Source organism: Pseudovibrio sp. Ad5, assembly GCF_001623095.1.
Lineage (GTDB): Bacteria > Pseudomonadota > Alphaproteobacteria > Rhizobiales > Stappiaceae > Pseudovibrio.
In genome coordinates, this window is record NZ_LMCH01000057.1 from 1 (window position 1) to 56644 (window position 56644).

At 50.8% G+C, this 56644-nt stretch carries 63 protein-coding genes, 1 tRNA gene and 1 riboswitch (1 of these 65 cut by a window edge); of the genes, 9 read left to right on the forward strand and 55 right to left on the reverse strand.

The window, feature by feature from the left end; all coding sequences use genetic code 11:
* Window positions 1-241: 241 nt before the first annotated feature.
* Complete coding sequence (locus PsAD5_RS14670) at window positions 242-1210, reverse strand: putative phage abortive infection protein (RefSeq protein ID WP_063292816.1); 969 nt, start codon at window positions 1208-1210, stop codon at window positions 242-244.
* Between the two features lie 101 nt (window positions 1211-1311).
* Between PsAD5_RS14670 and PsAD5_RS14675 the strand changes: the two genes are divergently transcribed.
* Window positions 1312-2376 carry a hypothetical protein gene (locus tag PsAD5_RS14675; protein ID WP_206599743.1) on the forward strand — a complete coding sequence of 355 codons (1065 nt, stop codon included), beginning with the start codon at window positions 1312-1314 and terminating at the stop codon, window positions 2374-2376.
* 292 nt (window positions 2377-2668) lie between these two features.
* On the opposite strand, the gene PsAD5_RS14680 is transcribed toward PsAD5_RS14675, so the two are convergent.
* From PsAD5_RS14680 to PsAD5_RS14690, 3 genes are all read right to left on the reverse strand, one after another.
* Window positions 2669-4030 carry a DUF6538 domain-containing protein gene (locus tag PsAD5_RS14680; RefSeq protein ID WP_084405985.1) on the reverse strand — a complete coding sequence of 454 codons (1362 nt, stop codon included), beginning with the start codon at window positions 4028-4030 and terminating at the stop codon, window positions 2669-2671.
* A 119-nt stretch (window positions 4031-4149) separates the two neighbouring features.
* Window positions 4150-4236, reverse strand: a tRNA-Leu gene (locus PsAD5_RS14685).
* A gap of 180 nt (window positions 4237-4416) precedes the next feature.
* Complete coding sequence (locus PsAD5_RS14690; protein ID WP_063289457.1) at window positions 4417-4683, reverse strand: FliM/FliN family flagellar motor switch protein; 267 nt, start codon at window positions 4681-4683, stop codon at window positions 4417-4419.
* Window positions 4684-4826: 143 nt separating this feature from the next.
* On the opposite strand from PsAD5_RS14690, the gene lipB reads away from it, so the two are divergent.
* Entirely contained in the window at window positions 4827-5564 is a 738-nt protein-coding gene (gene lipB / locus PsAD5_RS14695) for a lipoyl(octanoyl) transferase LipB (protein ID WP_063292661.1), read from the forward strand.
* Here lipB and PsAD5_RS14700 read toward each other — a convergent pair whose 3' ends face one another.
* Window positions 5565-5834, reverse strand: a complete 270-nt coding sequence (locus PsAD5_RS14700) for an acylphosphatase (RefSeq protein WP_057463397.1) — start codon at window positions 5832-5834, stop codon at window positions 5565-5567.
* Window positions 5835-5995: 161 nt separating this feature from the next.
* Here PsAD5_RS14700 and PsAD5_RS14705 point away from each other — a divergent pair, with 161 nt between their 5' ends.
* The gene (locus PsAD5_RS14705) at window positions 5996-7261 is read left to right on the forward strand and encodes a hypothetical protein (RefSeq protein ID WP_063292662.1); all 1266 of its coding nucleotides are present in this window, start codon (window positions 5996-5998) and stop codon (window positions 7259-7261) included.
* Window positions 7262-7307: 46 nt separating this feature from the next.
* Here PsAD5_RS14705 and PsAD5_RS14710 read toward each other — a convergent pair whose 3' ends face one another.
* The 4 genes from PsAD5_RS14710 to PsAD5_RS14725 all read right to left on the reverse strand — a co-directional run bounded on the left by PsAD5_RS14710 (window position 7308) and on the right by PsAD5_RS14725 (window position 11781).
* Entirely contained in the window at window positions 7308-8207 is a 900-nt protein-coding gene (locus PsAD5_RS14710) for a DMT family transporter (protein WP_063292663.1), read from the reverse strand.
* Window positions 8208-8340: 133 nt separating this feature from the next.
* Window positions 8341-8490, reverse strand: a riboswitch (FMN riboswitch).
* A gap of 133 nt (window positions 8491-8623) precedes the next feature.
* Complete coding sequence (locus tag PsAD5_RS14715; RefSeq protein ID WP_063292664.1) at window positions 8624-9046, reverse strand: gamma-glutamylcyclotransferase family protein; 423 nt, start codon at window positions 9044-9046, stop codon at window positions 8624-8626.
* 24 nt (window positions 9047-9070) lie between these two features.
* Window positions 9071-9727, reverse strand: a complete 657-nt coding sequence (locus tag PsAD5_RS14720) for an HAD hydrolase-like protein (RefSeq protein ID WP_063292665.1) — start codon at window positions 9725-9727, stop codon at window positions 9071-9073.
* A 41-nt stretch (window positions 9728-9768) separates the two neighbouring features.
* Complete coding sequence (locus PsAD5_RS14725; protein ID WP_063292818.1) at window positions 9769-11781, reverse strand: acetyl-CoA carboxylase biotin carboxylase subunit; 2013 nt, start codon at window positions 11779-11781, stop codon at window positions 9769-9771.
* Window positions 11782-12029: 248 nt separating this feature from the next.
* Between PsAD5_RS14725 and folB the strand changes: the two genes are divergently transcribed.
* From folB to PsAD5_RS14755, 6 genes are all read left to right on the forward strand, one after another.
* Window positions 12030-12410 carry a dihydroneopterin aldolase gene (folB, locus tag PsAD5_RS14730; RefSeq protein WP_063289462.1) on the forward strand — a complete coding sequence of 127 codons (381 nt, stop codon included), beginning with the start codon at window positions 12030-12032 and terminating at the stop codon, window positions 12408-12410.
* 137 nt (window positions 12411-12547) lie between these two features.
* Window positions 12548-12850, forward strand: a complete 303-nt coding sequence (locus PsAD5_RS14735; RefSeq protein ID WP_063292819.1) for a hypothetical protein — start codon at window positions 12548-12550, stop codon at window positions 12848-12850.
* 14 nt (window positions 12851-12864) lie between these two features.
* Entirely contained in the window at window positions 12865-13185 is a 321-nt protein-coding gene (locus PsAD5_RS14740; protein WP_063289463.1) for a hypothetical protein, read from the forward strand.
* 551 nt (window positions 13186-13736) lie between these two features.
* Window positions 13737-14027: a hypothetical protein gene (locus PsAD5_RS14745; protein ID WP_057463404.1), complete on the forward strand. Its 291-nt coding sequence runs from the start codon at window positions 13737-13739 to the stop codon at window positions 14025-14027.
* 117 nt (window positions 14028-14144) lie between these two features.
* Window positions 14145-14435 (forward strand): hypothetical protein, encoded by a 291-nt coding sequence (locus tag PsAD5_RS14750; RefSeq protein WP_057463405.1) that lies wholly within the window; start codon window positions 14145-14147, stop codon window positions 14433-14435.
* A gap of 121 nt (window positions 14436-14556) precedes the next feature.
* Window positions 14557-14856: a hypothetical protein gene (locus tag PsAD5_RS14755; RefSeq protein ID WP_063292666.1), complete on the forward strand. Its 300-nt coding sequence runs from the start codon at window positions 14557-14559 to the stop codon at window positions 14854-14856.
* A 100-nt stretch (window positions 14857-14956) separates the two neighbouring features.
* Here the strand turns inward: PsAD5_RS14755 and PsAD5_RS14760 are convergent, their stop codons facing one another.
* The 46 genes from PsAD5_RS14760 to rpoB all read right to left on the reverse strand — a co-directional run.
* Entirely contained in the window at window positions 14957-16489 is a 1533-nt protein-coding gene (locus PsAD5_RS14760; protein WP_057463407.1) for an acyl-CoA carboxylase subunit beta, read from the reverse strand.
* 174 nt (window positions 16490-16663) lie between these two features.
* Entirely contained in the window at window positions 16664-17149 is a 486-nt protein-coding gene (bfr, locus tag PsAD5_RS14765; protein ID WP_063292667.1) for a bacterioferritin, read from the reverse strand.
* 235 nt (window positions 17150-17384) lie between these two features.
* Window positions 17385-17870 carry a bacterioferritin gene (bfr, locus tag PsAD5_RS14770; protein WP_057463409.1) on the reverse strand — a complete coding sequence of 162 codons (486 nt, stop codon included), beginning with the start codon at window positions 17868-17870 and terminating at the stop codon, window positions 17385-17387.
* A gap of 252 nt (window positions 17871-18122) precedes the next feature.
* A complete protein-coding gene (locus PsAD5_RS14775; protein ID WP_063292668.1) occupies window positions 18123-18917 on the reverse strand; it encodes an ATP12 family chaperone protein in 795 nt (264 codons plus the stop codon).
* The gene (locus PsAD5_RS14780; protein ID WP_057463411.1) at window positions 18917-19597 is read right to left on the reverse strand and encodes an HAD-IA family hydrolase; all 681 of its coding nucleotides are present in this window, start codon (window positions 19595-19597) and stop codon (window positions 18917-18919) included. Before PsAD5_RS14780 ends, PsAD5_RS14775 begins: the two co-directional genes overlap by 1 nt.
* 28 nt (window positions 19598-19625) lie before the next feature.
* Window positions 19626-20675 (reverse strand): RluA family pseudouridine synthase, encoded by a 1050-nt coding sequence (locus tag PsAD5_RS14785; protein ID WP_063292669.1) that lies wholly within the window; start codon window positions 20673-20675, stop codon window positions 19626-19628.
* A gap of 180 nt (window positions 20676-20855) precedes the next feature.
* Complete coding sequence (gene crcB, locus PsAD5_RS14790) at window positions 20856-21236, reverse strand: fluoride efflux transporter CrcB (RefSeq protein ID WP_063289470.1); 381 nt, start codon at window positions 21234-21236, stop codon at window positions 20856-20858.
* 53 nt (window positions 21237-21289) lie between these two features.
* Window positions 21290-23686, reverse strand: coding sequence for a patatin-like protein (locus PsAD5_RS14795; protein WP_063292670.1), 2397 nt, complete (start codon window positions 23684-23686; stop codon window positions 21290-21292).
* 233 nt (window positions 23687-23919) lie between these two features.
* Window positions 23920-25230 (reverse strand): replication-associated recombination protein A, encoded by a 1311-nt coding sequence (locus PsAD5_RS14800; protein WP_057463415.1) that lies wholly within the window; start codon window positions 25228-25230, stop codon window positions 23920-23922.
* Between the two features lie 54 nt (window positions 25231-25284).
* Window positions 25285-26730, reverse strand: coding sequence for a Do family serine endopeptidase (locus PsAD5_RS14805; RefSeq protein WP_063292671.1), 1446 nt, complete (start codon window positions 26728-26730; stop codon window positions 25285-25287).
* A gap of 264 nt (window positions 26731-26994) precedes the next feature.
* The gene (locus tag PsAD5_RS14810; protein WP_063292672.1) at window positions 26995-29193 is read right to left on the reverse strand and encodes a methyl-accepting chemotaxis protein; all 2199 of its coding nucleotides are present in this window, start codon (window positions 29191-29193) and stop codon (window positions 26995-26997) included.
* A gap of 336 nt (window positions 29194-29529) precedes the next feature.
* On the reverse strand, window positions 29530-29964 hold the full coding sequence (gene rplQ, locus PsAD5_RS14815; protein WP_057463418.1) for a 50S ribosomal protein L17: 435 nt from the start codon (window positions 29962-29964) through the stop codon (window positions 29530-29532).
* Between the two features lie 82 nt (window positions 29965-30046).
* A complete protein-coding gene (locus PsAD5_RS14820) occupies window positions 30047-31075 on the reverse strand; it encodes a DNA-directed RNA polymerase subunit alpha (RefSeq protein ID WP_057463419.1) in 1029 nt (342 codons plus the stop codon).
* A gap of 74 nt (window positions 31076-31149) precedes the next feature.
* Window positions 31150-31539, reverse strand: coding sequence for a 30S ribosomal protein S11 (rpsK, locus tag PsAD5_RS14825; RefSeq protein ID WP_054664941.1), 390 nt, complete (start codon window positions 31537-31539; stop codon window positions 31150-31152).
* Window positions 31540-31604: 65 nt separating this feature from the next.
* Window positions 31605-31973 carry a 30S ribosomal protein S13 gene (rpsM, locus tag PsAD5_RS14830; RefSeq protein ID WP_063289475.1) on the reverse strand — a complete coding sequence of 123 codons (369 nt, stop codon included), beginning with the start codon at window positions 31971-31973 and terminating at the stop codon, window positions 31605-31607.
* 221 nt (window positions 31974-32194) lie between these two features.
* Window positions 32195-32767 carry an adenylate kinase gene (locus PsAD5_RS14835; RefSeq protein WP_057463420.1) on the reverse strand — a complete coding sequence of 191 codons (573 nt, stop codon included), beginning with the start codon at window positions 32765-32767 and terminating at the stop codon, window positions 32195-32197.
* Window positions 32764-34104, reverse strand: a complete 1341-nt coding sequence (gene secY, locus PsAD5_RS14840; protein WP_063292673.1) for a preprotein translocase subunit SecY — start codon at window positions 34102-34104, stop codon at window positions 32764-32766. The genes PsAD5_RS14835 and secY overlap by 4 nt, the downstream gene beginning before the upstream one ends.
* A gap of 48 nt (window positions 34105-34152) precedes the next feature.
* Window positions 34153-34620: a 50S ribosomal protein L15 gene (rplO, locus tag PsAD5_RS14845; RefSeq protein WP_057463422.1), complete on the reverse strand. Its 468-nt coding sequence runs from the start codon at window positions 34618-34620 to the stop codon at window positions 34153-34155.
* A gap of 19 nt (window positions 34621-34639) precedes the next feature.
* Entirely contained in the window at window positions 34640-34834 is a 195-nt protein-coding gene (rpmD, locus tag PsAD5_RS14850; protein ID WP_057463423.1) for a 50S ribosomal protein L30, read from the reverse strand.
* A gap of 37 nt (window positions 34835-34871) precedes the next feature.
* Window positions 34872-35435, reverse strand: coding sequence for a 30S ribosomal protein S5 (gene rpsE, locus PsAD5_RS14855; RefSeq protein WP_063292674.1), 564 nt, complete (start codon window positions 35433-35435; stop codon window positions 34872-34874).
* A 41-nt stretch (window positions 35436-35476) separates the two neighbouring features.
* On the reverse strand, window positions 35477-35830 hold the full coding sequence (gene rplR / locus PsAD5_RS14860) for a 50S ribosomal protein L18 (protein WP_057463424.1): 354 nt from the start codon (window positions 35828-35830) through the stop codon (window positions 35477-35479).
* Window positions 35831-35841: 11 nt separating this feature from the next.
* Window positions 35842-36375, reverse strand: a complete 534-nt coding sequence (gene rplF / locus PsAD5_RS14865) for a 50S ribosomal protein L6 (RefSeq protein WP_063289478.1) — start codon at window positions 36373-36375, stop codon at window positions 35842-35844.
* A 44-nt stretch (window positions 36376-36419) separates the two neighbouring features.
* A complete protein-coding gene (gene rpsH / locus PsAD5_RS14870) occupies window positions 36420-36818 on the reverse strand; it encodes a 30S ribosomal protein S8 (RefSeq protein WP_057463426.1) in 399 nt (132 codons plus the stop codon).
* Window positions 36819-36830: 12 nt separating this feature from the next.
* The gene (gene rpsN / locus PsAD5_RS14875; RefSeq protein ID WP_057463427.1) at window positions 36831-37136 is read right to left on the reverse strand and encodes a 30S ribosomal protein S14; all 306 of its coding nucleotides are present in this window, start codon (window positions 37134-37136) and stop codon (window positions 36831-36833) included.
* Between the two features lie 33 nt (window positions 37137-37169).
* Entirely contained in the window at window positions 37170-37727 is a 558-nt protein-coding gene (gene rplE / locus PsAD5_RS14880; RefSeq protein WP_057463428.1) for a 50S ribosomal protein L5, read from the reverse strand.
* Window positions 37720-38037, reverse strand: a complete 318-nt coding sequence (gene rplX, locus PsAD5_RS14885; RefSeq protein ID WP_057463429.1) for a 50S ribosomal protein L24 — start codon at window positions 38035-38037, stop codon at window positions 37720-37722. Before rplX ends, rplE begins: the two co-directional genes overlap by 8 nt.
* Entirely contained in the window at window positions 38037-38405 is a 369-nt protein-coding gene (rplN, locus tag PsAD5_RS14890) for a 50S ribosomal protein L14 (RefSeq protein ID WP_057463430.1), read from the reverse strand. Before rplN ends, rplX begins: the two co-directional genes overlap by 1 nt.
* A 58-nt stretch (window positions 38406-38463) precedes the next feature.
* A complete protein-coding gene (gene rpsQ, locus PsAD5_RS14895) occupies window positions 38464-38706 on the reverse strand; it encodes a 30S ribosomal protein S17 (RefSeq protein ID WP_057463454.1) in 243 nt (80 codons plus the stop codon).
* Window positions 38707-38716: 10 nt separating this feature from the next.
* Window positions 38717-38917, reverse strand: a complete 201-nt coding sequence (gene rpmC, locus PsAD5_RS14900) for a 50S ribosomal protein L29 (RefSeq protein WP_063289479.1) — start codon at window positions 38915-38917, stop codon at window positions 38717-38719.
* Between the two features lie 23 nt (window positions 38918-38940).
* Window positions 38941-39354 carry a 50S ribosomal protein L16 gene (gene rplP, locus PsAD5_RS14905; RefSeq protein ID WP_057463432.1) on the reverse strand — a complete coding sequence of 138 codons (414 nt, stop codon included), beginning with the start codon at window positions 39352-39354 and terminating at the stop codon, window positions 38941-38943.
* 43 nt (window positions 39355-39397) lie between these two features.
* Window positions 39398-40114: a 30S ribosomal protein S3 gene (gene rpsC / locus PsAD5_RS14910; RefSeq protein WP_057463433.1), complete on the reverse strand. Its 717-nt coding sequence runs from the start codon at window positions 40112-40114 to the stop codon at window positions 39398-39400.
* The gene (gene rplV, locus PsAD5_RS14915; RefSeq protein WP_057463434.1) at window positions 40114-40494 is read right to left on the reverse strand and encodes a 50S ribosomal protein L22; all 381 of its coding nucleotides are present in this window, start codon (window positions 40492-40494) and stop codon (window positions 40114-40116) included. Before rplV ends, rpsC begins: the two co-directional genes overlap by 1 nt.
* 2 nt (window positions 40495-40496) lie before the next feature.
* Entirely contained in the window at window positions 40497-40775 is a 279-nt protein-coding gene (gene rpsS / locus PsAD5_RS14920) for a 30S ribosomal protein S19 (protein ID WP_057463435.1), read from the reverse strand.
* A gap of 12 nt (window positions 40776-40787) precedes the next feature.
* The gene (gene rplB, locus PsAD5_RS14925; RefSeq protein ID WP_057463436.1) at window positions 40788-41621 is read right to left on the reverse strand and encodes a 50S ribosomal protein L2; all 834 of its coding nucleotides are present in this window, start codon (window positions 41619-41621) and stop codon (window positions 40788-40790) included.
* A 13-nt stretch (window positions 41622-41634) separates the two neighbouring features.
* Window positions 41635-41928 (reverse strand): 50S ribosomal protein L23, encoded by a 294-nt coding sequence (locus tag PsAD5_RS14930; protein WP_057463437.1) that lies wholly within the window; start codon window positions 41926-41928, stop codon window positions 41635-41637.
* Window positions 41928-42545, reverse strand: coding sequence for a 50S ribosomal protein L4 (gene rplD, locus PsAD5_RS14935; protein ID WP_057463438.1), 618 nt, complete (start codon window positions 42543-42545; stop codon window positions 41928-41930). Before rplD ends, PsAD5_RS14930 begins: the two co-directional genes overlap by 1 nt.
* The gene (gene rplC / locus PsAD5_RS14940) at window positions 42545-43261 is read right to left on the reverse strand and encodes a 50S ribosomal protein L3 (RefSeq protein WP_057463439.1); all 717 of its coding nucleotides are present in this window, start codon (window positions 43259-43261) and stop codon (window positions 42545-42547) included. Before rplC ends, rplD begins: the two co-directional genes overlap by 1 nt.
* Before the next feature lie 21 nt (window positions 43262-43282).
* Complete coding sequence (rpsJ, locus tag PsAD5_RS14945; RefSeq protein ID WP_008547405.1) at window positions 43283-43591, reverse strand: 30S ribosomal protein S10; 309 nt, start codon at window positions 43589-43591, stop codon at window positions 43283-43285.
* A gap of 69 nt (window positions 43592-43660) precedes the next feature.
* On the reverse strand, window positions 43661-44836 hold the full coding sequence (tuf, locus tag PsAD5_RS14950) for an elongation factor Tu (protein WP_063289481.1): 1176 nt from the start codon (window positions 44834-44836) through the stop codon (window positions 43661-43663).
* A 48-nt stretch (window positions 44837-44884) separates the two neighbouring features.
* Window positions 44885-46960 (reverse strand): elongation factor G, encoded by a 2076-nt coding sequence (gene fusA, locus PsAD5_RS14955; protein ID WP_063292675.1) that lies wholly within the window; start codon window positions 46958-46960, stop codon window positions 44885-44887.
* Between the two features lie 24 nt (window positions 46961-46984).
* The gene (gene rpsG / locus PsAD5_RS14960) at window positions 46985-47455 is read right to left on the reverse strand and encodes a 30S ribosomal protein S7 (RefSeq protein ID WP_057464825.1); all 471 of its coding nucleotides are present in this window, start codon (window positions 47453-47455) and stop codon (window positions 46985-46987) included.
* Window positions 47456-47471: 16 nt separating this feature from the next.
* A complete protein-coding gene (gene rpsL, locus PsAD5_RS14965; protein ID WP_057464826.1) occupies window positions 47472-47843 on the reverse strand; it encodes a 30S ribosomal protein S12 in 372 nt (123 codons plus the stop codon).
* 581 nt (window positions 47844-48424) lie between these two features.
* A complete protein-coding gene (locus PsAD5_RS14970; protein ID WP_206599643.1) occupies window positions 48425-49189 on the reverse strand; it encodes an SDR family oxidoreductase in 765 nt (254 codons plus the stop codon).
* A gap of 196 nt (window positions 49190-49385) precedes the next feature.
* Window positions 49386-49688, reverse strand: coding sequence for a hypothetical protein (locus tag PsAD5_RS14975; protein WP_057464828.1), 303 nt, complete (start codon window positions 49686-49688; stop codon window positions 49386-49388).
* 222 nt (window positions 49689-49910) lie between these two features.
* Window positions 49911-54113 carry a DNA-directed RNA polymerase subunit beta' gene (gene rpoC, locus PsAD5_RS14980; protein ID WP_063289483.1) on the reverse strand — a complete coding sequence of 1401 codons (4203 nt, stop codon included), beginning with the start codon at window positions 54111-54113 and terminating at the stop codon, window positions 49911-49913.
* Between the two features lie 101 nt (window positions 54114-54214).
* Window positions 54215-56644, reverse strand: the 3' portion of a protein-coding gene (gene rpoB / locus PsAD5_RS14985) for a DNA-directed RNA polymerase subunit beta (RefSeq protein WP_057464830.1). The gene runs 1713 nt beyond the window's last position; 2430 of the gene's 4143 nt are visible here — the last part of the coding sequence; its start codon lies off the right edge, out of view; it ends in the stop codon at window positions 54215-54217.

Here is a 56644-nt window from a genome sequence, read left to right on the forward strand (position 1 = left end):
TTCTCAGCTGCAGCGCTGGCGGTCCGTGTGTTGTGCCCCATTGTTCACTCCTAATCTCATGATCATGAGCCAAAACACTCCCTTATTCAAATTAACCGATCTGTCCATAAGGCTTCGATGGGGAACACGCCAGAGGTCGCTTCCTGTACCAAGAGCGGAAAAGGTCTTTTGCTGTGCAACCTGTGAACCATGGCTTTGCATCGCATCAATTGTCATTGAGATAAATGCATGCGTTTCTGCCTTATTCCACATAGTCTACATGTGGCGAGATCACATTTTTTTGCGAGTTTTGGATCGACTTTTTACCTTGCCCCTTTTTCTCATCATACTCCTGCGCGAGCAGTGAAGGAGGCCAACTTGTTGGTCTCGGTCGTTTGGGCTCCCCGAAAGATCGCCGCGAATATAGGTTTTTATGAGTTGGATCGATTAGCAAAGCTGGCAGTAAATTATCGAGCAATTGATACTTATGAATGTATACCCAATAGTTGATACCGTGCTTATTCAAAGCAGTATAGAAAAGCAAAACTAGTTCGTAGTCCGATAGCTGCGCCCGGAGCAACTTTACGTAAGGGACCTTATCCTCAATGCCTTCATAATCATAAACAAAACGTAGTACATTGTAGAGGTATCGATAGTAATGAGCTAGGTCCTGCTGACGGTCTACCCAGAAATTATCGTAGGCGTGTTGAAGGTGATCTTTCTCGTTCTCCTTCTCGTATAAAGCGGAGGAGTTATGATACTCATCGCGGAAATTTTCAAAAAATTGCTTAAAGCAATCACGCCCTTTCGTCTCTTTGCTAGTTGGTCGCTTGCTGTAATAGAGGTCGATCGAATTTACGATAGTATTGTGCAGAGTTAACATTTGGAAAAATGTTGACTCAAAGTTCTGACGATCTGTAGCTTTTAGCTGACTTTCTAATGCGGTCGCTGACCGTTTTAGTTCGCTCCGAGTTTCTCTAAGCTCGGCTTGCTGAAGGACTATTGTTAGCAACAATCCCATAAAAGTCAGAAACGTCAAAAGAGGATTTACAACGCCACCGAAAAAATCTCCAAAAGAACCAGCATCTTTGCCTAGAAAGGCAATGATACATGCGGTTAAAAAAACAACGGCTAGAATGCTTGCGGCAAAAACAAACAGGGTGAAAAGGCTGTTGTGAGAACTTTCTGCTTCAGGAGTTAGAAATTGATCAAACCGTTTACGAATACTCATCTTAAGTATACCCATCAACCAAAAGCAATTTAAAATGTACATATCAGTCAATAACCGCTGCTGAGTAAAATGCCAATGACATGATCTTATAGGAAAACGAAATGGCAATAAGATTTCCACTCGAGGCATTAAAATCACTATGGGTGCGCCGCCCGGACGGAAGGTGGGCGATGAGCAGCATGAAGGGGTTAACACTTTCATCTGAAACTGGTGGCGATGAGCAATATTTTCTTTTACGTGGAGATGTAGAGCTTCTGACCGATAGACCGAACTGTCGTTTTGATGATGCAATGTCGCTTTTTGGCACTGCAGACTTCTTAATGCAGCAAAGCATTGTTCCTGTCGTGGCATGGCTGGAAGGCGAGAATGCAATCAAGTGCATTGGGACCGCATCTATCATAAGCTGTACAGGTTACCTGATCACTGCCGCACACGTTTTACTTGATCCGTTAGAAGCCGGCTATGGTGCTTACCGAGAGGGGCAGCAGGTAAAGCTGCGGGATGACCTCAATTTTGGCGTCCTCATCCTTTATTGGACACAAGGAATAGGAATGCACTTTCACAAAGCAGTTCGTTTTTTTCCCATTGAAAAGATGTGGGCTTGGGGCAAGTGGAAACAAAGCCCACTGTTGTCTGAAGCAGACCGATGGGAGCACTCAACCGACGTAGCAGTGTGTAAAATCCCAGAAATGCCTAGTGGTCAAGCTCACCAGCCATTGAACATGTCATTAAACCCGTTTGTCCCGAATGAGGAGGCATATGCACTTGGATACGCGGAAATGCCTGATATCGAAATAGATCCGTATACTAGCCGGATCATGGACACCAGCATTCGATTTGATCTCTACGTTACCGTTGGAAATATTCTGCAGACATTTCCTCAAAATCACGTAGCCAAAGAAGTACCGACACCCGGCCCCTGCTTTGATTTCAACGCTCGTGCCCCTGGTAAAATGAGCGGAGCGCCTATTTTCGGTGCCAAGGGAGCGGTTATCCGAGGCATAGTCAGCCGGAGCTATTCGGGTGAAGAGCATGCTTACGGTTCTATGCTAGGCCCAGCAATGGAACTACCTATGAATGAGCCGGAGATTTACGGGCGTTCATTAAAGACATTACTCAAGAACGGTAATGAAGGAATGGCACAAGTTCACGGTTTAGGATTATAGCCACGTGTAGCAACTTGCATCTATTTTCCGAGAGCTTGGTCTCGGGCCCCTGTCTTCAGACGAAACAGAAAATTCAAGACTACATCGGAGGCAAATAACTGAAAGAGGAAAGTTTAAGTTACCACTTTTTGGTCCACTTACTTCAATAGATGGATGCCCAGTTGCTCCAAATACATTGATGGCTTCTCCTGATAGGCCGAGCCGCACCTATGAGATGAAATAGTTACGTCAATGTCGACCATGGGCTCAACAAGCTATTCTTAAGACTTAATCCTACTGACAAGAACTGGTACTACTTTTCCTTCAAGCCCTTAAACACCTCCATAGAAAACCCAAGCTCGATCTTCCGCAGCTCCCCTGCCCGATAACCCATAGACCCACCGTCCCCATATTCCGGCCGATCAATAGCGTGCCCCATCAACAGGCAACGCAGCTCATAATCCAGCCTGGTTTCTTTCATGCGGGTTTCAAAGGCATGGCGCAGAGAATAGATCCGGTGGTTATCAGAAGGCAGCAAACCCGCCCGCCGGAAAGCCTTCATAGCCGTTGCAGAAAAGTTGTTTTCCTTGTCCACATAGCGAGGAAAACCCTCAGGTGCCCGCCTCATCGCTTCATAAGATACACCCACCAGAGGAATATCGCGCACGCTGGATTCCGTCTTAATGGCACGATCCGGCTTAAACTTGATGGAGATATAAGGCACCTTGGCTTCCAGATGGATCTGCTGTGCAGAAATATTGCAAAGCTCAGAAGGACGGCAACCGGTTTCAATGCACGCAAACACAATCAGCGCTGCATCTCTATTCAGCGAGGCCAGAGCCCCAGGTTCAAGAATTTTCTGCTGTATCCACGAGGCAGGAAAAGGCGGCACATCCTGCCGCAAGGCTTTGGGACTGCGGAAATTGAGGTTTCTGAAAGGATTCTCTCGCTCCTCCTCCCCGACCCTCTCAAAATAGGCACTGTAGAGCTTGCGCATATTGCCAACATCGCGATTGGCGGAATTGCCGGAAAGCGGCCTTTCCCCTCCCTTGCCAGTCACACGATCTTGCCACCAGTTGAAAAACTGCAAGGCATCCTCACGGGTCACCTCTTCCAGATCTTTATCGCCAACAATCTTGATGAAGTTGCTCACAGCCCGGTTTTTGATTTTTTCATAACTTTTCTTCTGAGCTGCACTCATGCCCTTTTGCTCATCTGGTGCAATCTCAGCCAAATAGACTTCCATGGCCTTAGAAACCGCCACAGAAGGGCGTTTGGCAGTACCAAGCAATGCCTGCGCATCAGATTGCAAACCAGCCTCAGGCCGCCGTACCAACGCCAATGCACGCGCCACCACATCCACCACGGGGGCCGCTTCCAGCTCATAGGCAGGCTTAAACACAAAACCAAGCGCAAGCGCACGATGTTGCGCCGCCTTATAGTTCGCATCAGCAACATCCAGCACAGCTTCACCACCGCCATGCAGAGATAACCAGTAAAGCCGGTCAGCTTCTGCAAGCGCATCGCGCCGCGCACAGGCTTCTTCTAAGGATGATGTTTCAAGAGAGAGTTCAATTTTGCCGCGTTGGTCTAAATGCGCAACCTTTTTAGGCACGCGCCTGACGTAGTACCAGCGACTACCTCGCAACTTTAGGTATTTGTCTGACCCCTGCATAAAACCCCCAACTTGCAAATGTAGGGCAATTTGTAGGGCAAAAAGTGCGGTTTAGTAAACCCGCAAAAACAAAAACGGCGCTTTGCTAAGTAATATCAATCACTTAGCAAAGCGCCGGTTGGTGCGGCCGAGAAGACTCGAACTTCCACGGGTGTTACCCCACAGCGACCTCAACGCTGCGCGTCTACCAATTCCGCCACGGCCGCAAAACCTTGGCTTGCCTCCGGTTTGTTTGGCTCGTTGGCCTCGCCCCGTCGGCTGGTGAGCGGTGATATAGCCAACCCCTCGAACCTGCGCAAGTACCCTTTTTCAAAAATTCACAGCGCAGAGGAAAAAAATCGAAAAAACCTCTTTTAGACGGGCACTTATCCACTGCACCAGATATTTCAGATGCGATCTTCCATGTTTACAGGTCGCATATCCACAGCGCGCTGCAATACCTTTGTGATGACAATGCCAACTTTATCGCCAACCACAGTCACCTGCCCTTCAGCAACAGGTGTACTGTTTGCCAAAATCGTAACATCATCAGCTTCATGGGTGTCCAGCTCAATCACCGCACCACGCCCCATGCGCAACAATTGGTGCACTGGCATTTCAGATTTGCCCAGCACCACTGATATGTCGACGGAGATATCATCAAACCTGTTCATCTCTGTCTGCCTCCATCTGAGGGAATAAAATGCACCCGTCTCGTCTCTGTGAGTTGGTGCCCTGTTATTTTTAGTGTAGACGCTTACATCTCATTAGGGCAAACCAACTAACCGAAATCCGCAGATCATTTTGGGATAACAACATGGCCGATCGTCAAACCCTTAAAACAGACTTCTTCCCCCTAGAGGGATCTCCCCCTGTTGAGTGGGTGATCGACGACGATCTCGTGCCATACGAAGTTGCCCAGAAGGAAATGGAAGACCGCGTTGCCGCAATCGCCGCTGGCGAAGCCAACGAACGCGTCTGGCTTTTGGAACATCCGCCCCTCTACACAGCAGGCACAAGCGCCGATCCAGTCGACCTGATCGCCAAAGACCGCTTCCCGGTTTATGAAACAGGTCGCGGAGGGCAGTATACTTATCACGGTCCGGGACAACGTGTTGCTTATGTTATGCTCGATTTGAAGCGCCGTCAGCAAGACGTCCGCGCCTTCGTCGCAGCCTTGGAAAAATGGCTCATCGACACCCTGTGGCAGCATCACGTCCGCGGAGAAAGACGGGAAGATCGCGTTGGTGTCTGGGTTCAGCGTCCTGAAAAAGGCAAAGACGTAGAAGACAAGATTGCCGCCATCGGCATTCGCCTGCGCAAGTGGGTAACCTTCCACGGTATCTCACTGAATGTAGACCCGGACCTGGAGCACTTCACCGGCATTGTCCCCTGCGGCGTGCAAAAACATGGTGTCACCAGCTTTGTGGATCTCGGTCTTCCACTCACCATGCCAGAGGTGGATATCATCTTGCGCGAGCAATTCGAAGAGATCTTCGGAGCCACAGAAACCTTTGGACCGTCCGGCCTCGTTCAAAAGCCAGAGAGCGAATAACTAGTACTCGATGCGGAAAGACCCCTTCTCGTCAGGGGCATCCGCCAGCAGTGTCACCGCTTCAACTTGTGCCCCCACTGGCCCTTGCTGGACAGCCATCAGCAGGGCATCCACTTTTTCCGGATCACCGGTGACAACTGCCTCTACCGATCCATCAGCATTGTTCTTGCACCAGCCGGAAACACCGAGCATTCCGGCTTTTTTATAAAGCCACGCACGATATCCAACACCCTGCACCAATCCCGTAATGGAAAAGTGTTTGGTTTTCATTGGTATCTCCCGGTGCGCTTAAAGGCTTCACAGATAAAACTTTTCTCGATTCAGAGGACGAAGTTGGCAACACAGCTCAGCCTCGCCACAGCCTTAGATTGCAAGCCATAAAAAAAACATCAACTCCTATATCTAATAGGTAGCCCTTTAGGAGAGACTTTATGAATTTTCTCAAATCCCGCCTGACTGCTCTTTCATTCTCCGCAGTCATGATTTTTCTACCAGTTCAGAGCTTTGCTCAGATCAATTTCACCAGTCAGTTCAACGAGATCATAGAAATGGCTGATTATGAAACCGGCATCGCTTCTTTTGTAAGCAACACTAAGCAGAATCCGGAAAACAATCAGGCAAAGCTCGCATTGGGCGCCCTGCAGTTTCTCAATGCCCTCCAAGGCATTCAACAGGACCTATACAAATATGGCGCCGGAAACACATCCCCAAACAGAAGCCTGAGGTCGATCCTCCCCGTCTTCAGAATCCCGGTTGCCCCAAACCCAACGCCAGAACCCGTTACCTACAACAAGACAAGGGAAATGCTGGAGAACTTCGTGTCTCAGCTGGAACAGGCAAATGAAACTTTGAATGGGATATCAGAGCAACCAGTAAAGCTCACGGTAGACCTTTTGAAGATCAACTTAGATGCAGACAACAGCGGAACCGTGGAACCCCACGAAAACCTCGCCACAATTCTCTCAGGCCTTTCCAGAAGAAGCCCGTTTCAGCTTGAGGATGATACAACAACGTTTCCTATTACCTTCGATCGGGCGGACGCAAAGTGGCTACAGGGGTACTCTAACCTACTCATGTCGATGGGCAATTTCCTACTCACCTTTGACTATGAGAACACCTACGACCTCACCTTCCATAGTGTCTTCGGCGCATCTGCAACCACCTACGGCCAGCAGTTAGAAGACATGGGCAAAGCAGACAACGAGCGCGGATTTGGCTCCTTCGCCACCCCAATCAACTTCCTGCATTCCATCAACTGGACTGTGCAGAACCCTGATCGCCTAAAAGCAACGCGCCAGAACCTCTTGCAGGTGATGCAGCTGAACTACGAGACATGGGATCTCATTCAAAAAGAAACGGATGACGACAACGAATGGTTGCCAAATCCCAATCAGACCAGCCCCTTTCAAGCCCTCCCTGTCACGCAAGAGACCATCGACAGCTGGCTGGAAGCCGTCAAAGCCTCCGAACAGGTGTTGACCGGCGAGCTTCTGATTCCATCCATGGTGTTTGAAGGCGGGATCAACATGAAGACCTTCTTCGAGACCGCAAAGACCTTCGACCTTGTGCTCTTCATCACCGGACCAAACTCCGTTGACTATGTGGAACAAGGCCCTGTTTGGGAAGGAGATTTCATGCGCACCATAACGCGCCCAATGGGCCGAAACTTCGGTTCATTTGCGGTCTGGTTCAACTAACAGCTCATACAAAGAAAAAGCCCGGCAATTAGACCGGGCTTTTCAATTAGTTCTGTTTGCGCTCCACATGCACAGTATAGAGCGATGCGCCAATGATCAGCGCAGCCCCAAGCCACAAGTTGCCCGGTGGTACCCAGCCGAAAATAAGGAATCCACAAAGCACATTAAGCGGCAGCTTGAGATGATCAAACGGCTGCAGATAAGCTGCATCGACCTTCTCATAGGCCATAGCCAATGAGCCTTGCGCAATCGCCCCCAAAAGCCCCGCCAGAATAATCAACCACCACATACTCATGCCAACTGGCATTGCCAAACCACCCGGAGCCAGGAAAGCCAGGACGAAATTAACTGGTGTCAGCAGCAGAAGAAGATAGAGCGTAACAGATTGCGGGCTCTCACGTTCTTCCAGCTTCTTCATACAAAGAATAGAAGAACCCCACAGTAAAGCTGCGATAATCGGCAGGAAAGCAACCAGCTGAAAGGCATCATCCCAAGGACTCAGGATAATCATGCCGCCCACAAAGCCAACCGCTGTCGCCGCCCAGCGCTGCCTGCTTGCGGTCTCACGCAAGAACAACGCCGCTCCAATAGTCACGAAGAACGGAGAGGTCATCAAAAGCGCAATCGCCTGCCAGATCGGCACACCATTCGCCAAACCGGCTACCCAGAACTGAACGCCCAATGCTGCCAGAAAGACGCGGAAGATATGCAGCGCCAGCTGTTCTGTGTGCAGCCCGTCAACACCAATGCGCCAGATCACCGGCAGCATCGCAACAAGCGAGATCAGGTATTGCCAGAAGGTTGCACTGGTAGAACTCAGCCCCTGCACCATCGTCAGATACTGTATGGCAGAGTTGGTGATAGCAAAAGCAGCACCGGCAAAAACCATCCAGCTTGCGCCCACAACAGCTGCGGACGCACGAGTAGAACTGCGTGTTGAGCTCATGCACGCACCTCAAATTCACGAGATAAAAACAGAATAAACATAAGAAATCTTTCTGATCCAAAGGGCCAACAACAGCCACGTTTCATTGAATCAGGACGCGCAAGCCAACAGTGCTCTTCAAAGCACCCCTCACCTACATTCTCTTTCATCCGGACTATAACCGTCGGTTCCGGGTTCTCACCGGATCTGCTGACCCTTCCTGAATATGGAAGGCGCTCGCGGACTTATGGCTCGAAGGCCCATCACCACCGGTAGGGAATTACACCCCGCCCTGAGAATTATCTCCCATCATTGGGAGACCTGATTTCTAACAGATTCTCAGGAAATTGCGAGTTGTCTTTCAGTCTAACTGAAAACACATTTGTGAACGGACTGTCACTCGAAGGCAGCCTCGCAACTTGATGCCAGGAGAGCTGCTATCGCAGATCCCATTGGCGCAGTTCCTCACGGTATGTCTCGGGGAAATCCCAGTGTTCTGCAGCTTCCAGAATACCTTCCCACGCTTTAACATGAGGCTTCCCCGTCCGCACAGTGCGGCTCATATACATAATGGCAGACTTATTCTGCCCACCGCTGCGAACCGGAAGAAAGACCTTGTCCAGACCCTTGCGGAAAAGCGCTTCAGCGCCATCCACAATTGTAACTTCCCCGATGCGGCAATCCCACAGAACACCGTGAACACGCTTCCCCGGCGCTTTCACCATGGAAGGAACACCTTCAGACGTCACGATAAAGCGATAGCCATCCATGGAAGCTGGCCCCAGCGCTTTGGCTTGCGGGCAACGGCTTGCCATGGTTTTCGGGTTCATCAGGCGGCCATAAGCGAAATAAATCGGCATCAATTCAACTCATTACAAAGAAGGTCAGGCGACAAGACTGTCAGCAAGGTGAGCGGCAAGCTCTTCACGCGAAGCAACCACTGTATCAGCTCCGCAATCTGCAAGCTCACTTTCAGAGCCATAGCCCCAAAGCACACCAACGGAGCGGACGCCATTTTCCTTCGCTGCGATAATGTCGTGCTTGCGGTCACCAATCATAAGACACTGAGAGGCGTCCAGATTTTCTTGTTCCAACAGATAGGCCAAAAGGTCCACCTTGTTGCCACGGGTCATATCAAGCTCGCAGCCATAGGTTTTCTCAAAAAAACCATCCATCTCAAAATGCGCGACAATCTTTTTCGCATAAACCCAAGGTTTGGATGTGCAAACAAACAAGCGATCTCCGCGATCCTTAGCAGCCTGCAGCAGCTCAATGATCCCGTCATAACGCACGTTTTCATAAAGCCCAACAGTGGTGAAGCGCTCGCGATAAAGGCGAATCCCCTCAAGGATCAGCTCTTCATCTTCCGTATTCAGAAGTTGGCGATAGGTTTCTGTGAGAGGCGGCCCGATGACAAAGGCAAGATCTTCAGCAGGAGGAACCTCGCGGCCAAGCTTTTCCAGCGCGTATTGAACGCTCGTTACAATGCCGACAAAAGGGTCTGTCAGCGTTCCATCCAGATCAAAAAGCAGAGTGCGCAAAGCCAAATCCTCAACATAGGAATTGGCTTCGCACCAACTCCTTATTCAAATTCCATGATAACAGCATCAACTGCCAGACTGTCACCCGGAGCAGCCTTGATAGCGCTTACCACACAATCACGTTCGGCCCGAAGTACATTTTCCATTTTCATGGCTTCAACAATGGCCAGCTGCGCTCCAGCTTTCACGTCCTGCCCCTCTTCTACATGAAGAGAAACAACAAGGCCCGGCATTGGGCAAAGCAACAGGTTGGATGTATCCGGTGCAACCTTCTCTGGCATCAATGCAGCAAGTTCAGCGTTGCGAGGCGTCATCACCTTGGCAACAACAGAATAGCCTTGCCAGTCCAGCTGGTAGCCATTCTCAACAGACCGCACTTGGGCACTTACAGCACGATCACCAACGTGACCTTTCCAAAGCATATCGCCCGGAACCCAGGAGGACGCAACGCGTTCGCGAGCACCACCCTCAACACACACATCAATATCAAGTGGTGTTGCCGCCATGCCTTCAATCAACTCAGCATCCAGCTTCTCACCATTGATCAAAACACCCCACTCACGGCGTACACCTCCATGATGCGGACGCAGGCGACCCGGCAAGTGATCCAGACGCTCACGCTCAATCAGGTGCATGGAAAGCGCAACAGACGCCAACACATTACGGGCCTCTGCATCAGGTGTAGCTGGTTCAAACCCATCAGGATACTCATCAGCAATAAAGCCGGTTGCCAACTGACCAGAACGCCAGCGCGGATGCTTCATGAGAGATGCAAGAAACGGCACGTTGTGCTGGATACCATCCACCTGAAACTCATCCAGCGCAGTGCTCATGCCTTCAATCGCTTCAGCTCGTGTCGGCGCATAGGTCACCAGTTTTGCGATCATCGGATCGTAGAACATGGAGATTTCAGAGCCTTCCACCACGCCAGTATCATTACGCACCACATAAGCGCCGTGATCACCTTCTGCAGGCGGACGATAGCGCGTCAGGCGGCCAATGGATGGCAGGAAGTTGCGGTACGGATCCTCAGCATAGATACGGCTTTCAACAGACCAGCCATTCAGCTTGACCTCATCCTGCTTCAAAGAAAGCTCTTCGCCAGCGGCAACTCGGATCATCTGCTCAACAAGGTCCACACCAGTGATCAATTCAGTTACCGGATGCTCCACCTGAAGGCGGGTGTTCATCTCAAGAAAGAAGAAGCTCTTGTCCTGTCCAGCTACAAACTCAACTGTACCCGCGCTATCATAGTCAACAGCCTTGGCCAGCGCTACCGCCTGCTCGCCCATCTTGCGACGAGTTTCTTCATCCAACAATGGAGAAGGCGCTTCTTCAATCACCTTCTGGTTACGACGCTGAATAGAGCATTCGCGCTCACCCAGATAAACAGCATTGCCGTGTTTATCGCCCAGCACCTGAATTTCAATATGGCGCGGGTTCTCAATAAACTTCTCGATGAAGATACGATCATCGCCAAAGGAGCTGATAGCTTCAGACTTTGCGCGCTCGAAGCCATCCATGGCCTCTTCATCATTCCAGGCAATACGCATGCCTTTACCACCGCCACCAGCGGAGGCTTTAATCATCACCGGGTAACCAACCTCAGAGGCAATCCGCTTGGCATCTTCAGGGCTTTCAATCAGCCCCATATATCCAGGTACAGTGGAAACATCAGCTTCAGCCGCAAATCGCTTGGAGGTGATCTTATCTCCCATCACCTCAATCGCTTTTGGATTAGGGCCGATAAAGACAATGCCTTCCTGCTTCAAACGCTCACAGAATTCTGCGCGTTCGGAAAGAAAGCCATAACCTGGATGCACAGCCTCAGCACCGGTCTGCTTACATGCTTCAATAATCTTGTCGATCACAAGGTATGATTTCGCTGCAGCCGGTTCACCAATGTGTACGGCCTCATCAGCCATCTCCACATGAAGCGCATCTCGGTCCGCATCAGAGTAAACAGCAACCGTTTTGATCCCCATCGTTTTTGCCGTTTTGATAACACGGCAAGCGATTTCCCCACGGTTTGCGATCAGAATCTTTGAAAACATGCCCATCCCACATACACACCTTCTTTATTTACAGTGCAGGGTTGTAGGCATCTCTACGCACTTCCGCAACCTCACAATTGGGCGAAGAACCATCGCACTTTCGTAGGGGCAATGGATGCACAAAGCATCTAAGTTTTGACGGGGCTTCACCCGAATACAGAGCATTATCACTTAAAATGCGTTGAGTTTCGCGCTCACCTCTGGCAACACAGTTTTCCAACAGTCGGAAAGTTCTCAGGAGCCAAACAATGAATGAAAACAAGATTTTTCTGGAAGGCCTGTCTTTCTATGCATTCCATGGTCTCCATGATGAAGAAGCTAAATTGGGCCAACGCTTTATCATTGATCTGACCTGTTGGGCGGATTTTGAAAAGGCAACTGTTTCAGATGATTACGAAGACACCATCTGCTACGGCACCCTTGCGAAAACTGTCGAGGATGTTGTGACCAACTCCCGCTTCAACCTGCTGGAACGTCTTGCCGGAGCTATTTGTGAGGCCGTTTTCGCGATGGATCAGCGAATCTCCAAGATCACTGTGAAAGTGAATAAACCCTCTGCCCCGGTGCCGGTTCATACAGGCGGGTTTGGCGTAGAAGTCACACGTGCACGACCTGCAGCAAAAAGTTAAATCAACGGCATCTTCTTTAGAACCGGCTAACCACCGCTCACCTTGATACTCGCACTTTTGAGCTATTGCCTTCAAAACATATGGAACTGCGGCGTTCACGCCAGCATCAACATCTGCATTGTAAGGCAACTGATCCCATGCGTAGTGCCTCCACCACCATTATTGCCAGTAGTCTCATTACTCTGTTGTGGGTAGCCTCAGCCAATGCTCAAGCACGTCCAGATGCGAGGGCCCTGACATGCGAGCAGGCAAAGCAACTGGTCGACAGTCGTGGAGGCATCGTCCTGACCACAGGCCCGCGAACCTATGAGCGCTTTGTGAGCAACATCAGATATTGCCTGCACAACGAAGTGCTTCGCAGAGAGTGGGCCCAGACCAAAGACAACAACTCCTGCCAGATCGGTTATCGCTGTTCACCACGCACACGGCAGAACCAGTAATAAGGGAGGAGACTATGCGGATATCAACACTGCTCGTTCTTTCGAGCACTCTGGCTCTCATGGTTTCCACCACAGCGCACGCACGCCCTGATACACGGCAAATGTCCTGTCTTGAAGCCCGCTCCGTCGTACAGCGTGCTGGCGGCATTGTATTAAGCACTGGCGTTCGTACCTACGACCGTTTCGTCGCGGGCCTTCAGTTCTGCCAGCCTTACGAACGCTTGATGAGCCGCTGGGTCCCCACAAAAGACCAGAAGCGCTGCTTCATCGGCTATTCATGTGAGCCGGGTTACAACAGCGGCGAAGGACCATTCGGCTCCGATATCTTCGACTGAGCCCTTTGAAGATCCACGTTTCACGCAAATACACTGCAGTTGCACCATAAAACGCAGCTGCAGTTACCCACATTCGAATCCTTCATCCACATCCTGCGAAACTCACCTTGCCCGTTCGGCATGACCAACAGGCGGTTGAGAACTCCTTTCTGCACCACCATCAAGCAAAAGTGTGAGCTTGATCACAGACAGGCAAGTAATCCCCAAGAACACGAAGACACGAGTTCGTTACCGGCTTAAATTCAAAGTTGCGAAAAGAAAATTTTGTGTTCCAAAACACATCTTACTCAAAAATTTCCAGTAAACATACAATCATCAACGAACAACAACAAACCACAAACATCAAAAAACAAAGCATACAACAAAAATAAGCTTGAAGAAAAACAAGATAACTACAAAACACAAGATATAAGGCGGCACGGAGTTGCCTTGTATCAGTCTAAATTGAAAAGACACGCCGAAGTAACAACCAACATCGGCAAAACCCCATCAGAAAGACTGCTCCTCCCGGTCTTTCGCTCTGAAAATGACTAGAACTGAAAGTAAAACAAATGAAAAAGATCGCTCTGACCCTATCCGTACTTGGCCTCGTATCTGCTGCTTCTATCGCTCAGGCTGCTCTGGTGAACACCGGTGACCTGACTGCCTCCCAGGCAAAATCACTCGTACAGGACAAAGGCGCAATCGTCCTCGCAACCGGCCCAGGTCTTTACGACCGCTACGTTGCAAACGCTTCTTACTGTGCTTCACACGAAGAAACTCAGCGCGCTTACGTCGTAACCAAAGACTCCAACAGCTCCCTCATCGGTTACACCTGCGTCGTCGAAAACAGAGATAACTAAGCCTCTAATCCGCCTCAAGTTAGAGAGCCTCCCCCCATCAACTTCTTAGGGAAAGACTGTTCCTCCCCAGTCTTTCCCTCCCCAAATGACACAAATTAAAAATCGAAAGTAAGACCAATGAAAAAGATCGCTCTGACCCTATCCGTACTCGGCCTCGTATCTGCTGCTTCCATCGCTCAGGCTGCTCTGGTGAATACCGGTGACCTGACTGCCTCTCAGGCAAAATCACTCGTACAGGACAAAGGTGCAATCGTCCTCGCAACCGGCCCAGGTCTTTACGACCGCTACGTTGCAAACGCTTCCTACTGCGCAACACATGAAGAAACAGAGCGCGCCTATGTTGTGACCAAAGACTCCAACCATTCCCTCATTGGTTACACCTGCGTAGTTGACAACAAAAACAACTAAAATCTAACTCGCCCCAAGTTAGACGCACGTCCCCCATCATCACGCTCCAGGGAAAGGCTTTGCCTCCTAGTCTTTCCCTCCCCCATTTCCCAAAAGAATTAAGAAACCGAAAGCTAAACAAATGAAAAAGATCGCTCTGACCCTTTCCGTCCTCAGCCTTGTCTCTGTTGCTTCTGTTGCTCAGGCTATGAACGCTCCACGCACCAATACAACTGACCTCACAGGGTCTCAGGTAAAGTCTCTGGTGCAAGAAAAAGGTGCGATCGTTCTCTCCACAGGTCCTGGCCTTTATGACCGTTACGTAGCAAATGGCTCTTACTGTAGCCCAAGCGAAGAAACACAGCGCGCCTACGTTGTGACAAAAGACTCCAACCACTCCCTCATTGGTTACACCTGCGTGGTCGAAAACGACGAAAGATAAGACCTAACTCGCCCCAAGTTAGTCTCCCTTCCCATCAAAAAACCCGGCCTTCATGTGAAGGCCGGGTTTTTTGATGTTTCGTTCGATCAGACAACAATTCTTAGAGCGGGATGTTGTCGTGTTTGCGCCAAGGCATCTGCTGGTTCTTAGTCCGCAACATCGCAAGTGCTCTCGAAATGCGCATCCGTGTAGACTGCGGCATGATCACCTCATCAATGTAGCCACGCTCCGCAGCAACAAACGGGTTCGCAAACCGGTCTTCATAATCCTTGGTGCGCTCAGCAATCTTCTCGGAATCACCCAGCTCATTGCGATAGAGGATTTCAACGGCACCCTTTGCACCCATCACAGCAATCTCAGCAGATGGCCACGCATAATTCATATCACCACGAATGTGTTTGGAGCTCATCACATCATACGCGCCGCCATAAGCTTTACGCGTGATCACTGTGATTTTCGGAACAGTCGCTTCACCATAAGCAAACAGCAGCTTTGCGCCATGCTTGATCAACCCGCCATATTCCTGCGCAGTCCCTGGCAAGAAGCCCGGAACATCCACGAAGGTTACCAGCGGAATGTTGAAGCAGTCACAGAAACGAACAAAACGCGCAGCCTTCCGGCTTGCATCACTGTCCAGAACACCCGCAAGAACCATTGGCTGGTTGGCGACAATACCAACTGTGCGCCCTTCGACGCGGCCAAAGCCAGTGATAATGTTTCCGGCAAAGCTTTCCTGAATCTCAAAGAAGTCCTGCTCATCGACAGTCTTCAGGATCAGTTCCCGCATATCATACGGTTTGTTCGGATTATCCGGAACCAGCGTATTGAGACTCTCATCCAAACGAGATGGATCATCATAAACGGAAAGTTCGGGCAGCGGAGCCTGATTGTTCATCGGCAGGTAATCCACCAAACGCCGAATCTGCAGCAACGCTTCCACATCATTGTCAAACGCACCATCGGCGATGGAAGATTTGGTCGTGTGAATGCTCGCGCCGCCCAGTTCCTCAGCCGTCACAGTCTCATTGGTTACTGTTTTCACAACATCAGGACCAGTGACGAACATGTAGGAGGTATCGCGCACCATAAAAATGAAATCGGTCATGGCAGGTGAATACACATCACCACCAGCACATGGACCCATAATCACAGAAATCTGCGGAATAACACCAGATGCCTGAATGTTACGCCAGAACACTTCACCGTATCCACCGAGCGCAGCAACACCTTCCTGAATACGAGCACCACCTGCATCAAAGATCCCGATGATCGGTGCACGATTCTGCAGCGCCATATCCTGGATCTTCATGATCTTCTCGGCGTGTGTCTCTGACAGAGATCCGCCAAACACAGTGAAGTCTTTCGAGAAGAGGTAAACGGTACGGCCGTTGATGGTTCCCCAACCAGCGACAACACCATCCCCAGGGAAATGCGTTTCCTCCATACCAAACTCGGTACAGCGGTGCTGCTTGAACATATCGAATTCTTCGAAGGAACCTTCATCTAGCAGAATTTCAATGCGCTCTCGTGCGGTGAGTTTTCCGCGTTTGTGCTGCGCATCAATTCGGCGCTGTCCCCCACCAAGCCGCGCTTCATCACGTCTTTTTTCTAATTCAGCTAGAACTTCCTTCATCAGATATCTCAGCTCCCAATCTAACTGAGTTATCTCCTAGCACGCCCCTACGCACAAAAACTAGTAAGCCGTTGGATTGAGAAGCCTCATGCAATGCAACTGATTACTGCCTCAACCCAACAACCAATAACCCTTGGGAAACCAAGCATTCTTTGATGCTTTGACAGCTAAAACTCACTCTGCCTCATCAGCACTGCCAGCATTGAGCAATCCATATTTTTCTTCGCCTATTTTCTTAAGAAGCTCCAATTGAGTCTCAAGGAAATCACAATGGCCTTCTTCATCTGCCAGTAAACTGTCAAAAAGAGCCATTGTCACGAAGTCACCTTGCTGCTCACAAAACACACGAGATTCGCTGTAATACACAATCGCTTCACGCTCCCCTGCCAGATCAGCTTCCAGCACTTCCTTCACTGAGGACCCGATGCGTAAAGGCGCGATATGCTGCAGGTTTGGATGCCCTTCCAAAAAGACAACTCTTTCCACCAACCGATCCGCATGATGCATTTCTTCAATCGATTCAGCCCGCTCTTTCTTTGCGAGTTTGGTATAACCCCAATCTTCAAGAAGTCTGAAATGCACCCAGTATTGATTGACAGCTCCAAGTTCCATGGAAATGGCTTTGTTCAAACGTTCAATGACACCGTCTTTTGCTCTCATGAGTTCTCAGTGCAAGCACTGCTCCTTAGGGAATGCAGGTGAAACACAACTCGTTTTGAACCGACCCTAAAACGAGCTTTGATCCAGTAAACATAGATCAGCCTAACCCGCCGCCAACCCAAACCCCCTATCGTTCCTAATGAAGCGCTAGTCTGAAACAAACAACTTTAACCCAACAAAAAAGAGCCGCCCTACAGGACAGCTCTTTCTAATCAAAACAAACGGTTAGGCGAACTTATTCGCCAGTATCAGCCGAGTTTGCATTCAACGCGCCGTAGTGCTGTTCACCAATCTTCTCAAGGAGATCCAGCTGAGTTTCAAGGAAGTCAATGTGACCTTCTTCATCAGCCAGTAGATCATCAAACAGCTTCATGGTGACGTAATCACCTTCAGCATCACAAATCTCACGGCTCTTCTTATAAGAGGTGCGAGCTTCATGTTCACCAGCAAGATCCGCTTCCAGAACTTCCTTAAGATTGGTGCCTATCTTCAAAGCGCCAACAGTCTGCAAGTTTGGATGACCACCAAGGAAGAGAATGCGCTCAATCAGCTTGTCAGCATGTTGCATCTCTTCAACGGATTCTTCGCGCTCTTTCTGCGCCAACTTTCCAAAACCCCAATCATCCAGCAGGCGGTAATGCAGCCAGTACTGGTTGACGGCACCAAGCTCCAGTTTCAGAGCTTCGTTAAGCCGCTCAATAACTTTCTCATTATGTTTCATCGGCGGAATTCCTCAATATTCTTGATTAGGGCAGTATTTGGCGATGTTTTCGTTATTACGAAAGCCCTGAACTCATATGTGCAGCAAGAGTGCATAGTTCAACAGATTCGATGGTAACACGGCAAATGAAATTCACTTGCCCACATACTACAAACTATTGATTTCTTTCTACGATATCAGGAGAAGCCACAACACCAACAAAAAAGCGCAGCCAAAAGCCGCGCCTTAAGACAACTTCGCAAAGAATAAGCCTTAGCTTTCTTCTGGTGCTCCAACGAGAATAAGCACTGCTGCGTTGAACTCGTCGTTTTTGAAACGACGAATACGAGCAGCCTCTTCATCCTGCCCCCACTGCTCAATGTTCCAATCTTCATCAACATGAGCTGCAGACCAGACAACATCCGCCTCAAAAGCTTTTTCAGCCAGCGCTAGCGCCAGCAAAGCAGAACCGCTAATGGACGTCACTGTATGGATCGCAGTTAACTGAAGCGCATCATATTTGCCCAGTTGCGCACGATAGGCTGTTGTCACCGCCTCATCTTGCGCGACATGCATAATCCCTTCAACGAGCTTGAAGCGACCAGCAAACAACTTCTCCGCCCAATCCAAGACTGGGTCCCACTGATTTTTCTGGCGAGTGACCAATTCTGCAGGGGAAGCTGCGCGGTAACACAAATGATCATTTCCGGCATACCGTGTGATCTCGTCTGCAACTTCCGCAAACTTGTCTTCAACGGCATCAATCGCAGAATGGGCGATGCGCGTCAGCGGCATCGTCGCCGGATCAATCTCTTCTTCCTGCAGCTCCCATTCGGCAGCCACGCCTTCAGCAATCACTTCATCCTTAAACACCAGCGCATTGCGACCGGGTGTTTTAATAGAGCGTCCATCCAGCAAAACAGCGAAGACGTCATCTTTCAGCTCAACGCTCACACGCTCATAAAAGCGTTTCGGTAAGTTCCGTTTGGTGTGCTCACGTGCAGCCTGAACAGCATCAACAGGCCCTTTTGCAATGTCATCTGCAATCTGCTCAAAAATGTCACGCATTATGCAACTTCCTTATTCCATTTGAAGTGCTCACTAAGCACCGGAATGAGTTCCTTAAACTGATTGATAACATAGGTGGCTCCAGCGCTCTTCACATCTTCAGCGCTGTGATAACCCCATGTAACTCCGACAGATTTCACACCTGCATTGCGCGCCATGTGCATATCAAAAGTCGTGTCACCAATCATAATCGTGTTTTCCAGATCAACACCAGTTTCGCTCATCGCCTGAAAAATCATACCTGGATTCGGCTTGGAGGGTGCAACATCTGCCGTCTGCATGGTGGTAAAAAGCCCTTCCAGCTCATGCAAGCTGATCAGGTGTTTCATACCGCGGGAATGCTTGCCTGTTGCGATACCAAGAAGCACATCCTCCCGGCTATCCAACTCTCGCAAAGCGTCAATCGCCCCCTCATAAAGAGGATCATAATCACGCCCTTTGGAACGCATTTCCCAAACGATCTGCTGGTATCCCTTGACCATCTGCTCAATCAAGTCCGGGTCATTCCGCCCCAGCAATTGCTCAAACGCCACATCCAGTGTCAGACCAACCGTTGCAAGAATTTCATCTCGCGATGGCATAGGCAGATCGACAAACCGATACGCTGCAGTAAAACCAATCATGATATTGTCTTGGCTATCCGCAAGCGTGCCGTCGCAATCAAACACAATGAGATACATGAAGATCAGCCCGTAACTTTGCTATTACTTATTCTGGTTCATTGATATCCGGATCATAGTCCTTCACATCCATACCAAGCAAGTTCCAGGTTTGCTGCATATGCGATGGCAGCGGAGCAGAAACATCAATCACACCATTACCTGACGGATGCGGAATCATAATCCGACGAGCTAGCAAGTGCAGCTTGTTCTGGATGCCACCGGGCAGCTCCCAGTTCTTGATATTGAAGTACTTTGGATCACCGACGATAGGGCAACCAATATGCGCGGCATGGGCACGCAGCTGGTGCGTACGGCCTGTTACAGGCTTCAGTGATACCCAGGAAAGCTTCTGACCGGACTGTTCAACCACATTGTAAAGGCTGACTGCGTGCTGTGCTTCATCATCACCATGACGGGCAACACGCATGCGCTCTTCACCTTCATCACGCGCCAGATAGGTCGAGATACGACCCTGACGCGGCTTTGGTACGCCAGCAACCATCGCCCAGTAGATTTTACGCGTGTTGCGATGACGAAATGCCTTTGTCAGCTCCTGAGCTGCACGGCGGGTCTTCGCAACCAGCAAAATACCGGAGGTCTCACGGTCAAGACGGTGCACCAGACGCGGCTTATCACCCTTCTGGTTGGTGAAGGCGTCAAGCATACCATCCACGTGACGCGTCAAACCTGAGCCACCCTGCACAGCAAGGCCAGCAGGTTTATTCAGTACCATCACATGCGCATCTTCAAAGAGCATCATCTGCTCAATGGCTTCACGGTCACTGTCAACCAACTTGCGCGGACGAGGTCTGGCATTCTTGCGGTCATCAGCAGCCAGCTCAACACCGAGCGGTGGAATGCGGACTTCTTGCCCCTTTTCCAATCGGGTAGAGCTTTCGGCACGTTTGCCATCAACTCGAACCTGCTTAGTGCGCAGCAGTTTCTGCAAACGGCCAAAGCCAAGTTCCGGGAAGTTTTCTTTAAACCAGCGATCAAGACGCATGCCTGCTTCGTCGGCATCAACGCGGCGCATCTCAATTTTAACTGGGCTGCCACCGTTGTTTTGCGGCGCTGCTTTGTTCTGGGAGCCACTCATGGGTGAAGGTCCTGACTTCTAACGCGGCGGCAGCACGAAGGGTGCGCCAGCCGTTCCTAATAAATCCGTTGGCGCTCATTTGGCAGCTGAAGGCAAAACATGCAAGTCTTTCACGCAGATTCAGCCCCTAAAAACGAAAAACCATCAAGTTTCTATGAGTTTTTGCGGGCAACTTGCAAATTAGGCGAGAACCTGCCGTGTGAGATAAAGACCTGCAAACAAGGCTGAAACGGAAAGAACAAGCGAGACCAACACATAAGCGGCGGTTGCAATAGGTTCTCCGCGTTCCCACAACACAGCGACATCCAGCGAGAAGGTTGAGAAGGTAGTGAAACCGCCAAGAAAACCCGTCGCGATCAGATAACGCAGCTCAGAAGAAGCATTCAGTCGCTGAGCAAGAACCTCAACAAAGATCCCCATCAGCAATGAACCAAGAATGTTTACGGTGACAGTGCCCCACGGAAATGAAGGGCCTAGAAGACGAAGTCCGGCCATTGAAACCAGATGTCGACAAACCGCTCCTGCCCCTCCACCAAGTGCTATCAGGATGAGATTTTTCATGCATTCTCCCTATCGGATTTTGAATGGCATGTCTTGCACAAATTGCACAGTAACTAACATCCCTTAGAGAAGACCTCATCAACCTTCTCACGACAAGCTTCCACCAACTCTTCATGATCTTCCAGATGCGCTTCTTCCTCATCCAGAATGTCAAGGAATATCGCGCGCAGGTTCATATCATCACCAGGAGCAATCCGCTGTGCCGACCCGTGGCACTGATGATAAACATCCCGCAGTAACCGCACCAGCCGCTCTGCAGCGTTGAGCCGTCCCCACAGATAATCATGCTCGCGCCATCCGCGGTTGAAGAAGGCACCAAACATCTGCAATTGCGCGCCTTTCAAATCAACGCCACCGGGACAAAGCAATTGCGCATCTTTTGGACTGATGCGCCCCACCTCAATCTTACGAAGTTCAAAAGCATCAAGCGCCTGCTGAACCGGAAACATACTGGTGTCGAAGAACGGAAAGCCGATATAGCCTTCAAGAATACCTTGCGCCGCCTTCAGATCACCCAGCTTGCCAACTCCCTCAAACACAATGGAATCTGTCAGTTTATCAAGGTCGGCAAGCCCCATACGAAGGCTGAGAACCCCAAGCACTTTGCGCACTGTCTCCAATTGCGGCGATACTTCCTTCAGCAGCGTCGCAAGGTAGATGGTCTCTGTGCCATAAAACTCCTCGGACCAACGGCTCCGCAAGTTGGCAATCTGCCCATAAAGTTCACGCTTAAACACATCCAGATGGCGCGCAAACTCAACAGACCCAGCAATCTCTTCATGGTGATAGAACTTGTTGATCTGCTCGATCAAAAACCGCAACTGCCGAATGCGATAGTCAACATCAAGGCTCTTCAGCTCACGAAGTATCTTAGCCTGATCCCGCTGCGCTTCCCCCTCCTCTTCTTTGGAGAAGGTTAGCGCATTCACCACCACTTCTTCCACGCTTTCCCAGGACCAGAGAGCAACCTCCTCGCCCTTTTCAACGCACCCCTCTTGCTGCGTGCCGGAAAGTTCGGAAATCAACAAGACAACCCGGTGGGCCAGATGCCCCAAACGAAGCTGAAGATAACCGGCATTGGCAAAACCAGATTGCTCCATCGCTGCCAGCTCAGACCCTTGCCGCACAACTGAAAAGTCACCCTCGGTCTCTGGCAGGCTGCCATGCTTTTCAAGCAACAGCTGCACTTCATGGCGGACCATCGGCAATGCAGCTTCAGCCACTTCCTGAATCCGCCGCACCTTCATGTTGATTTGCTCAATCTCCTGCAGTTCATCACCAATCGGTTCATTACGCGGAATGTGAGCTAACGATGCGAAAATGCTTTTGAAGAAGCCCGGAGGCTCTGGCTCAGCTGGCACATCACGGTGCGAGAAGGGCAACGGATCCAGATATAGTAAACGACGCACCACTTCGCGAGCTGCAGGTCGTTGTGCAATGGAACCAATAAGCGGTTCGAAGGGCTTGTTCATCACCAACGATCCATCAATGAAGATACGCTCCCCTTCTTCATCGCAATTGGCATGAAGCACGTTGGTTAGGAACGCTTCACGCCCGCTCCACTCAAGACCCTGACGTTCAAGAACGCCATCCATCTCCTCAGCACTCATAGGCGGAAAGGCTCCAGGGAAACTAGAAGTCGCTCTCGCAGCAAAGACCAGATCAGGAATACACTCCGCACTCATCTGGCTATGCAAACCGCTGGACACCCGATGAATGGCATTGAACTTTACAATACGTCGATGATCCAACTCCTCAATAAACTCGGGATCATGCAACGCAATACGCCGCAACACACCGTGAAAATCCGTGAGTGTCACGAACAGCTCCAACCGCTGTCCATAAGGGATCAGCGTCTCCCCGCGATCCTCTTCATCCATCGCGCGGCAAGCATCCACCAGCCATCCTGAGTAGCGCTCACCTGAGAACGGCGGCGTAAACCATCGTGAACTGATAAAATCTCGCAGCTTGGTGCGTGTTTCCTTGTTTTGGGGAACGTCAGTCCCAAGGAAAACCAGCAGCTTATCCAGAATGGGCGCAAGCACCCGCTTGGCATGTTTGCTGACCCCGGATGTTTCATTGGCCAGCTTGTCAACATCAGCAAGCGACAGCCATAAATCGCTATGGTGCTTGAGCGGCAGATCATGCGCCAGTGCCCGCGCCAGCATGATCGCATTCACACCTCCGGCAGACGCGCCAGAGATTGCATCAATCACAACCCGCAGGTCCAGCTGTGGCCCAAAACTTTCAAGAAGGTCGAAGTAGGATTTCGCTGAGCCTTCGAGAGTGACATCACTCTCAACACCGCGCTCACGGTCCCGCCGCAACTGATGCAACGCATGGGAAGCACGCTGAAGATTTAGGAGTTCACGGGTGACACCGTGCATGTAGATGGCGAGTGAAACCCCGCCATACAGCACCAGTCCCAATCTCAGCTCAAGTTGCCTCATGCATGCACCAGAATTCGCTTAAATAAAGAAGTCAGAGTATGATGCGCAGATATAAATGAACGCAACAAGCTCATATGTCAGTGTGCGAATTAGGATGCCCGAATGCAATCGGGAAACCCAAACAAAGTTACGTGTAGTTTATGTGTAGTCTTGAAAAGTGACCGCCAGTTTTCAGAAAAGGCGAAACAACGAATTCTGTCGCAACGTCCCAACGAGAACCCAGACAGACAGCTCTAGGCAGTGCCGCGCTCTTTTCTCAAGCGATCCCAATAGCTCAGTCGTTTTTGAACATCACGCTCAAAGCCACGGGCATTCGGCTCATAATATTTTTGCCGGCCCATCTTCTCAGGGAAGTAATCCTGACCAGAAAACGCATCTGGCTCATCATGATCGTAACGATAACTCTCACCATACCCCATCTTCTTCATAAGCGTGGTTGGTGCGTTCAGGATGTGCTTTGGCGGCACAAGAGATCCATGTTCCCGCGCATCCATGCGAGCAGCTTTATAAGCCAGATAGGACGCATTGGACTTGGGAGCTGTAGCCAGATAGACTGCGGCTTGAGCCAGTGCATACTCCCCTTCTGGTGAACCAACCAGCTGAAACGCATGACGTGCAGCATTCACCTGCACCAGCGCATTGGGATCAGCCATGCCAATGTCTTCAGAAGCCATCACTGTCAAACGGCGGATGATGTATAGCGGATCTTCTCCGCCCTCTAGCATCCGGCACATCCAGTAGAGCGCCGCATCCGGGTCCGACCCGCGAATAGACTTATGAAGCGCAGAGATGAGATTGTAATGCCCGTCCTTGGTCTTGTCGTAGATCGGCGCACGTCGCTGCACCACTTCCGCAAGGCGTTCCGTGTCGAAAATCTCGTCATCGCCAGCCGTACGCCAAACGTCTTCCGCCAAAGTCAATGCAGACCGGCCATCACCATCTGCCATACGCACGAGAGATAAACGCGCATCCTCATCCAGCGGCAAGTCACGCCCCATCACCTCTTCCGCGCGTTTGAGCAAATCAATCAGCGCATCTTCATCGAGTGAATGGAACGTCAACACATGCGAACGGGACAGCAGCGCCGCATTCAGCTCAAAGCTCGGGTTCTCAGTCGTCGCACCGACCAGAGTGATGGTGCCATCTTCCATCACGGGCAAGAAACTATCCAGCTGAGCGCGGTTGAAGCGATGGATCTCGTCAACAAACAGCAAAGTCCGTTTGCCGGAAATCTGACGTCCTCTAGCCCGCTCAAAGCACTTTTTGAGATCAGCAACACCGGAGAAAATGGCAGAGATCTGCTCAAATTCCAGTTCCGTAGCATCTGCAAGCAAACGGGCAACCGTGGTCTTACCGGTACCCGGAGGCCCCCAGAAGATGAGAGACCCCAGAGAGCCGGACCGCAGCATGCGGCTTAAAATACCAGCATCACCCAAAAGGTGGCCTTGTCCGACAACATCCTCCAGAACACGAGGCCGCATGCGGTCTGCAAGCGGCCTGTCTTCCAGCTGATCCATCCCATTGGCGGAAAATAGATCACTCATGGTCTCTCAACATTCCTCTAAACTGTTTTGGAGGGTAAAACTCTCAAAACAGCATTATCGCAAACTTACCTGTCGTAGCTGACCATCACGTTTGAAAGTGATGTTCCAGGTGCGCTGCTTTGTGCCGGTCAGCTTGGAAAGGTCTTTGGTGCTTTGAACTTCAGCGCCATTAATCTCAACCACGATATCACCGGGTTTAAAGCCGACATAGGCAGCAGTACTACGAGCTTTAATATCAGCAATTACAACGCCTGAAAACTCGTTGTACATGCGCAACTCTTCAGCCACAGCAGGAGAAAGATTCATAACCCGTACACCAGTAAATGGCGAGTTCCCTTTGATCTCTCTTTCATCTCTAGCCACAGTTTCCGGCGCACGCTCAAGGCTGATCTCAACAGCAAAGGCCTCACCACCGCGCAACATCTCAAAACGCGTAACACCACCAACTTTCTTCGTAGCCAAACGGTAACCATAAGCATCTGGATCATCCACCTGAGTGCCTCCAACAGACATGATCAGGTCGCCGACACGAATACCAGCACGGTCAGCTGGGCTTCCTTCCTGAATACGTGTCACCAGAACCCCGCTAGGACGCTCCAGCCCAAGGCTGGCAGCAATATCAGAGCTGACTGGCTGCACACTGGTGCCAACCCACGGGCGGCGCACGATACCGCCGTCATCAGCAGCTGAAGCAACCACTTCCACCATATTGGCAGGGATTGCAAAACCAATACCGTTGGAGCCACCGGAACGCGAGAAGATCGCAGTGTTCACACCAACAAGATGACCGTTTAGATCAACCAGCGCCCCACCCGAGTTACCCGGATTGATGGCGGCATCTGTCTGAATGAAGAACTGATAGTCCGAGACGCCCACCTGATTTCGCGCAACAGCAGAGACAATTCCCTGCGTCACTGTCTGCCCAACACCAAACGGGTTCCCAATCGCCAGCACCAGATCGCCCACTTCAAGTTCATCAGAGTTGGCAAACGGCACAACAGGGAACGCCCCTTCTGCATTGCGCACCTTCAAAACGGCAAGATCTGTGCGCTCATCCATCAAGATGATATCAGCATCAAACTCACGCCGATCAGAAAGTGCCACACGCACCTCATCAGCGCCCGCGATAACGTGATGGTTGGTAATAATCGTGCCATCAGCAGAAACGATCACACCAGAGCCCAGGGAGCTTTGAACGCGGCTGCGCGAACGAGGTGCGAACCGATCGGATTGCTCACCAAAGAAACGACGGAAGAACGGATCATCAAAGAATGGAGAAACTCTGCGGCGCTCTTGCACGGTACGACTTGCGTACACATTCACCACCGCTGGCGCGACCTTCTTCACAATAGGAGCGAAGGAAAGTGAAATCTCGGCTTGAGATGTTGGAACAGTCTTTTCACTGGCCAGTGCACCAGTGCTTTGCATTGCAACAACGCCAGTAGTCCCAAGAACTGCACAAAAAAGCAGGTGAGCAGCTGACTTCCTGATTTGACCCATTCTTAAATCCCTTCGGCAAGAGCCCCCAGTTCACAATGATTTTCTTTCAAAAAATTTGGGAGCAGCAGGTTACAGATAAGTCTGCAATATGGAAATGAAAAGGCCAATCTGTCGGTTTTAAGCAGCGAGCTCGTATCCCCGAAAACTGCATGTGGATTTCAAACTAGTAACAGTTTGAGTGTACTAAAAAAGATCTCACCTGCTCAAAACGCAAAACGCCGGTCTCCCCGGCGCCTCACTCGTCTCGATAAAACCTGACAGAATTTAGGCTGCCCGGATGTTCTCAAGGTATTGTTCAACCATGTTCTTCAGCTCTTCTGACTGGTGTGTCAGCTGATTTGCAGCGCCAAGAACATTCTCTGCTTCATGACCAGCGTCACTTGCGATCATGCTCACACGGGTAATAGCCTGAGCAACCTCAGAACTACCAGAAGTCACCTGCTGAATATTGCTGGAGATATCTGTTGCAGTCACGGCCTGTTCCTGAACAGCACCTGCAATCGCAGTCGCCGCTTCATTCACGTCACCAATAACCGTGCTGATTTCCTTGATAGCCGCAACAGCCTTCTCGGTCTCAGCCTGAACAGACTGAATCTGAACACTGATCTCGCCAGTTGCCTGGCCAGTCTGGTTTGCAAGGCCTTTAACTTCGGATGCAACAACCGCAAAACCCTTACCAGCTTCGCCAGCACGAGCAGCCTCAATCGTCGCATTCAGTGCTAACAAGTTGGTCTGATCAGCAATATCATTGATGAGAGATACAACTTCACCAATGCGCTGAGCAGCTTCCATAAGACCGTTCACAGACACCTCAGCCGCAGCAGCCTTCTCAGCCGCTTGCTTGGAAACATCAGCAGAACGACGAACCTCACGGTCAATCTCACCAACAGTCGCAGAAAGCTCTTCAGCAGCACCCGCAACAGCCTGAAGGTTCATCAAAGACTGTTCAGAGGCTGAAGACACCGTCTGCGCTTCAGTGTTGGTCTGCTCAGAGATGCTTGCCATACTCTTCGCGGTGGTTTCCAGATTACCGCCAGCATCAGTCACAGTGGTCAGGATGTCTCGAACGCCAACATCAAAGTTCTCGTTCAAAGCATCCACGCGTTTCACGCGCTCTTCCTGTTCATGTTGCTCACGCACCTGTTTCTCATCCAGCTCTCTTGCACGGACAAGACCAACTTGGAAAGACTGAACAGCTCGGCCAATATCGCCAATCTCATCCTTACGCTGAGCAGAGATAATCTCCACATCCAGATTGCCGTTCGCAATCTTATTAAGATTGGCTGACAGTCGATTAAGCGGAGTAGACAGACTACGTGCCATGAAGATGCCAATTGCAGCAACAACTGCCAACACGATCAATCCGCTAATGATGATCTCTTTAGCGAGGGCATGAACCACAGCCAGCGCTTCGCTTACATCAGTCTTTGCAACAATAACGGTTGGGAGTTTTTCAAAACCAAGTGGCAGGGCCAGAACAAACTGTTCCTTCACTTCAGCAAAACCAACATTGCTTTCCAGGTTCGCCTGCAGGTCTTCAACAACTTTGGCAACAACCTCTGGATCATCTTTCTTCACCAGTGCCGTCGGCACATCAGACAGAACCTGATTGGAAAGGATGGTGCCATCAATGCGTGCCAGATAGGTCTGACCAGTCTCACCCATATTCTCACGATTTTGCAAAACACTATCGAAGAACTCAGAGCCGAGACGAATGGAGATAACCCCCTTAAACGTGACCTGGTTGAAGTCTTCAACAAACACAGGAGCCGAAATCAAAAGAGATGCAGAATTTCCATCAGGCGCATATTGAGCGATCTCAGAATAGACCACGTCGCCTTCAGTGGCTTTCGCCGCCTTATTGAATTCCTGACTGAGCAATGTGCCGGATAGTTTGCCATCCTTCACGCTCTCAAGAAACTCAGAGGATTTGGTCGCAGAGTAAATTACCAGACCGTTTGCATCCATGATCAGGATGTCCGCATAACCTCCACCGGTTACACTCGCCACAAAGTCTGGATGAACAACAGCATGACGCCAGGAATAAAGCGTCTTGTTACCATTCCCAGTCAGCTGCAGACGATCAGCAACAGAAGAGCCACTCTTTTGGAAGTAGCTAAGGATGTCATCCTTATCTGCACTCAGAGAATCCATGGAGGCCAGCAAGTCGGTCATGGTAACGCGCATAGCGCTACTCTTGACCAGACGCTTGATATCGCTATCAACGCGCTCCAGCTTTTCATCGAGAGTATCCCGACGAGCCTGTGCCACGAGTACGAGCTGTGTCTTGCTCGCTTCAGTCAGCGCGCTCTCAGCACGCGTATACCCAAGGAATGCCACAACGGCACTCGCAATAATTGCAAGCCCAACCATAATGAATGGAAGACGAACAGCAATACGATTAAAATAATTTTTGACTCTAGGTGAGGATACAGAGCCGCTCTCATCAGATTTAGAACGCATATTTGCCCCCGAGTAATACGTTGGGAGCATAGTCGGGCTATAGTGTTAATCTCCGCTTAAAACAAATATTTAAAATGCTTTTCAAATCGAAGAAAAATTGAAATACCGATATGATTTAGCTATGTTTTCTCACAAAACTCGGAGCGCCTTGCACTATGATAAGTTGCAGTAGCAACCTGACCCGAGCAATTCAGTTCCACCTGTTAAAACTCACGCTACGCAAACTATTTCATCAGATTCGTTCTGCAAAAAGTAAGAGCTCTTGAGTGAATTTCATTCAGGCAACAAAAAAGGGCACCCGAAGGCACCCTTTTTCAAATCGCTTATGCGAAAAGCTTATGCAGCAGCTTCAGCTGTCTCAGCAGCTTCTTCAGCAGCAGCGCGTGCACGATCTGCAGCGCCTTTAGCTTCTACGTCGCGCTCAACCAGCTCGATAACAGCCATTGGTGCATTATCACCATGACGGAAACCAGCTTTCAGCACGCGAGAATAACCACCCTGACGGTCCGCATAACGCTCTGCGAGGGTATCAAACAGTTTTGCTACCATTGCAGTGTCACGGATCTGGGAAATTGCTTGACGACGTGCATGCAGGTCGCCGCGCTTGCCCAGAGTGATGAGCTTCTCGATGATTGGACGCATCTCTTTTGCTTTCGGAAGCGTCGTAACAATCTGCTCATGCTGGATGAGCGAAGCTGCCATGTTAGCGAACATCGCTTTACGGTGGCTTGACGTCCGATTGAGCTTGCGGCCGGAATTACCGTGGCGCATGGCCCTCTCCTTTGTTAAGTCAATTACGATCTAGTACATCAGATCGCCGGAACCTCACGCAACGCGCTCGGTTCCTGTTCCTTTAATATTGGTGGTCTTCGTAGCGCTTAGCGAGCTCATCGATATTTTCAGGCGGCCAGTTTGCCACTTCCATACCGAGATGCAGGCCCATTTGCGCCAGAACTTCTTTGATCTCGTTGAGAGACTTACGACCGAAGTTCGGTGTACGAAGCATTTCTGCTTCTGTCTTCTGAATGAGATCGCCAATATATACGATATTGTCGTTCTTCAGGCAGTTTGCCGAACGTACAGACAACTCAAGCTCATCAACCTTCTTCAGCAGTGCTGGGTTGAACGCAAGTTCCGCGACTGTGTCTTCCTGAACTTCACGCTGTGGCTCTTCGAAGTTCACGAAGATAGACAGCTGATCCTGCAGGATACGAGCAGCAAATGCTACTGCATCTTCAGGGATCACAGATCCGTCAGTTTCAACAGTCAAAGTCAACTTATCATAATCAAGAACCTGACCTTCACGGGTGTTCTCAACCTTATAAGAAACCTTCTTAACCGGAGAATACAGGCTGTCAACCGGAATCAGACCGATTGGAGCGTCTTCTGGGCGGTTAGCGGCAGCTGGAACATAACCCTTGCCGGTGTTTACAGTGAATTCGATGCGAACTTCCGCACCTTCATCAAGGTTACACAGCAGCAGACCTGGGTTAAGAACCTCAACGTCACCTACAGTTTCAATATCGCCAGCGTAGACCGCACCAGGACCCTGCTTACGCAGAACCATACGCTTTGGTCCCTCGCCTTCCATGCGAAGCGCGATTTCCTTGATGTTCAGGATGATGTCAGTCACATCTTCACGAACACCAGGAATAGACGAGAACTCATGGAGAACGCCATCAATCTGAACCGCTGTCACTGCAGCACCCTGAAGGGAGCTAAGCAGAACGCGGCGCAGTGCGTTACCAAGAGTCAGGCCGTAGCCACGCTCAAGAGGTTCTGCAATCACAGAAGCCTTAAAGCGTGCATCATCGCCAGCACGAATGTCGAGTTTAGTTGGCTTGATAAGCTCTTGCCAATTTTTTTGAATAGTCACGTTCATAAACCCTCTGGCTTTCCCGTTGACCTAAAAGTCAACTAATCCTTGCCTGGGTGGAAAACTAGCCTAACGAACTGTTAGACGCGGCGACGCTTGCGTGGGCGGCAACCATTGTGCGGGATCGGAGTTACATCACGGATAGATGTAATAACGAAACCTGCAGCCTGAAGCGCACGCAGAGCGGATTCACGTCCAGAACCTGGACCACGTACTTCTACTTCGAGAGTACGCATGCCGTGTTCAGCAGCCTTACGACCAGCGTCTTCGGCAGCGACCTGTGCAGCATAAGGGGTAGACTTACGAGAACCCTTAAAGCCAAGCGCGCCGGCAGACGACCAAGAGATCGCATTGCCCTGAGCATCGGTGATGGTGATCATGGTGTTGTTGAACGTAGAGTTCACATGCGCGACACCTGAAGAAATGTTCTTCCGTTCGCGACGACGCACGCGCGTCGATTCTTTAGCCATTATATTTCCTAACTTCGATATCTACACCGCCGTATAGCCGGCGGCTCCACCGGATAACCGGCTAGTTATTTCTTCTTACCAGCGATCGCTTTAGCAGGGCCCTTACGGGTGCGAGCGTTGGTATGAGTGCGCTGACCACGGACAGGCAGACCACGACGGTGGCGCAGGCCACGGTAACAGCCAAGGTCCATGAGACGCTTAATGTTCATTGCAGTTTCACGACGAAGATCACCTTCAACGGTGTATTCAGCGTCGATTGCTTCACGGACTTTCAGAACTTCTGCATCAGAAAGTTCGTTGACGCGACGCTCTGCAGCAATACCGACTTTCTCGGTGATTTCCTGCGCGAACTTCGCACCAATGCCATGAATGTACTGCAGCGCGATAACTACGCGCTTATTCGTCGGAAGGTTGACGCCAGCAATACGTGCCACGTTTGTTTTCTCCAATTACGAGGGTACGTTTGTTCCCTCTCCCATTTTTTTGCCGATAACACACCTACAACCAGGCAGGTTGAGGGCGCACCATCACACAGCAAAAAGATCAGCCTCGGTTTCCCAAGGAAAACCGGCGCCAATCGATTATGGTGTCGATGTGCGCCGGCTATACTTTATTATAAAGGCAAGCGCAAGCGCCTGCCTTCAAAAAGCACGGATTAAACCGTGCTCAAAATCGTATCGATCTCTGAAGCAACCTCGTCAACGGACTTCATGCCATCAACGCTCATCAGCATGTTCCGCTCACCATAGTACTTGATAAGCGGGGCTGTCTGCTCGTTGTAAACTGCAAGACGCTTCTTCAAAGACTCTGCATTGTCATCGGATCGAGCTTCGGCGCTTTCACGAGCACGTGTTTCGATACGCTCAAGAAGGATACCTTCATCGACCTTTAGCTGCACAACAGCATCAAGTCTCTGGTCCTTCTTCTCAAGCAGTTCGCCAAGAGCGTCTGCCTGAGCAATGGTGCGTGGGAAACCGTCCAGAATGAAGCCTTTTGCACAATCAGCCTGATCAATACGATCAGAAATGATGGAACAAATCAGGTCATCAGAAACCAGGTCACCACGTGTCAGAACATCTTTAACCTTCAAGCCGACTTCGGTTTCAGCTGCAACAGCTGCACGAAGCATGTCACCAGTAGAAAGCTGGACAATACCATGCACCGCAACAAGTCGACCTGCCTGAGTGCCTTTACCAGCACCAGGAGGGCCAAGAAGAATCAATCTCATCTACGTTTCCCCCTCAACTTCGTTTTCTTCACCAAGCCCTCGTACTGATGAGCAAGAAGGTGTCCCTGGATCTGAGAAACGGTATCCATGGTGACGCTAACAACAATGAGCAGAGACGTACCACCGAAGTAGAACGGCACACCCGTTGCTGAGATCAGGAACTCTGGCAACAAACAAATGAGAGTAATGTATATTGCACCGACAACCGTAATGCGAGTTAGCACATGGTCAATGTACTGCGCAGTACGTTCGCCTGGACGAATTCCTGGAATGAAGCCACCATGCTTCTTGAGGTTGTCTGCTGTCTCCGACGGATTGAAAACAATCGCGGTGTAGAAGAAGCAGAAAAAGATGATTAATGCAGCATAAAGAGCCATGTAGGCTGGTTGACCGTGTCCCAGCAGCGCAGTGATTGTTGTCAACCACGCCATCGAACCAGTGGAATCACCGGTTTGGAAACTGGCTACAGTCGCTGGTACCAGCAACAAGGAGCTCGCAAAAATCGGTGGAATAACACCAGCCGTATTGAGTTTGAGTGGCAGGAACGAAGTGTTCCCCTCAAACATCTTATTGCCCTGTTGGCGACGTGGATACTGAATCAGCAACCGTCGCTGTGCACGTTCCATGAAGACGATAACGCCGATAACCACCACAGACAGTATGATAACTGCCAGAATGATTGGAGTTGCGAGCGCGCCCTGACGACCAAGTTCCAAAGTGGAAGCAATCGCAGAAGGAAGCCCGGCAACAATACCGGAGAAAATGATCAAAGAAATGCCGTTACCAATGCCGCGAGAGGTGATTTGCTCACCCAGCCACATCAGGAACATAGTACCACCAACAAGGGTAAGAACTGTTGCAATACGGAAGAACCAGCCCGGATCGATAACAATGTTCGCGCCAGCCTCAAGACCAACGGAAATACCGTAGGCCTGGAAGGTTGCCAGAATCACTGTACCAAAACGTGTGTACTGGTTAATTTTTTTCCGGCCTTGCTCACCCTCTTTCTTCAGCTGTTCCAAAGCAGGAACAACAGAAGTCATAAGCTGGATGATAATCGACGCAGAAATGTAAGGCATGATGCCGAGGGCAAAAATAGCCATACGCTCGACAGCACCACCGGAGAACATGTTAAACAGGCCAACAATGCCAGTTTGTACGTTTCCGAAGGCCTGTGCGAGCGCGTCAGGATTAATTCCAGGCAGAGGGATATAGGTTCCGAATCGATAAACCAAAAGCGCGCCTAGCGTGAACCAGATCCGCTTCTTCAGTTCCTCGGCTTTAGCAAAGGCAGAAAAGTTAAGGTTTGAAGCAAGTTGCTCGGCAGCAGAAGCCATTCCGCGCTCCGGTCAGTTTGGATACACCCCGAAAAAAAGACAAGGCTGTTAAGCCTTGCCTTCCTTGATTACGACCTTGCCGCCTGCTTTTTCAACTGCTGCAACAGCAGTTTTAGAAGCACCAGCAATTTCGAAAGTTACAGCTGTTTTCAGCTCACCGTCGGACAGAAGGCGTACGCCATCCAGAACGCGGCGAACAACGCCTGCTGCAACAAGTGCTTCAACAGTCACCGTCGCGGAAGCGTCAAGCTTACCAGCGTCGATTGCTGTCTGAACACGACCCAAGGACACAATGTTCAGGTCCTTAGCAAAGATATTGGTGAAGCCGCGCTTTGGAAGACGACGATGCAATGGCATCTGCCCGCCTTCAAAGCCCTTGATAGCAACACCCGAACGGGACTTCTGACCTTTGACACCACGGCCGCCGGTCTTGCCCTTACCGGAACCGATACCGCGTCCTACGCGGGTCCGGTCCGAAACAGCACCCGGGTTATCCCGGAGTTCGTTGAGCTTCATGATAGTTCTCCCGGTCCGCTTATGCTTCGTCTAAAACGCGAACCAGATGCTGAACCTTACGGATCATGCCGCGTACTTCTGGAGTATCCTTCAGAGTACGACGACGGTGCATCTTGTTCAAGCCCAGACCAATCAACGTAGCACGCTGACTAGCAGGACGGCGAAGCGGGCTACCGATCTGTTCGACTGTTACAGTCTTTTCAGTATTAGCCATGACACTAACCCTTGTTCTCAGTCAGCAAAAGCGAGGCTTATGCCTCAGCCTTTACTGGCGCCGCATCATCGTTGTCACGACGACGAGCCTGCAAGGAAGATACCTTGAGACCACGACGTGCTGCAACAGAACGCGGGCTGTCTTCTTTTTTCAGTGCATCGAAAGTCGCACGAACCATGTTGTACGGGTTGGAAGTACCAAGGGACTTCGCAACAACGTCCTGGACACCAAGTGTCTCAAACACAGCACGCATTGGACCACCAGCGATGATACCGGTACCGGCAGGTGCTGCACGAAGTACAACTTTACCTGCGCCGTGACGGCCTTCAACATCGTGGTGAAGAGTACGACCTTCACGAAGTGGCACACGAACCATAGTACGCTTAGCAGCTTCTGTTGCTTTGCGGATGGCCTCTGGCACTTCACGAGCCTTACCGTGACCAAAGCCAACGCGGCCTTTCTGATCACCAACTACTACAAGAGCGGCGAAGCCGAAACGACGACCACCCTTTACAACTTTAGCGACGCGGTTGATGTGAACGAGCTTATCGACAAATTCGCTGTCGCGCTCGTCACGATCCCGGTTATCCTGTCTCGCCATAATAATGTTTCCCGTTCTCTAGGAGCACCAAAAGGCGCTGATCAGAAGCTCAGACCGCTATCACGTGCTGCATCTGCCAAGGCCTGAACACGGCCATGATAGATATAACCACCACGATCAAACACGACTTCTTTGATACCAGCAGCAATAGCGCGTTCAGCAATAAGCTTGCCTACAGCAGCAGCAGCATCTTTATTGCCGCCGTTTTCTACTTTTACGTCTTTCTCAATGGTAGACGCGGACGCAAGGGTTACACCCTTGGTATCGTCGATGATCTGAGCGTAAATCTGCTTGGATGAGCGGAAAACGGACAGCCGAGGACGACCGTTCGCTACCTTTTTGATCGAACGGCGCACACGGGCGCGACGACGTTCGAAAGAATTTCCATTCGCCATGGTCCGTACCGTTACTTCTTCTTGCCTTCTTTACGAACGATGAACTCGTCCGCATAACGAATACCTTTGCCTTTGTATGGCTCAGGTGGGCGATATTCACGAATGTTCGCGGCAACCTGCCCTATCTGCTGCTTGTCAATGCCGTTGATGACAATTTCTGTCGGCTTCGGACATTTGATTTCTACACCCTCAGGAATGTCGAACTTGACATCATGAGAGAAACCAAGAGCAAGATTAAGGGTCTTACCTTGAACCTGTGCACGGTAACCAACACCGGTAATCGCCAGCTGCTTTTCGAAGCCGGAAGTCACACCTGTGATAAGGTTAGCGACCATGGTGCGGGACATACCCCACATAGAACGCGCAGTCTTTGACTGGTTGCGCGGATCAAGACGGATACCATCATCCGCCATATCGACCGAAACGAGATCGTTGACCACGAAGGAGAGTTCCCCCTTCGGGCCTTTAACGATAACATTCTGGCCGTTGATCGTTGCCGTTACCCCGCTTGGCACGGGGACTGGCTTCTTGCCAATTCGAGACATAAGATCAACCTGTCTGTTATTTTAGTTAATCGTGCAATGCCGCGTCAGAAGACGCGACAAAGTACTTCACCACCCACATTTTTCTCACGTGCATCGTGGTCTGCCATTACACCCTGAGGAGTAGACAGAATAGATACACCCAAGCCGTTTGCAACGTGTGGGATGTTCTTGACTGAAGAATACACACGACGACCAGGCTTAGATACGCGCTCAATGGTGCGAATCACTGGTTCACCGTCGAAATACTTCAACTCAATTTCAAGCTCAGACTTGCCTGCACCGAAGTCAACAGCGGTATAACCGCGGATGTAACCTTCGGAAATCAGAACGTCCAAGATGTGTGCGCGCAACTTAGAAGCAGGTGTGCTTACTTTAGATTTGCGACGCATCTGCGCATTACGGATGCGCGTGATCATATCCCCGACTGGATCGGAAATCGACATAGCAGTAACTCCTTACCAGCTCGACTTCACGAGACCCGGGATCTTGCCCAGGGAACCCAACTCACGAAGCGCAATACGCGACATCTTAAGTTTGCGGTAGTAACCGCGTGGGCGACCTGTGACTTCACACCGGTTGCGTACCCGTGTAGGCGCGGAATTGCGCGGCAGCTTTGAAAGCTTCAGCCGTGCATTGAAACGCTCCTCCAGGGACAAGCTCTCGTCCTTGGCCATGGCCTTCAGGGCAGCACGCTTGTCAGCATATTTACTAACAAGAGCTACGCGCCGCTTGTTTTTCTCGACCGCGCTTTTCTTCGCCATCGTCTGTCCTCGTTCCTTTCCCGTATACCGCTTTTATTTGCGGAACGGGAAGTTGAACGCGCGCAGCAGTTCACGCGCTTCGTCATCGGTTTTAGCATTGGTACAAACAACAATGTCCATACCCCACATTTGATCTACTTTATCGTAGTCAATTTCAGGGAAAACAATGTGTTCTTTAAGTCCCATAGCGTAGTTGCCACGTCCGTCGAAGCTTTTCGGATTCAAGCCACGAAAGTCACGTACACGCGGAAGCGCGATTGTGATCAAACGATCCATGAATTCGAACATCTGGTTACGACGAAGTGTAACTTTAGTACCCAGCGGCATATCTTCACGAACCTTGAAGGTCGCGATAGATTTTCTAGCACGGGTAATAACCGCCTTTTGACCAGCAATCAAGCTAAGATCTTCAGCAGCGATACGAGCCTTCTTGCTGTCACCAACAGCTTCACCAACACCCATGTTCAAAACGATCTTTTCGACCGAAGGAATCATCATCGGGTTGGTGTAGTTAAACTTCTCCTGAAGCTCACCACGCACTACATCATTGTAGTGCGCCTTGAGCCGTGGAGTGTAAGTAGCGTCAGCCATCAATCACGTCTCCTGAACGCTTAGCGACACGAACAGTGGCGCCTGCATCATTAGTCGTGAAACCGACGCGGGTCGGCTTGCCATCCTTAGGATCAGCAATGGCAATATTGGAAAGCTGAATAGGAGCTTCCTTTGTGATGATACCACCTTCGCTCTGTTGGGTCTGGCGCTGGTGACGTTTCACCAAGTTAACGCCACGCACGACAGCTCGGTTGTCAGATGGAATCATCTGGAGAACTTCCCCAGTCTTTCCTTTGTCACGACCGGCAATTACGACGACTTTGTCGCCCTTTTTGATCTTCGCGGGCATCAGAGCACCTCCGGCGCAAGCGAAATGATCTTCATGTGATTCTTGCCACGCAGTTCACGAGGAACTGGGCCAAAAATACGTGTTCCGATCGGTTCTTTGTTGTTGTTGATCAGGACGGCAGCATTGCTGTCGAACCGGATCACACTGCCGTCAGCACGACGGATGTCTTTAGCCGTGCGTACGACGACCGCTTTCATCACGTCGCCCTTCTTTACACGACCCCGAGGAATTGCTTCTTTGACGGAGACAACAATGATGTCGCCAACGCCAGCATACTTCCGTTTGGAGCCGCCGAGCACTTTGATGCACATGACACGACGCGCGCCGGAATTATCGGCTACGTCGAGGTTAGTTTGCATCTGAATCATGACTCGTCGCCTTGTTCTTTCTCAGCACTCTAAAAGTTAGAAATGCTGGATGCGTTCACTAGCTCGCTGCTTCCGTAGAAACAACGGTCCATTTCTTATTCTTAGAGATTGGAGCACACTCTTCAATTTGAACGGTGTCGCCAACCTTGTAAGAATTATTTTCGTCATGTGCACGATACTTCTTCGTACGGCGCACAACTTTTTTCAGCAAAGGGTGGGTAAAGCGACGCTCTACCTTCACCGTTACTGTCTTTTCGTTCGCATCGCTAACAACGACACCCTGCAAAATACGCTTTGGCATCATTAGCTCCTTATGCGTTGTCAGACACGCGCTTGTCGCGCAAGACTGTCTGGATCCGCGCAATGTCCCGGCGAACCTGACGGACACGAGCGGTGTTTTCGAGCTGACCAGTTGCTCTCTGGAAACGCAGGTTGAACTGTTCTTTTTTCAGTTCTTCCAGGTTTGCCTTGAGCTCATCTGAGGTCTTAGCTCTTACGTCGCTAGCCTTCATGGCCTTTTCCTTTCGATGTCCGATTACTCACCAATGCGCTGGACGAACCGGCACTTGATTGGGAGTTTAGCAGCGGCCAGACGCATTGCTTCACGAGCAATATCTTCAGACACACCGTCCATTTCGAACATGATGCGACCAGGTTTCACCCGGCACGCCCAGTACTCAGGAGAACCTTTACCCTTACCCATGCGGACTTCAGCCGGCTTGGAGGACACAGGAACGTCCGGGAAGATTCTGATCCACACGCGACCCGCACGCTTCATGTAACGGGTCATTGCACGACGGGCAGCCTCAATCTGACGAGCGGTGATCCGCTCTGGTTCCATGGCTTTCAGGCCAAAGGCACCAAAATTGAGGTCCGTACCACCCTTGGCATTACCATGGATGCGGCCCTTGTGCTGCTTGCGGAACTTAGTACGCTTTGGTTGCAGCATCGTTTTCTCTCGCTTTAATAGTTAAGCCGTGTGAAGGCGCTGCTTACGCAGCGCGCTCACGCCGACCGCCACCTTGGCGTTCGCTCTTGCCACCACCTTCAGTCGCACGACGTTCAGAAGCCATTGGGTCATGCTCAAGGATTTCGCCCTTGAAGATCCAGACTTTAACGCCACACGCGCCGTAAGCGGTGTGTGCTGTAGCAGTGCCGTAGTCGATGTCTGCACGAAGAGTGTGCAGAGGCACGCGACCTTCACGGTACCATTCGATACGTGCGATTTCCGCACCACCAAGACGACCACCGCAGTTAATACGGATGCCCTGGGCGCCAAGACGCATTGCAGACTGAACTGCACGCTTCATGGCACGGCGGAAAGCAACACGACGCTCGAGCTGCTGAGCGATAGATGCTGCAACAAGCGCTGCATCGGTCTCCGGCTTGCGCACTTCAACGATGTTGAGGTGCACTTCCGAATTTGTCATCTCGGACAGCTTCTTGCGAAGACGTTCGATGTCTGCACCTTTTTTACCGATAACAACACCTGGACGACCAGAGTGAATAGTTACACGGCACTTTTTGTGCGGACGTTCAATGACGACCTTGGATACAGCAGCCTGCTTAAGTTCTTTAAGCAGATATTCGCGGATGCGAAAATCTTCATGAAGAAGATCGCCGTATTCGTTCTTGCTAGCAAACCAGCGAGAGTCCCAGGTACGGTTGATGCCAAGACGAAAACCGATTGGATTAATCTTCTGACCCATCAGGCAGTCTCCTCAACTTCCCGAACCACGATAGTCAGGTTGGAAAACGGCTTTAGGATCCGTCCAACACGACCACGAGCTCGCGGCTGGAAACGCTTCATGACAAGCGCTTTGCCAACATAAGCCTCGGCGACGACAAGATTGTCGACGTCGAGATCATGGTTGTTTTCCGCATTAGCAATAGCAGACATCAAGGTCTTCTTGACGTCGCCTGAAATGCGCTTACGGGAGAAGGTAAGATCAGCAAGTGCTGTACCAACCTTCTTACCGCGAATGGATGCAGCAACGAGGTTCAACTTCTGCGGGGAAACCCGCAGCATGCGGCAAACCGCCTTTGCCTCGTTGTCTGGGAGCATCCGCTCATGCTTCTGCTTGCCCATCGCTACTTCCTCTTTGACTTTTTGTCAGCGCCATGGCCGTAGTAGGTACGAGAAGGAGCGAATTCGCCCAACTTGTGCCCAACCATGTCTTCACTGATCAAAACAGGAATGTGCTTTTGACCGTTATAGACGCCAAAAGTCAACCCCACAAAGTGCGGCAGAACGGTAGAACGTCGGCTCCAGGTCTTAATGACCTCATTCCGGCCGGATTCACGAACCTTATCCGCTTTCTTCAGGAGGTAACCGTCAATAAACGGCCCTTTCCAGATCGAACGTGCCACGATCCGTTCCTCTTACTTCTTACGCGCGTGACGAGACCGAACGATAAACTTATCGCTGGACTTGTTACTGCGTGTGCGCTTGCCTTTGGTCGGCTTGCCCCAAGGGGTAACCGGATGACGTCCACCGGAGGTGCGACCTTCACCACCACCATGTGGGTGATCGACAGGGTTCATCGCAACACCACGAACGTGTGGGCGACGACCCAGCCAACGGGAACGACCAGCCTTACCAAGGTTGATGTTCGCGTGGTCCTGGTTGGATACCGCACCAACGGTAGCCATACAGGTGCCAAGAACGCGACGCTGTTCACCGGAAAGCAGACGGATGACTGTGTAACCAGCATCACGACCAACGATCTGAGCGTAAGCACCAGCTGAGCGAGCAATCTGCGCGCCTTTGCCTGGCTTCATCTCGATGTTGTGGATGATGGTACCCACTGGAATAGAAGCCAGAGGCATAGCGTTGCCTGGCTTAATATCCACAGCTTCACCAGCTACAACCTTATCGCCAGCAGCAAGACGCTGTGGTGCAAGGATGTATGCCTGCTCGCCATCATCATAAGTGATGAGAGCGATGAAAGCGGTGCGGTTTGGATCGTATTCCAGACGCTCAACAGTACCGACAACGTCGAATTTACGACGCTTGAAGTCGATCAGGCGGTAGGTACGTTTGTGACCACCACCAATGTTGTTCGCAGTCTTACGACCGTGGTTGTTACGACCACCGGACTTGGACAGACCTTCAGTCAATTTCTTGACTGGCTTGCCTTTCCAAAGATCAGAACGGTCTACCTGGACCAGCTGACGACGGCCAGGAGATGTCGGATTAAATGTCTTAAGTGCCATTTTGTCCTACCCCTTACAGACCGGTCGTCACGTCGATGGACTGACCATCTTCCAGAGTGACCACAGCTTTTTTGAAGTCGTTCTGTTTGCCGACAACACCTTTGAAGCGCTTGGTCTTACCCTTGCGAACCAGTGTGTTGACTGCTTTGACTTTTACGCCAAACAGAGCTTCAACAGCTGCTTTGATTTCCGGTTTTGTTGCAGTGAGAGCAACCTTGAAAACAACCTTATTCTCTTCAGAGGCAAAAGTAGCTTTCTCGGTGATCACCGGAGATACGATTTTGTCGTAGTGAACGAGCTTGCTCATTAGAAGCGCTCCTCCAAAGCTGCAACTGCCGCTTTGGTCAGGACCAGCGTATCACGACGAAGAATGTCGTAAACGTTGATACCCTGTACCGGCAGTACATCTACGAGTGGAATGTTACGAGTAGCCAAACCGAAGTTTGCATCTACTTCAGAACCGTCCACGAACAACGCACTGTTCAATCCGAGAGAACCAAGCTGGTCCTTCAGAGCCTTGGTTTTGGCTTCTGCTGATTTCGCATCTTCAACAACAACAAGGTTGCCAGAAGCTGCTTTTGCAGACAGAGCATGCTTCAGACCCAGAACACGAACTTTTTTAGGAAGCTCATGAGCGTGCTCACGCACAACTGGACCAAATGCCCTACCACCACCACGGAACTGAGGTGCTTTACGGTTACCGTGACGTGCGCCGCCAGAACCTTTCTGGCGTACGAATTTTTTGGTGGTACCATTAACTTCGGAACGACCCAAAGTTTTATGTGTACCAGCCTGGCGCTTTGCAAGCTGCCAGCGAACAACACGCTGGATTAGGTCGATACGTGGCTCGAGACCAAAGATCTCGTCAGACACTGTGATCGAACCCGCTGCGTTACCGCCGAGGGTTTTAACCTCGAGTTCCATCACTCACCTTCCTTCCCGGCTTCAGCCGCTGCAATAGCAGAGTTCTGACGGAATGCACCTGGTACAGGAACGTTCTCTGGCAGAGCCTTCTTAATTGCATCACGAACCAGGATCCAACCGCCTTTAGAGCCAGGTACAGAACCTTCAACCATGATCAGACCACGTTCTACGTCAGTACGTACAACTTTCAGGTTCTGAGTGGTTACGCGTTCAGCACCGAGGTGTCCGGCCATTTTCTTGCCTTTAAACACCTTACCTGGATCCTGACACTGACCGGTAGAACCGTGCGCACGGTGTGAAACAGACACACCATGAGAAGCGCGACCACCACCGAAGTTGTGACGCTTCATCGCACCAGCAAAGCCCTTACCGATAGAGGTGCCGGTTACATCCACGAACTGACCGTTAAGGAAGTGGTCAGCTGTAAGCTCAGCACCAACTTCGATCAAGTTCTCTTCAGAAACACGGAACTCAGCGAGTTTGCGCTTAGGCTCAACTTTTGCAACTGCAAAGTGGCCACGCATCGCGCGGTTCGTGTTCTTAACTTTTGCCGCACCTACGCCCAACTGAAGCGCAGTGTAGCCGTTCTTGTCTGCCGTCCGGTGAGCAACAACTTGACAGTTGTCTAGACGCAGTACTGTAACGGGCACGTGTTCGCCTGCCGCGTTATAGATACGGGTCATACCCACCTTCTGTGCGATCACTCCAGAACGCATTACTGTGTCCCCTTGCCGCACTTAGAGCTTGATCTCGACATCAACGCCAGCAGCCAGGTCGAGCTTCATCAAAGCATCTACTGTCTGTGGTGTTGGGTCGACGATGTCCAAAAGACGCTTATGAGTGCGCATTTCGAACTGATCACGGCTCTTTTTATCAACATGCGGTCCGCGAAGTACTGTGTACTTCTCAATCCGCGTCGGCAACGGAACTGGTCCACGCACTTGTGCGCCGGTCCGTTTCGCCGTGTTCACGATTTCCTTAGTGGAAGCGTCAAGAACACGGTGATCAAACGCCTTCAGGCGGATCCGTATATTCTGACCGTTCATGACTAATCCTTAACTGAGCAAGGCAACTGCGGTTTAACACAAGATCAAACCGCAGTTCGAACTCAATTCTTATTCGATGATTTCAGCTACAACACCAGCGCCGACGGTACGACCGCCTTCACGGATAGCGAAGCGCAGACCATCTTCCATAGCGATTGGTACGATAAGTTCAACTGAAACAGCAACGTTATCACCAGGCATCACCATTTCTGTGCCTTCTGGCAGAGAAACAACACCAGTCACGTCAGTCGTACGGAAGTAGAACTGCGGACGGTAGTTGGTGAAGAATGGAGTGTGACGTCCACCCTCTTCCTTGGTGAGGATGTATGCCTCAGCCTTAAACTTAGTGTGAGGAGTAACGGAACCTGGTTTACAAAGAACCTGGCCACGCTCAACATCTTCACGACCAACACCACGGATCAATGCACCGATGTTGTCGCCAGCTTCGCCCTGATCGAGCAGCTTGCGGAACATTTCAACACCAGTAACAGTGGTCTTAGATGTGTCTTTAACGCCAACGATCTCAACTTCGTCACCAACGTGAACGATGCCACGCTCTACACGACCGGTTACAACAGTACCACGGCCAGAGATAGAGAACACGTCTTCGATCGGCATCAGGAATGGCAGATCGCGTGGACGGTCAGGAGTTGGGATATAGTCGTCAACTGCAGCCATCAGCTCTACAATTTTGTCTTTGCCGATCGCGTCATCGCGGTCTTCAAGAGCAGCAAGTGCAGAACCAGCAATGATTGGAATATCATCGCCTGGGAATTCGTAGGAAGAAAGAAGTTCACGAACTTCCATTTCTACGAGTTCAAGCAGTTCTTCGTCGTCAACCTGGTCAACTTTGTTCATGAAGACAACCAGAGCAGGCACACCAACCTGACGAGCGAGCAGGATGTGCTCACGTGTCTGAGGCATTGGGCCGTCTGCAGCGTTAACAACGAGGATCGCGCCGTCCATCTGTGCAGCACCAGTGATCATGTTTTTCACATAATCAGCGTGGCCTGGGCAGTCAACGTGTGCGTAGTGACGAGCTTCGGTTTCATATTCAACGTGTGCTGTTGAAATGGTGATACCGCGAGCACGCTCTTCAGGAGCGCCATCGATTTCGTCGTATGCTTTAAAATCACCGAAGGATTTAGTAATCGCTGCGGTCAGTGTAGTTTTACCGTGGTCAACGTGGCCAATTGTGCCGATGTTGACGTGCGGCTTATTACGTTCAAATTTTTCTTTAGCCATCGGATCTCTCCGTTCTCTCTTGAATCCCTTTGACTGGTCTAATGAGGTTTAGGCGTATTTCGCCATAACCTCGTCAGCAACAGCCTGCGGGACTTGGTCGTAATGATCGAACACCATGGAATACTGCGCACGTCCTTGGGACATGGAACGCAAGTTGTTCACGTAACCAAACATGTTGGCCAGCGGAACCATAGCAGTGATAACGGTCACGACACCGCGGTTTTCGGTACCGGCGATTTGTCCACGACGGGAATTCAAATCACCAATCACGTCACCCATATAGTCTTCTGGAGTGACAACCTCAACCTTCATGATAGGTTCCAGAAGCTTTGGACCTGCTTTAGCCACAGCTTCGCGGAAACCAGCACGACCTGCGATCTCAAATGCGAGCACAGACGAGTCAACATCATGGTAAGCACCGTCAGTGAGGGTAGCTTTAATGTCGACCATCGGGAAGCCAGCAAGTGGACCAGAGGACATGACGGATTCGATACCTTTGGATACACCAGGGATGTATTCCTTAGGAACGTTACCGCCAACAATCGTGTTAGCAAACTCAAAACCTTCACCAACAACATTTGGCTCGATAGAGAGTTTGATGCGAGCAAACTGGCCAGTACCACCGGACTGCTTCTTGTGGGTATAATCCACGTCAGCAGGCTTGGTAATGGTTTCACGGTAAGCAACCTGAGGTGCACCGATGTTTGCTTCAACCTTGAATTCACGCTTCATGCGATCAACAAGGATGTCCAGGTGAAGTTCGCCCATACCAGCAATGATTGTCTGGCCGGACTCTTCATCTGTCTTCACGCGGAAGGACGGATCCTCAGCAGCCAGGCGGTTCAGGGCAAGACCCATCTTTTCCTGGTCACCTTTGGTTTTAGGCTCAACAGCGATCTCGATAACCGGATCCGGGAACTCCATGCGTTCCAGAATAACAGGCTTCAGAGGATCACAAAGCGTATCACCAGTGGTCGTGTCCTTCAGGCCTGCGATAGCCACAATGTCGCCTGCATAGGCTACATCAATGTCATCGCGGGAATTTGAGTGCATCTGCATCATGCGACCAACGCGTTCGCGCTTGCCCTTAACAGTATTCAGCACGGATGAGCCTTTATTCAGCACACCAGAGTAAATACGTGCGAAGGTCAAAGAACCAACGAACGGATCGTTCATGATTTTAAATGCGAGCATACCAAGCGGCTCTTCATCAGAAGATTCGCGAGTGGTTTCTTCTTCAGTCTTGGCGTCGATACCTTTAATCGCCGGCACTTCAACCGGGTTAGGAAGGTAATCTACAACAGCGTCAAGAAGAGGCTGAACGCCTTTGTTCTTGAATGCTGTACCGCACAATACTGGAACGAAGTTGCCAGCAATGGTACCCTTACGAATAAGCTCTTGAAGCTTTTCGTTGGATGGCATTTCGCCTTCCAAGTATGCTTCAGTAGCTTCTTCTTCTACTTCTACAGCGATCTCGATCAGTTTTTCGCGGTATTCAGCAGCTTGGTCAGCGAGATCTTCTGGAATATCCAGCTCATCCCAGCTTGCTCCAAGAGCTTCACCGTTCCAAACCAATGCTTTCATCTTCAGCAGATCGATAACACCAGCAAATTCGCTTTCAGCGCCGATCGGCAGCTGAACACAAGCTGGGGTCGCACCAAGACGTTTCTCGATCATTTCTACACAGCGGAAGAAATCAGCACCGAGCTTGTCCATCTTGTTGACGAAGATCATGCGTGGAACGTTGTACTTATCAGCCTGACGCCATACGGTCTCAGTCTGAGGTTCAACACCAGCATTCGCATCGAGAAGTGCAACTGCACCATCAAGAACACGCAGGGAACGTTCAACTTCAATCGTGAAGTCAACGTGACCTGGAGTGTCAATGATGTTCAGACGCTTACCGTTCCAGTGGGCAGTCGTAGCAGCTGAAGTAATGGTAATACCACGCTCCTGCTCCTGCTCCATCCAGTCCATGGTAGCTGCACCATCATGAACTTCACCGATTTTATGGGACTTACCAGTGTAATACAGAATACGTTCTGTAGTGGTCGTCTTACCAGCATCGATGTGAGCCATGATACCGAAGTTACGGTAGTCCTCGATTTTGTGCGTACGTGACATAGCGTCAGCCTCTATCCAGGGTGATTACCAACGGTAGTGCGAGAATGCACGGTTAGCTTCAGCCATCCGGTGAGTATCTTCGCGCTTCTTAACGGAGTTACCACGGCCATTCGCAGCATCCAGCAGTTCACCGGACAGACGACCAACCATTGTGGTTTCGTTACGACCGCGAGCTGCAGAAATCAGCCAGCGGATAGCAAGTGCCTGACGACGCTCTGTACGAACTTCGACTGGAACCTGATAAGTTGCACCACCAACACGACGGGAGCGAACTTCAACCTGTGGCATAACGTTTTCGAGCGCCTGATGGAACATCTCGAGTGGGCTAGCCTTAGCTTTAGATTCGATCGCATCGAATGCACCGTATACGATGCGTTCTGCGGTGGATTTTTTACCATCGAGCATTACTGCGTTCATGAACTTAGTAACGACGATATCTCCGAACTTAGGATCCGGAATAACTTGACGCTTTTCAGCGGCGTGACGGCGGGACATATCGGTCTATATCCTATTATTTCGGACGCTTAGCGCCATACTTGGAACGACGCTGTTTACGATCTTTAACACCCTGGGTGTCAAGAACGCCACGGATGATGTGGTAACGAACACCAGGCAAATCCTTTACACGACCACCACGGATCATGACAACGGAGTGCTCTTGGAGGTTATGACCTTCACCCGGGATATAACCAATAACTTCAAAGCCATTGGTCAAACGGATTTTTGCCACTTTACGAAGCGCTGAGTTAGGCTTCTTAGGAGTGGTTGTATATACGCGAGTACACACGCCGCGCTTCTGCGGGCACGCTTCCATCGCTGGAACTTTGTTCCGCTTCGCCGGCACTGTACGCGGCTTACGGATCAACTGGTTGATCGTTGGCATAATTTGCCCTTTAACTACTTTTGCTCTTCGACCGGACGCAGTTTCTGGTAGACATACGCATGCGCACCAAATCCACGAACGATTATTCGTGAAGGGCACCGCGAAACCAGAGGACCACGGACGGATCCGCGGTCTTGCATTCGACTTGTATTCGCCTTTGAACCCGACAACGTTTAAGCTTCAGTACTCCGAGGCGAGGCGCCTCAGGAGAAGGACATTGCTTACTGCTTGCCATAAGGTTGCCGGAACCTACTCATCAGGACACTGTTCGTCAAGTCCCTTCCAAGAGATTCTTGGCCCCAGCCTCTCAGATTCATACGGTGTATCCCAAGATTCGCGTAGATTCAGCAATTTCCTCTCGGAAGACGTCAAAATTTGGAGGCGCTTAAGTGTTCATTGCAGTTTGACTCTGAAGATTAAAAGGAAGTTAAGCACATCCCTACTCTGACTCATCGTCATTTCCGCAGGTCATTTGATTCTTGCTGCTTTAACTCAAATTCAATTACGCCCCTTAAGTGCAAATACTGCCACAGGGCGAAGGCACGTCATCGCCTCAAGTCTCAAGCACCCAACACACCCAGTTAGGGAGCAAGGCCGCCGGCAACCGTCAGTGTCGTCCCACTCACGAATCCTGCCCCGGATGATCCAAGCCAGACAGCAGCCTCTGCAATATCTGAAGGCTCGGCTATACGACCAAGAGGTGTTGCAGCAGCAACAAGGGCCGGGCGATCAGGATTTCCCTCCCGCTGGTGCATGTCGGTCGCAGTTGTTCCCACACGGATCGCATTCACCCGAATGCCGAGGGGCCCAAACTCTTTACCTGCACCAACCGTCAATGTTTCCACTGCACCTTTTGAAGCGGCGTAGTGAACATACTCCCCTGGGCTCCCCATCACGGCGGCAATCGAAGACATATTTACAATCGCACCACCAGAACCACCTTCGTCAATCCTCATGCGTTTAGCTACTTCTTGCATGCAATAAATCATGCCGAACACATTGGTCTGAAAAGTCGAAACCAACGCCGAGCTATCCAAGTCCACTAAGGAGGACGATCCCCCTATGATACCAGCATTGTTCACGAGGCAAGTGATCGGCCCGAGGCTATCATCACAAATGACAAACATCTGACGCACGGCCTCAAGATCAGCAACATCCGCAGCAACAGCAATCGCGCGAACGCCAACCTCCTTGCATCGCCGGACAGTCTCTTCCGCTCCGGCCTCATCAAAATGATAGTTCACACAGACATCATAACCAGCTTCGGCAAAAGCAACCGCGGTGGCCTGACCAATGCCCTTGCTGGCACCTGTTACCAATGCAGTCTTCGAAGTAGCATTCCCCAAGAACGTTCGCTCCATTTAAATCTGGCTTCAACTGCAAAGCCAAAAGATCACTGTACTCACAAGTCAGGCAAGATCACTACATTTTTAAAGCCACCCAGCAAAGAGGCATTTACACCTCTCTTTTTTCCCCAAACGCAAAAAAGGAGAGGTAACCCTCTCCTTTCCAAAATCCAAAATCGGATCATCAGTTCAATTTTTAGAACGTGATCACTGAAACATTGCCTGCCAGTGCATCTTTATAAGGCTGAACGAAGAATTCTTCCTCCGGAGTTTCCGTGATGTATCCCAGCTGATCAAGAGCTGCATCCACGAAACCCTGTTCACCCAACGCTTCAACGGCACGGCGAACTGCACCATCGTCATCAGGCGCGGTCACCATTACGTGGAACGGAAGACCATCTTCTTCTTCACCGTCCTCCTCTTTCCAGGCACGGCCCATAATCAGGTAGACAACTGGAGGGGTGTCATCACCATTTTCTTCTTCAATCTGATCAGACATTTTATTTCCTTCATCACGCACTCAATCAGTCCAGCCCGACCGAAAGGATGCGTTTCAATTCAAAACACCAGACGTATCTGCCAAGATGTCTCAGCTTCCAAAATCAGATACGCGTCTTTCTTGTTAGTGGCAGGTCAGCAGGTCGCCACAAGCAACCATCTGCCATAAACGGAAAAGCCGCCCCGAAGGGCGGCTTGACCTCAATTTAGATTTTGCAGCTCACTAGAACTGACCGTCACGGCTGAAATCTTCCAACATGGAGTCCGCAGTTCCAGCAGTAGAAGCTGAACGGCGAGCGTCCTGGATGAGATCATCACGCAATGTCGCAATCTTACGAGTGCGGTTCATCGCCCCGCCTGTACCCGCTGGGATCAGACGACCAACAATCACGTTCTCTTTCAGACCGTCCAGTGGATCGATCTTACCGAAGACAGCTGCTTCAGTCAGAACACGCGTTGTTTCCTGGAACGATGCAGCAGAGAAGAACGAACGAGTCTGCAAGCTTGCCTTCGTGATACCCAGAAGAACTGGAACACCCTTGGCAGGATCACGTGCATTATCAATCGCACGCTGGTTAGCTGCATCAAATTCGATCTTATCGACCTGCTCACCAGAGAAGTACTCTGTTTCGCCCGGATCAGTGATCTCAACCTTCTGGAGCATCTGACGAACAATCACTTCGATGTGTTTGTCGTTAATGCCCACGCCCTGCAGACGATAAACTTCCTGGATCTCGTTAACGAGGAAGGCAGCCAGTGCCTCTACGCCCTTAATCGCAAGAATGTCATGCGGTGCCGGGTTACCATCAACAAGGTATTCACCCTTCTCGATAGTGTCCCCTTCCTGCAGGTGGAAGTGCTTGTTCTTCTGGATGAGGTACTCAACAGGCTCCAGGCTCTCATCGGTAGGATCGATGATGATGCGGCGCTTGTTTTTGTAATCTCGGCCAAAGCGGATCGTACCGTCAAGCTCAGCGATAATCGCGTGATCTTTCGGACGACGTGCTTCGAACAGTTCAGCAACACGTGGCAGACCACCGGTGATGTCTTTCGTTTTTGCAGATTCCAGAGGAATACGTGCAAGAACGTCACCAGCAGAAACCATGTCACCTGGCTGCACGGACAGAATAGCGTCAACGGAAAGCAGGGAACGAGCATCGCCACCGCGAGCCAGTTTCTTGATCTTGCCGCTGTCATCCTGAATAACCATCGCAGGCTTCAGATCAGCGCCACGCTGAGAAGAACGCCAGTCGATAACAACACGCTTGGTGATACCGGTCGCTTCATCAGCAGTTTCCTGCATAGAAGAACCATCCACCAGATCTTCAAAGCCAACACGACCGGAAAGTTCTGTCAGGATCGGACGAGTGTACGGATCCCATTCAGAAATACGATCACCGCGCTTGATGACGTCACCTTCGTCAACGAAGATTTTACCACCGTAAGTCAGACGATGCGTAGAACGCTCATTACCGTCACTATCTACGATAATGATGGACATGTTACGTGCCATAACAATGTTGTTGCCATCAGAGTCGCGAACCACATTACGGTTGCGCATCTTCACGGTGCCTTCAAAGTTGGATTCAATGAAGGAGCTATCAACAACCTGTGCCGTACCACCAATGTGGAACGTACGCATGGTCAACTGAGTACCAGGCTCACCAATGGACTGCGCAGCAATAACACCAACAGCCTCACCGATGTTCACCGGAGTACCACGTGCAAGGTCACGGCCATAACAGGTCGCACATACACCAGTCTTGGTTTCACAAGTCAGCACGGAGCGGATCTTGACCATCTGGACCTTGGCAGCTTCAAGAAGCTCCACGTCCTTCTCGTCAATCATACGTCCCTTAGGAACGAGCACTTCGCCAGTCTTGTTGTTGCGGATGTCTTCAGCCGCAGTACGGCCAAGAACACGCATACCAAGGGTCGCGATCACGTTACCAGCATCAACGATTGGCTGAACGGTAATGCCACCGGTGGAACCACAGTCAACTTCAAGAATGATGCTGTCCTGTGCAACGTCCACGAGACGACGTGTCAGGTAACCGGAGTTCGCAGTTTTCAACGCCGTATCGGCAAGACCCTTACGGGCACCGTGGGTGGAGTTGAAGTACTCGAGAACCGACAGACCTTCTTTAAAGTTCGCGATAATCGGGTTTTCGATGATGGAACCATCTGGTTTCGCCATCAAACCGCGCATACCGCCGAGCTGCTTCATCTGCGCTGGAGAACCACGCGCACCGGAGTGAGCCATCATGTAAACAGAGTTCATCTGTTTCTGACGACCTGTGTCCTCTTCGAACTCAGTCGCAGAGATGCGGCCCATCATTTCATCAGCGACTTTGTCAGTACACTTCGCCCAGGCGTCAACAACCTTGTTGTACTTCTCGCCCTGAGTGATCAGACCGTCGTTGTACTGCTGTTCGTATTCAGTCACCAAAGTGGTGGTGCTTTCAACGAGTGTCGCCTTGGCATCAGGGATAACCATGTCATCCTTACCGAAGGAGATACCAGCACGACATGCGTTTTTGAAGCCAAGCTGCATAACCCGGTCACAGAAGATAACGGTCTCTTTCTGGCCACAAGCACGATAAACCGTATCGATCATCTTGGAGATGTCTTTTTTGGTCATCAGCTTGTTACAGGCGTCGAACGGTACTTCGAAGTGCTTCGGCAGCAGCTCTGCAATCATCAGACGACCAGGAGTGGTCTCGTGGATTTCAGAGGTTGGGTTACCCAGCTCATCAACAGACTTGAAGCGGCCACGGATCTTGGAGTGAACAGTGATAACACCGTTTTCCAGCGCGTGGTGCAACTCACCCATGTTACCGAAGGCCATGCCTTCACCTGGCTCACCATCTGCCATAATGGACAGGTAGTAGAGGCCAAGAACAATATCCTGGGACGGTACGATGATCGGACCACCGTTCGCCGGATGCAGAATGTTGTTGGTGGACATCATGAGAGTACGGGCTTCAAGCTGCGCTTCCAGAGAAAGCGGAACGTGAACAGCCATCTGGTCACCATCGAAGTCAGCGTTAAACGCGGAACAAACGAGTGGGTGCAGCTGGATAGCCTTACCTTCAATCAGGGTAGGTTCGAAGGCCTGAATGCCAAGACGGTGAAGCGTAGGCGCACGGTTCAGAAGAACCGGATGCTCGCGGATCACTTCATCAAGGATATCCCAAACTTCCGGACGCTCTTTTTCAACGAGCTTCTTCGCCTGCTTAACAGTGGAAGAATAACCCTTTGCATCGAGGCGGGAATAGATGAACGGCTTGAACAGCTCAAGCGCCATCTTCTTCGGCAGACCACATTGGTGCAGCTTCAGTTCAGGACCCACAGTAATAACGGAACGACCGGAGTAATCCACGCGCTTACCGAGAAGGTTCTGACGGAAACGACCCTGCTTACCCTTCAGCATGTCTGAAAGGGACTTCAAAGGACGCTTGTTAGCACCCTGGATCACACGACCACGACGACCATTATCGAACAGCGCATCTACAGATTCCTGCAGCATACGTTTTTCGTTACGAATAATGATGTCAGGCGCTTTAAGCTCGATCAGACGCTTCAGACGGTTGTTACGGTTGATCACACGACGATAAAGATCGTTGAGATCAGACGTAGCAAAACGGCCACCATCCAGCGGAACCAGCGGACGCAGATCCGGTGGAATCACAGGAACAACGGTCAGAATCATCCATTCAGGACGGTTTCCAGACTCGATGAACGCTTCAACAACCTTCAGACGCTTCGCCAGTTTCTTAGGCTTCAGCTCTGTGGTTGCTTCTGCAATTTCCTGACGGATCTTTTCAGATTCACGCTGCAGATCCATGCTGGCAAGGATTTCACGGATCGCCTCAGCACCAATCATAGCAGTGAAGCTGTCTTCACCGTATTCGTCCTGAGCGGCAACAAACTCTTCTTCAGAAAGCAGCTGACGCAGCTTCATAGGAGTAAGGCCTGGCTCAATAACAACGTAGTTCTCAAAGTACAGGATGCGCTCAAGATCCTTAAGCGTCATATCCAACAGCATGCCGATACGGGATGGCAGCGACTTCAGGAACCAGATATGCGCAACGGGAGCTGCAAGCTCAATGTGGCCCATACGTTCACGGCGTACACGGGACAAGGTGACTTCTACGCCACACTTCTCACAGATAACGCCTTTATATTTCATGCGCTTATACTTACCGCACAAGCACTCATAGTCCTTGATAGGACCGAAAATCCGAGCACAGAACAGCCCGTCGCGCTCTGGCTTGAAAGTTCTGTAGTTGATCGTCTCCGGCTTTTTGATCTCACCGAACGACCAGGACAGAATTTTCTCCGGGCTGGCGATCGAGATGCGGATATGATCGAAGGTCTGTGCGGGAGCCTGTTGATTGAACAGGTTCATGACCTCTTGCGACATCAGCTCTCTCCTAAAATGCGCAGGTCGGGGAGCGTGCTAATAAGCAGGCTCCCCTCTTCCGGCATGAATACATGACTTACAGCGAAATACCTTGAAAGGTCTTATTCCGCGGCATCGATTGCTTCAGCGTCATCATTGGCTTTCTGACGCGGTTCCTTATCCTGCAACTCGACATTGAGGCCCAGGGAACGCATTTCCTTGACGAGAACGTTAAAGCTCTCAGGAATACCCGCCTCAAATGTGTCGTCACCCCGGACGATAGCTTCATAAACCTTGGTACGACCTGCCACGTCATCAGACTTAACAGTGAGCATTTCCTGCAAGGTGTACGCTGCGCCATAAGCTTCCAGCGCCCACACTTCCATCTCACCGAAGCGCTGACCACCGAACTGCGCCTTACCACCCAGCGGCTGCTGAGTAACAAGAGAGTAAGGTCCGATAGAACGCGCGTGGATCTTATCGTCAACCAAGTGGTGAAGCTTGAGCATGTAGATGTAACCCACAGTGACCTGACGGTCGAACTGTTCACCGGTACGTCCGTCATACAATGTAGACTGACCGGATGGCTTCATCTCAGCAATGTTCAGCATGTCAACAACGTCAGGTTCACGTGCACCATCAAAGACCGGAGTCGCGATGGAAACGCCATGACGCAGCTGCTCACCAAGTTTAGCAATGCCTTCGTCGTCGTATTCCTGAACCGGCTCACCCTTGATGTTGTCGCCGTAGATCTCAACGACCTTGCCACGAAGCTGCTCGATCTCGCCAGACTTACGATATTCGTCGTAAAGCTCGCCGATCTTCTGCCCCATGCCGGCACAAGCCCAGCCAAGGTGTGTTTCAAGAATCTGACCAACGTTCATACGGGATGGAACGCCGAGTGGGTTCAGAACAATATCAACGTGTTGACCGTCATCCAGGAATGGCATGTCTTCACATGGGTTGATTTTGGAAACCACACCCTTGTTACCGTGACGACCAGCCATCTTATCACCAGGCTGAATCTTACGCTTAACCGCAACGAAGACCTTAACCATCTTCATCACGCCAGGTGGCAACTCATCACCACGCTGCAGCTTCTCAACCTTGTCGATGAAGCGCTGTTCCAGACGCTTACGGCTCTCATCATAAGAACCACGAAGCGCTTCCAGCTCGCTCATCAGCTGCTCGTCTTCGACCGCAAACTGCCACCACTGAGAACGTGGGAATTCGTTCAGAACGTTTCCGTCGATCTCAACACCCTTGCGGAAGTTCTTCGGACCACCAACAGTCACATGACCCATGATCATCTCAGCCAGACGGCCATAGACGTTACGGTCAAGAATTGCCTGTTCGTCGTCGCGGTCTTTCGCAAGACGTTCAATCTCTTCGCGTTCGATAGCCATTGCGCGTTCGTCTTTTTCAACGCCGTGGCGGTTGAATACACGAACTTCAACAACAGTACCGGATACACCTGGAGACAGACGCATGGATGTGTCGCGAACGTCAGAAGCTTTCTCACCGAAGATCGCACGCAGAAGTTTTTCTTCTGGTGTCATTGGGCTTTCACCCTTTGGAGTGATCTTACCAACGAGAATGTCGCCTGGTTTCACCTCAGCACCAACATAAACAATGCCGGCTTCGTCAAGGTTCTTCAGCGCTTCTTCAGAAACGTTAGGAATATCGCGAGTGATTTCCTCAGGGCCAAGCTTCGTATCACGCGCCATCACTTCGAATTCTTCGAGGTGGATGGAGGTGAAGACGTCATCGCGAACGATACGCTCGGACAGAAGGATGGAATCTTCGAAGTTGTAGCCGTTCCAAGGCATGAACGCGACCATAACGTTACGGCCAAGCGCCAGATCACCCAGATCAGTCGAAGGACCGTCTGCAATGATATCACCCTTACGAACCCGATCACCTACGTTCACCAGCGGACGCTGGTTGATACAGGTGTCCTGGTTGGAACGCTGGAACTTCATCAGGCGGTAGATGTCTACGCCAGACTTGGAAGGATCCAGATCTTCTGTCGCACGAATAACGATACGTGTTGCATCAACCTGGTCAACCACACCGCCGCGACGTGCGCCAATAGCAGCGCCAGAGTCACGAGCAACGATTGGTTCCATACCGGTACCAACAAATGGAGCCTGTGCACGAACGAGCGGCACAGCCTGACGCATCATGTTGGAGCCCATCAATGCGCGGTTCGCATCATCGTTCTCAAGGAACGGAATGAGCGACGCAGCAACGGAAACCAGCTGCTTCGGAGACACATCCATCAGATCAACGCGATCAGAGGTGACCAAGATGTTTTCACCCGCATGACGACACTGAACCAGGTCGTTCACGAAGCTACCATCTTCGTTCATCTCAGCGTTCGCCTGAGAAACATAGTACTTGCTCTCTTCCATAGCGGAGAGATAGACAACGTCTTTCGTCACAAGGCCATCAATAACGCGGCGGTATGGGCTTTCAATAAAGCCATACTTGTTCACACGTGCAAAAGTTGCCAGTGAGTTGATCAGACCAATGTTCGGACCTTCCGGTGT

Bases quoted from the DNA above. Each gene is read 5' to 3' on its own strand.
- PsAD5_RS14670 (WP_063292816.1), bottom strand. From the start codon at position 1,210: ATGAGTATTCGTAAACGGTTTGATCAATTTCTAACTCCTGAAGCAGAA.
- PsAD5_RS14675 (WP_206599743.1), top strand. From the start codon at position 1,312: ATGGCAATAAGATTTCCACTCGAGGCATTAAAATCACTATGGGTGCGC.
- PsAD5_RS14680 (WP_084405985.1), bottom strand. From the start codon at position 4,030: ATGCAGGGGTCAGACAAATACCTAAAGTTGCGAGGTAGTCGCTGGTAC.
- PsAD5_RS14690 (WP_063289457.1), bottom strand. From the start codon at position 4,683: ATGAACAGGTTTGATGATATCTCCGTCGACATATCAGTGGTGCTGGGC.
- lipB (WP_063292661.1), top strand. From the start codon at position 4,827: ATGGCCGATCGTCAAACCCTTAAAACAGACTTCTTCCCCCTAGAGGGA.
- PsAD5_RS14700 (WP_057463397.1), bottom strand. From the start codon at position 5,834: ATGAAAACCAAACACTTTTCCATTACGGGATTGGTGCAGGGTGTTGGA.
- PsAD5_RS14705 (WP_063292662.1), top strand. From the start codon at position 5,996: ATGAATTTTCTCAAATCCCGCCTGACTGCTCTTTCATTCTCCGCAGTC.
- PsAD5_RS14710 (WP_063292663.1), bottom strand. From the start codon at position 8,207: ATGAGCTCAACACGCAGTTCTACTCGTGCGTCCGCAGCTGTTGTGGGC.
- PsAD5_RS14715 (WP_063292664.1), bottom strand. From the start codon at position 9,046: ATGCCGATTTATTTCGCTTATGGCCGCCTGATGAACCCGAAAACCATG.
- PsAD5_RS14725 (WP_063292818.1), bottom strand. From the start codon at position 11,781: ATGTTTTCAAAGATTCTGATCGCAAACCGTGGGGAAATCGCTTGCCGT.
- folB (WP_063289462.1), top strand. From the start codon at position 12,030: ATGAATGAAAACAAGATTTTTCTGGAAGGCCTGTCTTTCTATGCATTC.
- PsAD5_RS14735 (WP_063292819.1), top strand. From the start codon at position 12,548: ATGCGTAGTGCCTCCACCACCATTATTGCCAGTAGTCTCATTACTCTG.
- PsAD5_RS14740 (WP_063289463.1), top strand. From the start codon at position 12,865: ATGCGGATATCAACACTGCTCGTTCTTTCGAGCACTCTGGCTCTCATG.
- PsAD5_RS14745 (WP_057463404.1), top strand. From the start codon at position 13,737: ATGAAAAAGATCGCTCTGACCCTATCCGTACTTGGCCTCGTATCTGCT.
- PsAD5_RS14750 (WP_057463405.1), top strand. From the start codon at position 14,145: ATGAAAAAGATCGCTCTGACCCTATCCGTACTCGGCCTCGTATCTGCT.
- PsAD5_RS14755 (WP_063292666.1), top strand. From the start codon at position 14,557: ATGAAAAAGATCGCTCTGACCCTTTCCGTCCTCAGCCTTGTCTCTGTT.
- PsAD5_RS14760 (WP_057463407.1), bottom strand. From the start codon at position 16,489: ATGAAGGAAGTTCTAGCTGAATTAGAAAAAAGACGTGATGAAGCGCGG.
- bfr (WP_063292667.1), bottom strand. From the start codon at position 17,149: ATGAGAGCAAAAGACGGTGTCATTGAACGTTTGAACAAAGCCATTTCC.
- bfr (WP_057463409.1), bottom strand. From the start codon at position 17,870: ATGAAACATAATGAGAAAGTTATTGAGCGGCTTAACGAAGCTCTGAAA.
- PsAD5_RS14775 (WP_063292668.1), bottom strand. From the start codon at position 18,917: ATGCGTGACATTTTTGAGCAGATTGCAGATGACATTGCAAAAGGGCCT.
- PsAD5_RS14780 (WP_057463411.1), bottom strand. From the start codon at position 19,597: ATGTATCTCATTGTGTTTGATTGCGACGGCACGCTTGCGGATAGCCAA.
- PsAD5_RS14785 (WP_063292669.1), bottom strand. From the start codon at position 20,675: ATGAGTGGCTCCCAGAACAAAGCAGCGCCGCAAAACAACGGTGGCAGC.
- crcB (WP_063289470.1), bottom strand. From the start codon at position 21,236: ATGAAAAATCTCATCCTGATAGCACTTGGTGGAGGGGCAGGAGCGGTT.
- PsAD5_RS14795 (WP_063292670.1), bottom strand. From the start codon at position 23,686: ATGAGGCAACTTGAGCTGAGATTGGGACTGGTGCTGTATGGCGGGGTT.
- PsAD5_RS14800 (WP_057463415.1), bottom strand. From the start codon at position 25,230: ATGAGTGATCTATTTTCCGCCAATGGGATGGATCAGCTGGAAGACAGG.
- PsAD5_RS14805 (WP_063292671.1), bottom strand. From the start codon at position 26,730: ATGGGTCAAATCAGGAAGTCAGCTGCTCACCTGCTTTTTTGTGCAGTT.
- PsAD5_RS14810 (WP_063292672.1), bottom strand. From the start codon at position 29,193: ATGCGTTCTAAATCTGATGAGAGCGGCTCTGTATCCTCACCTAGAGTC.
- rplQ (WP_057463418.1), bottom strand. From the start codon at position 29,964: ATGCGCCACGGTAATTCCGGCCGCAAGCTCAATCGGACGTCAAGCCAC.
- PsAD5_RS14820 (WP_057463419.1), bottom strand. From the start codon at position 31,075: ATGAACGTGACTATTCAAAAAAATTGGCAAGAGCTTATCAAGCCAACT.
- rpsK (WP_054664941.1), bottom strand. From the start codon at position 31,539: ATGGCTAAAGAATCGACGCGCGTGCGTCGTCGCGAACGGAAGAACATT.
- PsAD5_RS14835 (WP_057463420.1), bottom strand. From the start codon at position 32,767: ATGAGATTGATTCTTCTTGGCCCTCCTGGTGCTGGTAAAGGCACTCAG.
- secY (WP_063292673.1), bottom strand. From the start codon at position 34,104: ATGGCTTCTGCTGCCGAGCAACTTGCTTCAAACCTTAACTTTTCTGCC.
- rplO (WP_057463422.1), bottom strand. From the start codon at position 34,620: ATGAAGCTCAACGAACTCCGGGATAACCCGGGTGCTGTTTCGGACCGG.
- rpmD (WP_057463423.1), bottom strand. From the start codon at position 34,834: ATGGCTAATACTGAAAAGACTGTAACAGTCGAACAGATCGGTAGCCCG.
- rpsE (WP_063292674.1), bottom strand. From the start codon at position 35,435: ATGGCGAGACAGGATAACCGGGATCGTGACGAGCGCGACAGCGAATTT.
- rplR (WP_057463424.1), bottom strand. From the start codon at position 35,830: ATGGCGAATGGAAATTCTTTCGAACGTCGTCGCGCCCGTGTGCGCCGT.
- rplF (WP_063289478.1), bottom strand. From the start codon at position 36,375: ATGTCTCGAATTGGCAAGAAGCCAGTCCCCGTGCCAAGCGGGGTAACG.
- rpsH (WP_057463426.1), bottom strand. From the start codon at position 36,818: ATGTCGATTTCCGATCCAGTCGGGGATATGATCACGCGCATCCGTAAT.
- rpsN (WP_057463427.1), bottom strand. From the start codon at position 37,136: ATGGCGAAGAAAAGCGCGGTCGAGAAAAACAAGCGGCGCGTAGCTCTT.
- rplE (WP_057463428.1), bottom strand. From the start codon at position 37,727: ATGGCTGACGCTACTTACACTCCACGGCTCAAGGCGCACTACAATGAT.
- rplX (WP_057463429.1), bottom strand. From the start codon at position 38,037: ATGCCCGCGAAGATCAAAAAGGGCGACAAAGTCGTCGTAATTGCCGGT.
- rplN (WP_057463430.1), bottom strand. From the start codon at position 38,405: ATGATTCAGATGCAAACTAACCTCGACGTAGCCGATAATTCCGGCGCG.
- rpsQ (WP_057463454.1), bottom strand. From the start codon at position 38,706: ATGCCAAAGCGTATTTTGCAGGGTGTCGTTGTTAGCGATGCGAACGAA.
- rpmC (WP_063289479.1), bottom strand. From the start codon at position 38,917: ATGAAGGCTAGCGACGTAAGAGCTAAGACCTCAGATGAGCTCAAGGCA.
- rplP (WP_057463432.1), bottom strand. From the start codon at position 39,354: ATGCTGCAACCAAAGCGTACTAAGTTCCGCAAGCAGCACAAGGGCCGC.
- rpsC (WP_057463433.1), bottom strand. From the start codon at position 40,114: ATGGGTCAGAAGATTAATCCAATCGGTTTTCGTCTTGGCATCAACCGT.
- rplV (WP_057463434.1), bottom strand. From the start codon at position 40,494: ATGGGCAAGCAGAAGCATGAGCGGATGCTCCCAGACAACGAGGCAAAG.
- rplB (WP_057463436.1), bottom strand. From the start codon at position 41,621: ATGGCACTTAAGACATTTAATCCGACATCTCCTGGCCGTCGTCAGCTG.
- PsAD5_RS14930 (WP_057463437.1), bottom strand. From the start codon at position 41,928: ATGAGCAAGCTCGTTCACTACGACAAAATCGTATCTCCGGTGATCACC.
- rplD (WP_057463438.1), bottom strand. From the start codon at position 42,545: ATGGAACTCGAGGTTAAAACCCTCGGCGGTAACGCAGCGGGTTCGATC.
- rplC (WP_057463439.1), bottom strand. From the start codon at position 43,261: ATGCGTTCTGGAGTGATCGCACAGAAGGTGGGTATGACCCGTATCTAT.
- rpsJ (WP_008547405.1), bottom strand. From the start codon at position 43,591: ATGAACGGTCAGAATATACGGATCCGCCTGAAGGCGTTTGATCACCGT.
- tuf (WP_063289481.1), bottom strand. From the start codon at position 44,836: ATGGCTAAAGAAAAATTTGAACGTAATAAGCCGCACGTCAACATCGGC.
- fusA (WP_063292675.1), bottom strand. From the start codon at position 46,960: ATGTCACGTACGCACAAAATCGAGGACTACCGTAACTTCGGTATCATG.
- rpsG (WP_057464825.1), bottom strand. From the start codon at position 47,455: ATGTCCCGCCGTCACGCCGCTGAAAAGCGTCAAGTTATTCCGGATCCT.
- rpsL (WP_057464826.1), bottom strand. From the start codon at position 47,843: ATGCCAACGATCAACCAGTTGATCCGTAAGCCGCGTACAGTGCCGGCG.
- PsAD5_RS14975 (WP_057464828.1), bottom strand. From the start codon at position 49,688: ATGTCTGATCAGATTGAAGAAGAAAATGGTGATGACACCCCTCCAGTT.
- rpoC (WP_063289483.1), bottom strand. From the start codon at position 54,113: ATGTCGCAAGAGGTCATGAACCTGTTCAATCAACAGGCTCCCGCACAG.